The sequence below is a fragment of the Acinetobacter sp. 231_lipA genome, from assembly GCF_058243005.1.
In genome coordinates this window covers 3,344,251-3,401,921 of sequence record NZ_JBZAYU010000001.1, presented here as the reverse complement: position 1 = coordinate 3,401,921, position 57,671 = coordinate 3,344,251, and the positions used below count along the sequence as shown (strand labels likewise).

The window sequence follows — 57,671 nt, the reverse complement described above, 5'->3', positions numbered from 1 at the left end:
TTTATGATTACAGAAAGAATGCCGAATAACTCACTATAATTTGTATGCTATTTAGAGATTAATTCAGATGACGAGCCCAATTTTTAGCTTGGACCGAACAGATATCAAAATATTAGATATTCTTCAAAGAGATGGAAAAATATCGAATATTAAACTTGCCGAAGAAGTGAACTTGTCAGCGACGGCTGCTTTGGCTCGAGTACAGAAATTAACCAAGGAAGGTTTTATTCTGAGTTATGAAGCACGCTTAAATCCAAACATGCTCAATGCCAGTTTTGTGGTTTTTGTGGAGATCCTTTTGGATAAAACCACGCCACATGTCTTGGAAGATTTTCGCCATGCCGTGCTACAACATGATGAAATTGTGGAATGTCATATGACCAGTGGGGGCTTTGATTTTGTGGTGAAGATTCGCTGTGCCAGTATGGATGAGTTCCGAAAAATCTCAGGTCAAGTCTTGTGGCAACTGCCGGGTGTTAAAGAAACGCGCAGTTATCCAGTGATGGAAGTCATCAAAGAAAGCTCACGTATTCAACTCAAATACAAACCTTTGTCGAAATAATTGAGTACATGAGATGTAAAAAAAGGGGCTTAAAAGCCCCTTTTTTTGGTCTACACGTTCAATTAACGTTGTGTAGATTCTTGTTTCATTTCAGCCATCGCTTGTTTGTACATGCTGTCTGCTTGTTCAAAGCGTTGTACCACTTCAGCTTCAGGGGCTTTACCCATTAAGCTTACCACTACAATGCTGATCCAAGAGAAGATGAAGCCTGGAATAATTTCATATAGACCTAAGTGTCCTAATGCATTTTTCCACACAATCACGGTTACCGCGCCAACAATAATACCTGCAATAGCACCATTCAAGGTCATGCGCTTCCAGAACAAAGACAAGATAATCAGTGGACCAAATGCCGCACCAAAGCCTGCCCATGCATAAGCTACAAGGCCTAGAACTTTACTGTCAGGGTTGCTTGCTAAACAAATTGCAAGAACAGCAACAGCAATAACCATGAAGCGACCCACCCAAACCAATTCTTTTTGAGAAGCGGTTTTACGGATGAAGGCTTTGTACATGTCTTCTGTCAATGTTGTAGAACAAACCAGTAACTGACAGCTTAATGTACTCATCACTGCAGCTAAAATTGCAGCTAAAATGATACCCGCAATCCAAGGGTTGAATAAGAGTTTAGTCAGTTCCATGAACACAGTTTCAGGGTTTTGAGAAACCACAGCCGCTAGTTCAGGGTGTTGTTGGAAGTACGCGATGGCAATAAAACCAGCACCTACTGCACCACCTAGACATAAAATCATCCATGTCATACCAATGCGACGCGCAGCAGGAATCGTTTTCACAGAATCCGCAGCCATGAAGCGCACTAAAATGTGTGGCTGACCAAAATAGCCTAAGCCCCATGCCAATGATGACAGGATGGCAACAGTGCTGAGTTCAGAAACAATATGCAATGCTTGTGGGCGAGCCGTTTCAAGTAAGACTGTGAACTGTGCAGCATTACCATCAATCGCAAGGTAAGTCATGATTGGGGTAAGCAGCAGAGCAAAAATCATTAGACCTGCTTGGAAGGTGTCTGTCCAGCTAATTGCAAGGAAGCCGCCAATACATACATAGCTGATGGTTGCAATTGCGCTAATCCACAGTGCAGTGGTGTAGTTCCAACCAAAGATACTTTCAAATAGACGTGCGCCTGCGACCATACCTGAAGCACAGTAAATGGCGAAGAATACTAAAATAACGACAGCTGAGATCATACGTAAGATACGTTTGCGATCTGCGAAACGACCTGTGAAATAATCAGGAAGGGTGAGGGCATTGTTTTGGACTTCAGTATGCACACGTAAACGTCCTGCAACCAATAGCCAGTTGAGCCATGCACCAATGATTAGGCCTACGGCAATCCACGCTTCAGACAAACCAGACAAATAAATTGCGCCCGGTAAGCCCATCAGTAACCAGCCACTCATGTCTGATGCACCTGCAGAAAGCGCAGTAACTACACTTCCTAAGCTACGACCACCTAAGATGTAATCATCAAAGTTGTTTGTGGACTTGTATGCATACAAACCGATGCCAACCATGGCAATGATATAAACTAAAAATGTGACGAGGGTGGGGTTAATTTGACTCATAGGCATTCCTTGGCAAAATCCGACTTGGGAGATTTTTTAATCGCTTTGTTTGAGACGGCGATTCAAGCATAAAAATAAAATTACACTCTGTAACAGTTATGATGTGTTTTTGTATATTTTGTGTAATTATTAATTGTTTTTTAAAATTAAACAATAAGTTGTTGAAAATATGTTGTTTATTGGTCAATTATTATTCTTTTTTTATAGGGTGAATGAAATTCTAAGCATTTATTTCGTAAAATCAGCGGGCTAGTTATAATTTATGATTTTTTATTGCTTACGAAAAATTACATTACCTACAAAACAGGTGTATTTACATATAAAGTGTTTCATTTATGAAATGTATTTACAGCCGTGAAATAGGTAGAAAAGACGAATATTTCACCATTGAACTAATTTTGTTAAGGCATTCATACTTTGAGTGCATTGGAAAACTTTTAAATTTCTAATTAGAAAATAAGAATTCAATGGCATTTTCTGCATGCTTTGGCGTAAATAAAAATAGAGTCGGCACAAATTAACTGCACATTTGGCAAAATCTCTACTGAAATTGTGTAGACCATTGCGGTGGCATATGAGTAATTGATCCAACCACCTGAAAGTTGGTTATACGCTTTTCCCTTGCATCTAACCATAGATGCCTATCAAGGTGGAGCGGGTACTTTAATTAAATGAATAGAAACGAAGTATTGGCCAATCTTGCATGGAACATCTATCACTTCCTCAAGGTAAATATGATTTTATATTTCAAAACGATCATATCAATTAATCTCAATCGAATAATGATGTCTATCCAACGGCGCTGTGTTTTAGTCACTTATTAATGGTATTGCAGCCTTAAATACCAAATGTATTCAAGCTAATGAAAACGTATACTTTGATGCAGTCATGAGTAGTGCTGGTATGGTGATTTTGCTTGATCCAATTTTAGGTCGTGAAATGTGATGAAATGGGTAAACAGTATATTGCGGAAAAACAAAACAATTTAGCAAGTGGTATTGGAGAAAGGGTTGTTAACTTAAGAACCCTTAGGTCATATTTCTCATTTGAAACTTGGCTGCTGAGGTGACGCCGACGGTTGTACCTTTAGCATAAGTTCGCTAAGACATTTATAACTATATATAGGTGTAAAAGTAGTCAATGCGCTGCTTTTATACTTTTTAGCCGATACACGCTAACAAAAGGTAGCAGTTGGAACTACAATAAGCTTGAGTGAAGAACCATGATTAGATGTCTATGTTGAGTAAATTAAGCCAATTATTTAAATTAAAGAAAGATGCGCCAGAACAACTTTTTTTGCAGCAGCATCAGATTGAATATGATGATGAAAAAGGCTTTATCATTGAAGGTATTGTGCTAAATGCTATACATGCTGAACGTTTGGTCTATTTTTCAAATCGTAGAATTAGTCAGTTTGATGACCTCAATGCACTTTTTTATAGTGCTATGTTAATCAATGAAAAGATCGACTTGGAAATTGCCAATGAGCGATTTGTTGTACGTTTAGGCAATAATCTAGAAAACTTAACCGAGTTAAAGCGAATGATTAAGCTACTCAATGACTATTATTACCAGTTTATACGTGACAAAAAATAAGTCTTTTAAAAACCATAAATTTGAGTTTTAAAAAGGACTTAGCGCTAGATTGATGTTGTTCTTGTCGTGAAAAATAACATGCAACGAGAGGACATCATGCTAGTATATGACGCATGTTTTTAAACGCTAAAGCCATGTCCATGTTCCAAGAAAAAATCTCCCAACTGAATGTGCAACAACTAAAAGCAGGCGAAAAACGTTGGCTGGGAAATTTGCTCGGCTCTTCAGCTGCATTATTCATTCAAACGTTAAGTACACAAAATAAAAAGCTCTTTGTGGTTGTGGCGAAAAATAATCAACACTTAGCACAACTCGAAAGTGAATTTGAATTTTACGGTATTCGACCGACCATTTTCCCAGACTGGGAAATTCTGCCTTATGATCGTTTATCTCCTCATCAAGATATTGTATCTGAGCGTCTCGCAATTTTATCCAATATGCCGCAAACAGGTGTCTTACTGATTTCGGCTTCGACCTTGGCGCAGCGTGTAGCGCCGACTTCGTGGGTTTTGGGAGAACACTTTGATATTCACGTCGGTCAAAAGTTTGAATTAGAACAGCAAAAGAAGCGTTTGATTCAAGCAGGCTATCATTTGGTCGACACAGTATATGACCATGGTGAATTTGCGGTTCGGGGTAGCATTATGGATATCTATGCCTCAGGTCAAGCTGCACCAATTCGCATAGATTTGTTTGATGATGAAATTGAAACCCTTAAATTTTTTGATCCTGAAACACAGCGCACTACGCAAAACTTAAAACAATTTTCCGTATTACCGGCTAAAGAGTTTCCGCTGAAAGAGGCACGCAGCATATTTCGTGATCGCTATGCAGAAATGTTTCCGACGGCAAATCCAAAGAAAAATCCAATTTATCAGGATGTGTTAGAAGGAATTGCATCGCCAGGGATTGAGTTCTATTTCTCGCTCTTTTTCAGTGCAGCGCAGATGGAAACCCAAAGTACACTACTTTCGTATTTACCAAGTCATTCCATTGTCATTACAGATAAGCAGGTTGATGATGGTTTAGATAGTTTTTGGAAAGAAATCGATCGACGTTATGAAGACCGTCGTCATAATGTTGACCAGCCAATTTTAGCCCCTAACCAGCTCTTTATTTCGACCAATCAAGTTTTAGAACAGCTCAATACCTTTCCACGTATTATTGCATCAGTCGAGGATTTTGATCTAAAAGCAGGTGTGATCAATTTAAACACCGCGCTTCCACCACGTTTAGCGGTTGATCCTAAAAATGAAAAGCCTTTTCATGCGGTTAAACAGTATATTGATGCTGCTAACCATCCGGTATTACTGGTTGCTGAAAGTGCGGGGCGTCGTGAAACTTTAAAAGATGCATTGCGTGCCACATTGGGAGAGATTCCTAATGTCGAGAATTTTGCTGAATTTCAAAAATCCTTATATGCCATAGCAATTACCAGTGCACCATTAGAGCGTGGCTTGGTATTAAAAGACAGCATTAGCATCATTTCTGAAAATCAGTTGTATGAGCATCGGGTTGTACAGCGTCGTCGTAAACGCCAGCAAGAGGTTTCGGAAGAGTTTCTCATCCGAAGTTTGACTGAACTGAGTATGGGCGCTCCGGTAGTGCATATCGACTATGGTGTGGGGCGTTATGCGGGCTTAGTCACTTTAAGCATTGATGATCAAGACTATGAGTTCTTGCAACTCGATTATGCCGATGCAGCCAAAGTTTATGTTCCTGTCACCAATTTACATTTGATCAGCCGTTATAGTGGCGGTGACCCAGACTTGGCACCCTTGCATAAGTTGGGTACTGATGCTTGGAGTAAAGCAAAACGTAAAGCATTAGAGCAAATCCATGATGTAGCAGCGGAGTTATTGCATATCCAAGCCCGTCGTCAAGCCAAACCAGGTTTTGGTTTTGAGTTGGATCAAGGTCAATATATGCAGTTTGCCAGTGGCTTTGCCTATGAAGAAACACTCGATCAAGCCAATGCGATTGAGGCAACTTTGTATGATATGCAACTGGCTAAACCGATGGATCGCTTGGTCTGTGGCGATGTGGGCTTTGGTAAAACCGAAGTTGCGATGCGCGCAGCATTTTTAGCGGTACAGAACAATAAACAAGTGGCCGTTTTGGTGCCGACGACGTTGCTGGCTCAACAGCATTATGAGTCGTTTAAAGACCGTTTTGCAGACTGGCCTATTCGTATCGAAGTTTTATCACGTTTTGGCAGCAGTAAATCACATACCAAAACGATTGAGGATTTAGCGGAGGGCAAAGTCGACATCGTGATTGGTACGCATAAAATTTTACAAGAAAGTGTCCAGTTTAAAGACTTAGGCTTGATGATTGTGGATGAGGAACATCGCTTCGGTGTACGTGATAAAGAGCGGATTAAAGCCATGCGTGCAGATGTGGATATGTTGACTCTGACTGCAACTCCAATTCCACGGACTTTAAATATGGCCTTTAGTGGTATGCGCGATCTATCCATTATTGCCACACCGCCTGCACGACGTTTAGCGGTAAAAACTTTTGTGCAAGAACATACGGGTGATTCAGTTAAAGAAGCCATCTTGCGTGAGTTACTGCGTGGTGGGCAAGTTTATTTCCTACATAATGAAGTAGAAACGATTGAGCGTGCAGCGGAGAGTCTTCGAGAACTGGTCCCTGAGGCACGTGTGGCTGTTGCACATGGTCAAATGCGGGAACGCGAGTTAGAACAAGTCATGCAGCAGTTCTACCATAAAGAATATAACGTGCTGGTCTGTTCAACTATTATTGAAACAGGGATTGACGTTCCGAATGCCAATACCATTTTAATTGAACGGGCAGATAAGCTGGGTTTAGCGCAGTTGCATCAACTACGTGGGCGTGTAGGGCGCTCGCATCACCAAGCCTATGCCTATCTGTTGGTGCCATCCATCAAAGGGTTGAAAGGTGATGCTGAAAAACGTCTAGATGCGATTCAGCGGGCATCGACATTAGGTGCGGGTTTTATGTTGGCCACGGAAGACTTAGAAATTCGTGGAGCGGGTGAGCTACTCGGCGAGCAACAAAGTGGTTCAATGCAAGCCATTGGGTATAGCTTGTATATGGAGATGCTTGAAAAGGCGACCAAAGCCATTCAAAAAGGCAAAACCCCGAACTTCGATGCGCCACTCTCACTGACCGCAGAAATCAATTTACATATGCCGGCTTTGATTCCAGATGAATATCTAGGAGATGTCCATCAGCGTTTATTGTTCTATAAGCGCATTAGTAATACGGACAGTCAGGAAAAACTCGATAACATTCGTATGGAGTTGATTGACCGTTTTGGGATACCGCCACAACCTGTGAAGCAGCTTTTTGCTGTGCATCAGATGCGTTTGAAAGCAGAAACACTGGGCATTACCAAAGTCGATATTGCTGCCAATGGTGGTGCGATTGAATTTTCACCAGACACTCCTGTTCAGGCTATTAGTATTATTCAGATGATGCAAAAACACCCGACCTTTTTTAGGATGGAGGGTGGTCAGCGCTTAAAGGTCATGGTGATGCTAGAGGAATATGAAAAACGGATTCAATTTATCAATGACTTATTGGAAAGTTTGTTGAAAGAGTTGCATTAAAATTTAGCTTTAATTTGCCGTGATTTCATACAGATATCAGGTTTTTCTTGCGGACTTGCGCTATAAAAAGAAAGACTTGATTTTTTGATGAAATTTATTAGAGTAATAAATGTGATGTGGTTCAAAGTAAAACGTAGTTTATTTGTGTTGAAACACATTGCTTACAATATTCACCTCTGATTGGATGTGATAGTATTAGCCATTATTCTAATTTGCATCATTTATAAAGATATGTTTAGTTTGCATCCACAACTTGCTCAAGATACGTTTTTTGTAGGCGACTTTCCACTTTCAACATGTCGCTTAATGAATGATATGCAATTCCCGTGGCTAATTTTAATTCCACGCGTGCCAGGCATCACTGAGTTATATGAGCTCAGTCAAGCCGACCAAGAACAGTTTTTACGTGAGTCAAGCTGGTTATCAAGCCAATTGGCTCGTGTATTCCGTGCTGACAAAATGAATGTTGCTGCTTTAGGTAATATGGTTCCGCAGCTCCATTTTCACCATGTTGTACGTTATCAAAACGACGTCGCATGGCCAAAACCAGTTTGGGGTACACCCGCTGTTGCTTATAGCAATGAAGTGCTTGCGCATATGCGTCAAACTCTAATGCTTGCACTACGTGGCCAAGGTGATATGCCATTCGATTGGCGTATGGACTAATACACGTGAGAAATCAAATCAGGGATGATTTGATCGTGTGCATAATGGGGAACGAGCAGTGCCATTAGATCATTGGTTATCTAAAGAGCCCAAACAATTTGTGTATTTCCATCGTGCGATGGGATATGGCATGCTGTCTTTAATAACCATCGTCTATCATTATACGATGGCAGATACCAAATATCAGATTTACGTGCCGCTGCTGTTGCTCATTGTATTATTGATCACCCCCCCATTTTCAAGGTGGTTAGGTTATCGCTTCAATAATACGATGCAACGCGGTGTGATGTTTGTTATAGATATTGTCATTACAGCGATCATTTTAGCCGCTGTACATCTCAGTATCGTACTCACATTTTTAACCATTTTTGCTATGCTTTATACGGCTATTAGCAATAAAATTTCTTTTTTGATGGTGTCTTTGGCCAGCCTGATTGGGGTGGTTGTCTTTTATATCTCTATTATCTTTGTCTTTGGTTTTAGTGAGTATTTCGAGGCTACTAGTACCGAACTGATCGTATTGGGCTTTTTGTGCCTCACCACTTATTTTGGCGTGGGTAGCTATTATCAGCGCAACCAAATGCAAGACATATACCGCCGCAAAAATCACTATTTTGATCAGATGAACCGTTATATGGAGTTTGCCAATCAACTGAGTCGCTATGCACCAGTTCAGTTGTGGCAATCGATTATGAAGGGTGAGTCTGAAGCGAAAATTGAATACAAGCGTAAGAAACTGACAGTTTTCTTTTCAGATATTCAGGGCTTTACAGAGCTTTCTGAAAGCTTAATTCCGGATGATTTAGCATTCCTACTCAATGATTATTTAAAACACATGACCGAGATTGCGAAGCAATATGAAGGTACTGTTGATAAATTCATGGGGGATGCAATTTTAGTGTTCTTTGGTGACCCTAATTCTGAAGGTGTGGAGCGAGATGCTCAAAACTGTTTGGAAATGGCCATGGCGATGCGTCAGCAAATGAAAATTCTGCGCGAGCGTTGGGTGAAAATGGGTTATCCGCCATTGCATATTCGTATGGGGATTTCTACAGGGTATTGCCACGTAGGGAACTATGGTGCATCGCACCGTATGGCTTATACCATTGTTGGTCGTGATGCAAACCTTGCTGCACGTTTACAAAGTGCAGCACAAGTGGATGAAATCTTAATTTCGGACGATACACATAATTTAGTAAAAAATGATTATCTTTGTGCGCCGAAAGCACCAATTTTCCTTAAGGGGATTAAAGGTGCTGTGAAAACGTGGCAAGTCGTTGAAAAATATACGTCGCAAAAATCAGACTATCAACGCTGGTTTGATTATGAATATAAAGGGTTTCATTTGCTGCTAAACTTAGATGAAGTGCAGAATTTTGAATATCCGCAGTTGATTCAAGTTTTAGAAAAAATGATTCAACGCATTCAAACCCAGCAGAAGATGACCAACTCGCAAGGTATCGTCAAACTCAATCTTGAAGATGAAGTAATAGAGCCTGTTCAGAAAAATGAATATCATTAACTTGATGGTGTGAGATACAAAAGTAAGAAGCGTAAAAAAGCCACTACAATGAGTGGCTTTTTTACGCTTTGAAAAAAATTAGTGATTTTCAGACGCGTGGTTAATTGTGTATTTAGGAATTTCAACTTCTAAGTCTTCATCCACTAACTTCACTTGGCAAGACAAACGAGAGTCGGGTTCTAAGCCCCAAGCACGATCCAGTAGATCGGCTTCAACATCATTCATTTCTTCTAAGCTGTCAAAGCCTTTACGTACTACAACGTGGCAGGTTGTACATGCAGCGGACATATCGCACGCATGTTCAATCTTGATCCCATTTTTCAGTAGGCTTTCACATAGATTCGCATTCTGTTCAACTTCAAACTCAGCACCTTCTGGGCAGATTTGCGCATGTGGGAGAACTTTAATACGTGGCATAGTCTTTACCTATAAATTAGTTTGAGTTTGACCAGTCGTCGAGTTTTGTGCCTTTCAGCGCTGCATCGATATGCTGATTCATACGTGCTGCTGCAAAAGCATCACTGTGTATTTTAAGCTGTTCAACAGCAGATTCAATTGCTTTGATTTCTGTTGTTTCGAGTGTTGCTTCTAATGAAGTTTTGGCCGCATTTAATGCAACTTGTTGTTCATTCGTGAGCAGGTGAGCATCCACTTTCAAGGCTTGCTCTAAAGCTTCGAGTTCGCGTTTTGCTTCAACTTTGGTTTCTTGTAAGTGACGAAGATTTTTATCTTCTTCAGCAAACTTGTAACCATCAAGCAGTAAGCGTTCCATGTCGCTATCAGCCAAACCATATGATGGTTTGATGTCAATTTGTGCATGTACGCCAGAGGTTGTTTCTTTAGCTGAAACCGTCAGTAGGCCATCGGCATCCACTTGGAAGGTCACTTCAATACGAGCTTGGCCCGCAGTCATTGGTGGAATACCGCGAAGGACAAAACGACCTAAGCTACGGCAATGCTCAACCAAATCGCGCTCACCTTGAACCACATGAATCAACATCGCTGTTTGGCCATCTTGGTAGGTGGTGAACTCTTGGCGACGTGCGACTGGAATTGCGGTATTACGTGAAATAAGACGCTCAACCAAGCCGCCCATGGTTTCTAGACCGAGAGAAAGCGGAGTTACATCAAGCAGTAATGCGCCATCAGCTGTGTTTCCAATCAGCTGATTGGCTGTAATCGATGCACCAATAGCAACAACTTCGTCTGGGTTGATGGTACACAATGGCTCTTGAGCAAATACATCACGTACAGCGTTTTGTACAGCATAAGAGCGAGTTGAGCCACCGACCAAAACCACATTCTGAATGTCACTGAGTTCAAGCTTCGCATCACGGAGGACGCGTTTGCAGACACTAATTGTTTTATCTAAAGCAACTTTGATAATGCTTTCAAATGTCGTGCGATCAAGAGTCAAACTGTGCTCTAGGACTTGTAAATGAGCGCTTTCTGCATCGGTTAAAGCTTCTTTGGCTTTACGTGCAGCAACTAAAACGTGTGCATATTCAGTGTCATCGAATTGGTCGATATTGAGTTCTTTTTTCGCCCATTTTACGATTAAACGGTCAAGATCATCACCACCTAATGCGGTATGGCCACCCGTTGCTAACACTTCAAACACGCCTTGTGAAAAGCGTAAAATTGAAACGTCAAAGGTACCGCCACCCAAGTCATAAATCACATAGTTGTGATCATGCGCAAGATTGGTTTCTTGGTCGAGACCATAGGCAACTGCCGCAGCAGTAGGCTCATTTAAAAGACGTAATACGTTTAAACCCGCAAGTTGTGCAGCATCACGTGTCGCTTGACGCTGAGCTTCATCGAAGTATGCAGGAACGGTAATCACTGCACCATTGACTTCATTTTTTAAGCTCGCTTCAGCACGATCTTTCAGTTGCTTTAAAATTTCAGCGGACACTTCGACAGGGGTTTTGCGACCCTGAGCGGTTTCAAAAGCTGGCATTTGATTATCTTCCCCCACTAAAGTGTAGGGGTGTTGAAACTTAATGTCAGTTTTAGAGCGTCCCATAAAGCGTTTGACTGAAACGATGGTGTTTTTAGGATCAGCAGTCAAAAATGGTTTTGCTTCGTCGCCATATTGGGTTTGGCTTACACCATAATGCGCGATCGATGGGAGTAAGACACGACCTTGTTCATCATGCAAAACTTTTGCTTTGCCTGAAAGTACAGTTGCAACTAGAGAGTGAGTTGTACCTAAGTCGATACCAATGGCAATACGGTGTTCATGTGGCGCACTTGATTGTCCAGGTTCTGCAATTTGCAAGAGAGCCATGTGTTACATCCTTTGAGCGTCAAAAATTAAAAATAAGTTAAAATTCATCATCTAAATCAAAGCTATCGTCATCTTCAAAACGATCTTCAGCTTTATCTATGTCATGCATGACTTTTACAAAGAAGCGAAGTTTGCGGACATCATCACGTGCCTCAGCCCAATCTTCCTCTTCAAAATCAATTTTGAATTCGCGGACTAAACCATCAATCCATTGTTGAACGTCTAATTTGAGTGATTGTAATTCATCTGCTGAACGTGCATCATCAAGTTGTTCACGGATTTCTAAGGCAGACTGGAGAAATTCAAAATCATTGATGGATTGATCAAGATGATAATCTTGTTTTTTTAATCCTAATAAATATCCTGCACGGCTATCAACCTGAGATAAAACTTTAAATGCTTGATTGATCTCACTTGATTTTATGAGGGCTTGATCTTTATCGAGAGCTTTATCTGGGTGATATTGTTGCTGCAACTTTAAAAATTCTGATTTTAAGGTTGCTAAATCAATATCGAGTGCTACTGGGAGGTTAAACAACTCAAAATGATTCATAGGAGAGGGATTCCGCGCTAAATTGGGGGTCATTGCGAAAGCAAAAACACTCTATGTAAATGCAATTAAAACAGTGTGATACACACTGTTTTAATGTTGAAAAGCAAGTTAATGAACTGTTATACGGTGAAAGATTCACCACAGCCACATTCGCCTTTTTTGTTTGGGTTGTTAAACTCAAAGCCTTCGTTTAAACCATTTTTCACGTAGTCCATCTCCATACCATCGAGATAAACCAAGCTTTTTGGGTCTACAAATACTTTCACCCCAAACTGCTCAAAGGTGGTGTCATGTGCATCAATTGAATCGACAAATTCAAGCACATAAGCCAAACCAGAACAGCCTGAAGTTTTCACGCCAACGCGAATACCTTCACCCTTACCGCGATTTTTTAAATAATTGCTGATATGAGTTGCAGCATTTTCAGTTAAGTTGATCATGAAAACTCCCTAATCTTTCTTTAAAATGCGAAGCAATTAAGCTTTAGATTTTTTGCTGCGGTAGTCTTCAACAGCAGCTTTAATAGCATCTTCAGCCAGTACAGAACAGTGTACTTTTACTGGAGGAAGAGCAAGTTCAGTTGCGATATCAATGTTTTTGATCGCTTGAGCTTGATCTAAAGTTTTGCCTTTTAGCCATTCAGTCACTAAAGAGCTTGATGCAATAGCAGAGCCACAACCATAAGTTTTGAAACGTGCTTCTTCAATCACACCGTTGTCATCTACTTGGATCTGTAAACGCATAACGTCGCCACATGCAGGTGCTCCGACCATACCTGTACCTACGTTTTCAGCATTTTTGTCTAATACACCTACATTACGAGGGTTTTCGTAATGGTCAATTACTTTTTCGCTATAAGCCATGATGCGTCTCCAAACCTCGGGGTCAGCGTTAATATTAAATATGGGGTCAAAACTTGATTTTTCAATGAAGTCATCCAGTATGTGGATGACTTCAATGGGAAAAATTAGTGTTCAGCCCACTCAACTGTAGAAAGGTCGATACCGTCTTTGTACATGTCCCAAAGTGGAGAAAGTTCACGAAGTTTCTCGACTGCAGAACGCGTCACTGTAAGTACATGGTCAATGTCTGCTTCAGTGGTGTATTTACCAAAACTGAAACGAATTGAACTGTGCGCAAGTTCGTCAGACAAACCTAGTGCACGTAATACATAAGAAGGTTCTAATGTTGCTGAAGTACAAGCTGAACCCGAAGATACAGCAGCGTCTTTCAACGACATCATTAACGATTCACCTTCAACAAAGTTGAAACTTACGTTTAAGTAGTTCGCAACGTTTTGTGTTGGGTGGCCGTTTAAGAAAATTTGTTCTAAGTCTTGTAAGCCATTCCAAAGCTTGTCACGAAGTACGCGAATGCGTGCTTGTTCAGAAGCTAAGTTTTTACCTGCAAGTTCAAATGCTTCACCCATACCAACGATTTGGTGTGTTGCAAGTGTACCAGAACGCATACCGCGTTCATGACCGCCACCATGCATTTGCGCTTTTAAACGAACACGTGGAGTACGACGTACATAGAGTGCGCCAATACCTTTAGGGCCATAAATTTTATGAGCAGAGAAGCTCATAAGGTCAACTTTCATAGTTGAAAGGTCAATTTCAACTTTACCTGCAGCTTGCGCCGCATCGACATGGAAGAAGATCTTGTGTGCACGAGTAATTTCACCAATTGCCGCAACATCAGTCACAGAACCAATTTCGTTGTTTACCATCATAAGTGAAACAAGAATAGTGTCTGGACGAATAGCTGCTTCAACCATTTCAGGGGTAATTAAACCCGTGTTTGGAAGTGGCTCAAGGTAAGTGATTTCAAAACCTTCAGACTCAAGCTCACGGCAAGTGTCTAAAATAGCTTTGTGTTCAATTTTACTTGTAATAATGTGCTTGCCTTTAGACGCATAGAATTGTGCTACGCCTTTAAGAGCTAAGTTGTCTGATTCAGTTGCACCTGAAGTCCAAACGATTTCGCGTGGATCTGCTTTGATCAAGTTCGCAACTTGTTCACGTGCATATTCTACTTTTTCTTCTGCCTGCCAACCGTAAGCATGAGAACGAGATGCTGGGTTGCCAAATGTGCCGTCAAATGTCAGACATTCCATCATGCGTTCAGCGACTTGCGGGTCTACAGGAGTTGTTGCTGCATAATCAAGATAAATTGGACGTTTCATGTCAAATACCTGTTACCGATAAAAGGGCTGAATCTGAAGGTGCTGTGTTTTGGCGAATGGCAACTTTTTGAACGTTGTCACGTGCTACAAGGTCAGCAAGAGTGATTTTAGCGAGATAGTCGGCAATGTGATGGGAGAGTTCTTGCCATAAATCGTGAGTTAAGCACATTGCGCCATTTTGGCAGTTGCCTTTATGGTCACAGCGAGTGGCATCAACTGTTTCGTTTACAGCTTCAATAACTGCTAATACCGTGATTTCATCAGCGCGACGAGCTAAATGGTAACCACCGTTGGCACCACGAATACTAGAAACTAAGCCGTGGCGCTTTAATTTCGCAAATAACTGCTCAAGATAAGCAACAGAGATAGTTTGACGAGCTGCAATTTCTGCAAGCGTGATCGTTTGTTCAGTTGGCTGCAAAGCTAAATCAAGTAGAGCAGTCACTGCGTAGCGTCCGCGAGTTGTTAAGCGCATGATTCGATACACATGATTAGACTAGATGTGCCGATTTTAAGAATCCTGACTAAAATAGTCAAGTTTTTTTAATAGGGATTGTGCGTATTTAATTTGCTTGAAATATTATGTAGTTATGCAAGCCAAATATTATATACCAATAAGCTAATCAAAAGTATAGAAAACACAAAAAATGTGACATTTATACGTTTTTGACGTTGCTCGATACGGCGGATACGATTTTTGTATTGTTTCACTTCAACCTGTAGAGTGTTGATTTTAGAACGTTGTTCTTCAATTTTCTCTAAAAGTGGTGCAATGCGCTTTTTAGATGCAACCACATTTTGCGGATCAGTTGGTTCAGTTAACCAGTTTTTCCAATCGGCAAGAACTTTAGGTGCACTAAAATGTAAAATTAAATCTCGGAACTCATCTTTTAAGGTGATGTCACCATCAATACGCATGGTTTTAATACTACGACGGTTTCCAAAGACGAAAATTTTAATTAAATCCATCAATGTGGTGCGTACATCTAGGTCGACCGGTTTTTCAGGTGCTTTGGCATCAAATAAAACACCTTGAGTGGTAAAGGTGATATAGAAGTCAAAATAAGGCAGATAGCTATTTATTTTAATCGCAATATTTTGCTCAACAAACTTTTTACAGTGAAGTGCAACCACACGGTCGTGTTTTAAAATAAGAGAAAAGATCGTCTCAAGAACAATCATCACCATAGTGAGTAGCATATGTGTTTGATTGTATTCTTTTTGAGAATCACTCATAAGTAGTAACCTAAATCCTGACCTGAAATGAGCATCCTGCTCGCAAAAACTTCAGACTTAAAAATAAAAATGTAATAAAGATGCTTTGTAGAACAGTTTTACAAATCGATCAAGTCTAATATTTGCTAGTATAGTGCAATCTATAAGATTTTTTGGATGTTTTTGCACATAAATCATGCAGGAGATGGTGCTAATGGAAAAAGCAGATATAGAGTTAGATGATATTTCGCAAGAAGATGAAACACTAAAAAAAACAAAAACTAAGCATCATTTTCATCGTAAAAATAGTTTGGATTTTAGAAAGTATACCAAGCAAATCTGGTTAGCCGGTTTGGGTGCTTTTTCACGTGCAGAGGAAGAGGGGAATAAATTATTTGACTCGTTGGTCCAAGTCGGCGAAGAGTTAGAATCTAAAACCACTGAGATTGCTGACCAAACGGTTGAAAAGGTATCTGAAAAAGCGCGTGAATCGGTGACGGATACTAAAGACAAGGTTGAGAAGATTGTAGATCGCGGGGTAAATCACTCCTTAAACCGGATTGGATTGGTCACGGTGAAAGACATTCAGTACTTAGAAAACCTGATTCTTCAACTGAATGATAAAATCGATGTTTTGATTGAAGAAAATAAGAAGTTAAACGAAAAAGTGAATAAAAAGTGATCTGGTTGTGCTTTTGTACCTTTTTTAACGTTTTTTTGTGATTTATTTTCCAAAAAAGCATATACAGAGTATTGCGTTTTCACCTAAAGCATTGCTATAAAGGCGTTACGGTAATTTATACTAAATTTTTGGACCTTAAATAAACGATATTAAGAGGACGCGATCCACATGAATAAATCAGAATTAATTGATGCAATTGCAGAGAAAGGGGGATTGTCTAAGACTGATGCTGGTAAGGCCTTAGACGCTACAATTGCTTCAATCACTGAAGCGCTTAAGTCTGGTGATACAGTTACACTTGTTGGTTTTGGTACTTTCAACGTGAAAGAACGTGCTGCACGTACTGGCCGTAACCCACAAACTGGTGCTACTTTAGAAATTAAAGCAAGCAAAGTACCAAGCTTCAAAGCTGGTAAAGGTTTAAAAGATTCTGTTGCTTAATCTTTTAAATAAATACTAAACGCGCCTTTTCGGCGCGTTTTTTATTAAACATTAGAAAATGTGTCGATAACACATTCATTCATTGCTGCTTTTCAGTTAAAATCTCGGGCAAATAAAATATTGGAATACTTATGGAATCTTTTCGTAAAGTTATTAAGGGTTGGTTGGGCAAGGCTTTGCTCATTTTGTTTTTGACCCCTTTAGCACTTGTAGGTATTGAAGGATATTTTAGTAGCGGATCAAAAGACGCTGTGAAATCAGTCAATGGCCAAGATATTTCTGAAAAGGAATTAGAGACCTTAACCGCTTCCTTTAAAGAACAATTCTTAGCTTATGCCAATGGGGATGAAACTTTACTCAACCAAAGCTTTATTAAAGATAAAGCGATGGATCAACTGATCGCAAATACTTTGTTATTGCAACAGGCTGAAAAGCTGGGCATTTCACTCAGTGATACTCAAATTGAACAGATGATTGCTCAACAGCCAAGTTTTCAAGAAAATGGAAAATTTTCAGAAACGCGTTATTCAAGCTATTTACAGTCTGTGGGTATGAGTAGTGATGCGCTCGTTGCAAACTTACGTCAAGACCATGCATTAAAAATGATGCGTTCGACTTTTGTTGATTATGCATTGGTGAGTAAACTAGATATTCAACAAATTGCTAACTTACAAACAGAACAGCGTACTGTGCAGTTTGCCAATGTAAATCTTGATGAATATAAAAAGAACGTCAAGGTTTCAGCACAAGAGATTGAAAACTATTACAAGCAACACCCAGCAATGTTTAAACAAGTGGCAAGTGTGGATGTTGACTATGTATTGTTAGCACCAGCCAATGTTCCTGCAGCTGCTTCACCTGTCACAGATGCGGAGTTGCAGCAAGCCTATACACAGTTTGTTGAAGCACAAAAAGATAATGTTGCGCCTTTGGTTAAACATATTCTGATTACGACGGATGCACGTACAGATGCTGAAGCGAAAAAACGTGCAGAAGAAGTTGTGGCAAAAATTAAAGCAGGCACAAGCTTTGCTGCAGCTGCGGCTCAATACTCTGAAGATACTGCATCTAAAGCGAATGGTGGTGCTTTAGCAGTTTATAACAAAGGCACTTTTGGTGATGCTTTTGACCAAGCTGTAGCATCACTTAAATCAGGTCAAGTGTCAGCGCCTGTAAAAACTGAATTTGGTTACCATGTCATTGAAACTGATGCGCCAGCTGTAAAGTTGCCATCTTTTGAAAATGAAAAAGCACGTTTGACTGCGGAAGTTCAGAAGAATAAAACTGCCAATGCATTCTCTGATACTGTAAACAGTTTAAATGAACTGGTTGTAGACTCAGATGCTTTAGACGTGGTGTCTCAAGAAGTTAAAGGTGTACAAGTTCAAACTGTAAAAGGCATGACCTTATCTACACAGCATCCTGTATTAAGTAATGCTGCGGTAAAAGTGAAACTGTTTAATGATGACGTGAAAAACGGTGATCGTAACGCGACCAGCAGCATTCAACTTCCGAATGGGGATGTGGTTTGGGCAAAAGTACGTGATTATCATGCGGCAGGTGTCCAAACGCTTCAAGAAGCAACACCACGTGTGAAAGCAAAATTGGTTGAACAAAAAGCTTATGATGCTGCTAAAGCTAAAATTGCTCAAAGCTTAAAAGACTTTAAAACTCAACCAGCGGCATCAGTAGTTGCCAAGAGTGGTTTGACCTTTACTGCACCGCAAGTGTTTATTCGTTCACAAGGCTTGCCACGTGCAGTTGAGCGTGCGGCGTTTAGCCAAGCGGCACCAAAAGCAGGACAGTGGTCTGTAACAACAGCATTATTGCCAACAGAAATGGTGGTGGTCGCGGTATCAAACGTAAACAAGACGACGTCTAGTGCGTTGACGGATGAGCAATTGGCTGAGCTTTCGAAGTTATATCAACAACTTCGTGGTCAGCAAGAAGCTGAAGATTATGTGCAATACTTAAAAGCCCATGCGAAAATTAAATAATCGCATGCCATAAAAAAACCTGCATTCGTGCAGGTTTTTTTATGTGTGTAGATAAGCAAATTTTATTTAAGGATAAACAAGCTTAGGCACGAATTTTGAGCTCATAACCTGAGTATTTACGAATATTAATCACGCCTGTATCTAAAATCAGGTACTGACCTTTGATCCCTTGTAACTTCCCGCGAATAACTGGGGTTTTATCCAGATTGTGGGATTTGATTTTCTCAGGATATTGCTCAACTGGATAAACAAACTCGCGTGGCAGTTCAGTATCCAAAAGCTCGACTGTTTCATTGAACTCAAGGTTTTGACTAAATTCCTCACGAATGGCTTGGATTTTAGGTGCAAATTCTTCGATGAGTTGTTCGCGAACTTCAATCAAGTCGAGTGGTTCTGCTTCGCCCTTGAGCAGTTTACGCCAATCGGTTTTGTCTGCCACTTGTGTGCCAAACATAATTTCGAGCTGGCCTGAAAGACGGCGCGAACCGACTTTCAGAATTGGAAGGGCTTGGGTTGCACCTTGATCAAGCCAACGGGTTGGCATTTGGCTAATCCGTGTAATCCCAACTTTTAGGGCACTTGAGTTGGCTAAATAAACAATATGTGGCTGGAAACAAACTTCATGCGCAAAGCTGTCTTCTCGGCAGGTGCCTAGGTGGTAGTGACAGGTTTCGGGCTTCATAATACACATGTCACAAGAGGCTTTGGTTTTAAAGCACTTAAAGCAATGGCCTTGTGAAAATGATTTAGAAGTCTTCGTACCACATGAAACACAGAAGATTTTACCAGTCCATTCAATCTCGATTTCTTGACCCAAGTTAAAAGGAAGGTCAACTTCTGAACGATCTAGGATAAATTTATATTCAACATTTGCCTTGTGTGTATGTTGATCAGTTACACTAAGGTCCTTAAGACCTGCATGCATTTTATGGCAAATGCCTTGAAGTTCCATACAGAATTACTCACTCAATATTAAGGATGCGGTTATGGCTGAACTGAACGTCATTACTTCTATGCTAGACGATTTATCTCAAGAACAGCCTATTTCAACTGCATTGTGCATTGGGCAGGATCTCAGCCCAAATCATCATCAATCTATTCAATGGCAATATTTTAGCGTATCTGACTTTTTAAGTCTGCCTTTTACCCAGCGCTATGACTTAGGTTTTGTGCTTTTTGACACGGCAGAAATGCAAAATATAAGCTCACAACAAAAATCACAACTATTGGTGCGTTTAAGAGATTTGATGGCAAAGCGTATTGTGGTGGTGAGTCAATTGCAGGATGAACAACTACTTCGTGCTTTAGGTTTTACTCAACTGATCGATAAAACGACGCATGGTAAAGACTTTGCTTTATGGCAATTTAATATTTTGACCTATAAGCATGTGCCTGACTGGTTTAATTCAAAGTTTTGGGCGAATCCTGAAAACTGGAATAAATTCCGTTGGTGATTTGACTGCGACTGTATTTTTCCATTCATAGCAAAAATTAACAATTTATCTCTATAGGGTTTTTTTAAACATCGTATGCTGTTTAAAAAACCTAGAAAGGATAAAGTGATGACGAACCTGAATAATATTATAGAAATTTTAGCAAAGCAGGCCATGGGCGGTCAGCAACAGTCAAACCAACAAAGTGGTTTGGGTGGAATTTTGGGTTCGGTGCTTGGACAACTCGGAGCGGGTGGTGCAGGCCAAACACAACAGGGTGGTCTGGGTGATATTTTAGGCTCGGTGTTGGGTGGTTTGACTGGTGGGCAGTCGCAGCAGGCGCCAAACTCGCAGAATTCAGGATTCGCAGGCGGTGGAAAAAGTTTATTGATTGCGGTATTGCCTTTGATTTTGGCATGGATTCAACAGCAAGGTGGTTTGCAGGCAGCTTTAGATAAACTCAAAGGGCAAGGTTTAAGCAGTCAGGTTGAAGACTGGGTTTCAACAGGACCAGGGGAGAATGCCAGTGTAAATCCAGAACAAGTGCAAAACTTGTTTGATGATGCCGCGGTGGAGCAAGTTGCAGAGCAAGCCAATGCGCCTAAACAAGATGTATATAGTGCGATTTCACAAGTGTTACCGCAAATTATTGATTCACTCACCCCGCAAGCCGGACAAACCAACCCTCAAGAAGCCAACGCGGATATTCAACAGGTATTGAACTTAGTTTCGGGTTTCTTAAAACGCTAAATTCGAAATAAAAAGCCATTCTAGAATGTCTGTTTTATTACTTAAAATTCTAAATTAAAAAAACACGCCGAAGCGTGTTTTTTTAATTTTTAGGGGAATACAACTTAGAAGTCGTAACGGAAACCTAAAGAAAGTGCGGTAGCGTTTTCGCCAACAGCAGCATAAACATTTTTACCATTGCTGCGTGCTTGATTCCAAGGAGTTAAGTAGGCATTTTCATCATTAAGCATTGTCGCCAAGTTTGCATAAACACGTACTGCTTTATCTAAACGATGCTCTACACCTACAGCAACTAAAGTTGAGTTTGCATCTTCGGCATCTACATCACGGTGGAATACTTGACCACGTACGTAAGTTTTTGGCGCAACTTTATAGTCAGCTGCTACACCAAATACGTTAGCATCAGCGTTCATTCCAACACCACCATCAATAGTAGTATATTGATATAACGCGCCTACATTTAATTCTGGTGTGAATTTATAAGCAGCTGCGACACGGAAACCATCACGTTCAACACGTGCATCTTCTTCATAATGTTCATAAGCGGCAGCAAAATCAACTGGACCTTCTTTATATGTTAAAGCAAGGTCATATGCTTTATCTTTATCATCTTCAGCTTTTGTTGTGCCTTCATGTAGAGATAATGCACCGATTACATTAAAGCCACCACCAAATTTTGGTGATTTATATTCAATTGTATTTTCATTACGTTCGTCAAAACGTACATTTGCATCTTTAGTTACGCGTGTTACGTTACGGATGTCGCCAACCATGTCACCAAAGAAGTTGACTGGACCGCGTGCTGCTTTAAGCGGGCTGTCAAAACGACCTGCACGTACTTGACCAAAGTCACCTTTCAAACCTACGAAAGTATCACGTGTTGCAAATTTTACACCATCGCCATCTTGGCTACCGCTAGCAAAGTTAACTTCTTGCTCGATTTGACCAAAAACAGTCATGCCGTTTTCTAATTTTTGTTCAGCTTTGAAGCCTAAACGTGATGCGTTTGAAGAAAGACCAACTTCGTTATAGTCAGCGCCATCATCCAGATAGTCTAAAGAAACATGCGCACGGCCATAAATTTTTACGTCAGCAGCCATTGCTAAAGCTGGTGTAAGTAAAGTTGCCCCAACTGCTAATGCGCAAAGTGTTTTTTTCATGTGTAGCTCCAAGAAAGACTTTTTGTTGATTCGTCTATAAAAGGTTATTCAGTCGTCTTTTTATTCATCAGACTTCTGTCTCTTGGCGCTCATTATTGATTACAAATAAGTCATTAATATTAAGGTAATATTACAAAAATATTAAACAACTCAATGTCAAATGCATTTCCGCGATAAATTGTTAAGCTTGATTTTGAGTGCTTAGATGTTTAGTCCCGGCATTTGATGGATCGGATCAATCTTAAAAAGTTCAGGTTCATCTGTCCACTGTTTGCAGATGAATTCGTAGGGAGTCAGGCCCCTGAGTGTTTTGAGTCTACGGCCGAAGTTATATGCAGCAATAAAATCAGCAAGGTGAATGCATAGCTGAGTGTGATCGTCGTAATGGAACCGTTTGACAGTAGCTTCTTTAATCGTTCGGTTCATCCGCTCGACCTGTCCATTGGTCCATGGATGCTTAACCTTGGTAAGACGATGTTCAATGCCACATTCAGTACAAACCCGATCAAAGATGTGCTCAGAGGCGTAGCGATCACAGGTGCGGTTCGTGAACTGGATGCCGTTATCTGTTAGCACCGTATGGATTCTATAGGGCACAGCCTTAATCAGATTGCGTAGGAACTCCGCGGCTGCCATCTTACTGGCTTTAGTATGCAATTCAGTGAACGCGAACTTGGAAATGCGATCAATGGCAACGAAGAGATAAAGCTTACCCTGTGCTGTTTGCATCTCAGCGATGTCGATATGAAAGTAACCAATAGGGTAGCTCTTGAAGCGCTTCTTGACAACGGCGATCACCTTGTACCTCAGGCATTCGTGAAATACCATGCCGCTGCAAGCAGCGGTGTAACGACGAGCGTGTCAGATAAGGAATACTCGGCTGCAATGCATAAAGGCAATCGTCTAGCGGCAATAAAGTGCGTTTTCGAAAAGCAACAATTGCCGCCTCATCTTCAGGCGATAACACGCTTGAGCGAGGATTCTTTGTCTCGGTTGTAAGATCATCTACTGAAGTACGTTTCTTCCATTTTGCGATGGTCTTTTGATTGATGCCGTAACGCTTGGCTAGCGTTCTTAAGCTCTCTTGACTATTTTGTATTGCTCGACGCACTGCCTGTGTCGTTGTGGCGCTGCTGTGTAGAACTTGTCCCATAGTGCTTCCTTCCATTTATCTGAGAATATTGCACCATTAAAATCTGGGACTAAACACTTAGATTATTGATCTTATTTATTTTTAGACCTAAAAAAAGGAGCCGAAGCTCCTTGATTGAATGGATGGAATTACAAAGCAGCACGAATTTTTTCTGCTTGTGCTTTGATTTTGTCTTGATCACCCATTTGTAATGCATGCTTACCTAGCTCATGTACCGAACTCGGAATGAGGTGGAAATGTACATGGGGAACGGTTTGCCCAGCAGCAGCTCCAGACAGTTGCATGAGGACAATGCCTTGGGCATCCAAACCGACTTCAATGGCTTTTGCTACTTTTTGTACCACTTGAATGGTGTAGGCAGCAGCATCGGCAGGGAGGTCGAGTAAAGTCACCGCAGGTGTCTTGGGTATGACTAAAGTATGACCGTCTGCTTGAGGCATAATATCCATGAATGCAAGAACTTGGTCATCTTCATATACTTTAATGGCTGGAAGTTCACCACGTAAAATCCGTGCAAAAATGTTTTGCTCATCGTAAGCCATGTCTATTCCTTAAGTTTCGCTTAAACTGATTTACTTACAGTTCAATTCTTTTTGACGTTCTTTAATGGCGTCAAGACGTTGTTGCTCTTTTTCAGAGAATTTCGGTTTAGTGGTGTAGCAATTATCATTGCCAAATTTTGCTTTCGCTTCAGGGTCCTTGAAACAGAAACCTTTAGATGCATAAATGACATCATGATCATCTTTTAATTTTTGACACTCTTGCTCAGGTGATGCCGCAAAACTTTGCGCCCCGATTAATGTTGCAAGACTGGCAAAAACCGCTACAGTCAACTTTTTCATGAGAATTTCCTCAGTTTGTAACATTGTATGTAGTCACGCTATTACTTTATAGGGGTTTGTTCTGTTTATTCAATGGTGAGTTCTTACTCAATTGTAATTTTACTTCATAATTGCTGCATATAATACATAAAATTTATATATATCAATAGCTTTTAAAATACAAGGTGGAAATGGATATTTCAGTTTTTTATGTAATTCAGCCTATTTTTACAACTTTTTTAGGCTCTAACATTTTAAATTTTATTGAGAGGGTCACAGTGCGTCAGCTTTTTAAACCTTTAATGTTCGCCTCATCTCAAATTCTATTTCAGGCATTTTTATACGATTAGCAATGAATTTTTTTAAGTTATTAGATCTCTTGCGAAAGTCATTATTGCAAGTTTATCCGGTTTACGAGTGCAGCAATTAAGTTAATGCGTAAACCGAATCTTTTCCGTCTATTTCGATAGCGTTCACTTAATATTCTAAATGTTTTCAATTGACTATTAATGTGTTCGATCACAACTCGTATTTTTCCAATCATTTTATTGTACCTTTTCTCAACATCAAATAAGGGTAAATTCTTCTTTTTCTTTATTGGCATCAATAATTTAAAGCCATCTTGCTCTAATCCGTAGTACCCTAAATCGGTCATAACATATTCACAATGTTTGAATTTCTTAACCGTTTTTCTTGCCAATTTAATATCATGCTGACTGCCATTCGATATATCTAGCCCTATGATTTGTTTGCTGTTCGGATGATAGATCACTTGTGCTTTTAGCGTATGTTTCTTCTTTTTACCACTGTAGAACTTACTCTGATTTTTTTTTCGGACGTTCTATTGAACATTCTGTCGCATCAATAATGACCCAGTTAAAGTGTTCGTCTGCTGTGGTAATGCTTCGTTTTGGCAGAGTAAAACGTCTTGATTTCATCAATGCATCTTCAACCTTTTTAATGGTTCGATTCACATTACTTTCAGCGATATGGTAATTTGCCGCTAATTCCAGTTGAGTGCTGTAGTTCCGTAAGTAATTGAGAGTTAATAACAACTGATCCTCTATATCTAAAGTATGAGGACGACCTGATTTCTTTTTGAGTGATTCTGCTTTTTCTAAAACCTCTACCATTTCAGTAAAAACTTGTCGAGGTACGCCAACCAAGCGTTTGAATTCAGAATCTGAAAAACGATTTAATTTCTGATATCTCATGAAATTTATATTGAGGTGGTTTTTACTTTCGCAAGAGATCTATTCATTTTTTGTGAATTAAGCGCTTATGTATCATTATCGGTTAATGATATTTTGCTGTCTTAAATGGACTCTTTTGTATGCTTATTTTAGACAGTCTAAAAGCTTTATTTATTACTATTTAATTATTGAATGCCTTATGCTGGGGATTTACTTGAAATAAGTGGGTGGAAAATAAATTATGGAAATGTAATTTATTTTCTGTGGATTAGAGAATTATAGTCTTTAAGAGCTAAATATAAACCATCGAGTAAAATATAAAATGATGAATAAAGCTTGATTTAAACTTAACTTAAGTTTAAATCATTATGTAGTTCGTTATAAAAGGATGAATTAAAATATGAATGGTTTAGGTCGAACATTTCTAATTTATGGCGCAAGTAGAGGCTTAGGCAAAGCGATTGTAAACTTAGTGCCTGAAGCTCAGGATAAAGTTTATGGTGTCTCTCGTTCTATTCCTAAAAATAATGCTCAATTGAATTGGATTTGTGCAGATTTATCTACTCCTGAAGAGGCGGTGGATAAAGTAAAAAAAGCAGTCAAAGATGAGAAAATAGATGTTCTTATTTATAATGTTGGAATTTGGGAAAATAATGCTTTTACAGAGAATTATAACTTTGAAGAGGTTTCATCTGCCGAGTTAAATACCATTCTAAATACAAACATTAATACTTGTATTCAGTCTCTTCAGTCCTTGATAGAAAATTTAAAGTTATCGGATAACGCTAAAGTCATATTGATTGGTTCTACGTGGGGTGTAGATAATCATAATGGCAAAGAGTTGGTCTTTTCTGCAACGAAATATGCTTTGCGTGGAATTGCTCAATCATTGCGGGAGATTTTGCGTAACGACCTGATTGGCGTGAGTGTTTTAAATCTAGGGTATTTAGCAACAGAATATGAAGCAGATGTTCCAACCGAAACTGTATTGGCAGAGACCAATCATGCTTTAATTCCTTTGTCCGATGTTATCTTAGCCATAAAATTTATCATCTCCACCAGTAATGCATCTTGTGTTAAAGAAATCCTTATGCCTGCAATGAAAGATGAAAATATTTAAATCAAGATGTTTGGTTGCAATTATACAGGGACGTATTTATCGGATAGTTTTATTTTTCGATACCATATTCGATCTAGGTGAAGCTACTTTGGTGTAAAAACTCATCCATTAATATATAGGTTCCTGCAGCACTTTGGTATTGGTCAATTAACGGTACTAGTCTTTTAAAATGCTCCGTTTCACAATGCGCATCTAGTGCAGCGCGATCAGGCCATTCTTCAATAAATATAAAATGCCCAGCATCTTTCTGATCAATAAATAGGTCGTAGGATATACATCTCGGTTCAGCTTTTGTTTTTTCTACAAGTTCACGATATAAAGGCATGACTCTATTAAGATGTTCTAGTTTAATAAAATCCTGAGCAATGACTTTAAGCATAAATTTTTTATCCTAAATTTAATTAGTTTTTTTATACACAAGTATATGTGCCGAATTAATTGAGTATATAGAGCTCTGCTATAAAATTAATCAAGCTCAAAACAATCTTTAATCTTAATTCATTATAAAAGTGGGCAGTAAAAACATTGACCTTGGACTAACTCCATGTTTTTAAATCAAAATGACTATATTGGAGAGCTGAGTATGCAAAGGCTATTAGAACAGACGCCGATTTTAGATTACTACCATCCATCGATTCAAAACTTGATTGAACAACGCAAATGGAGAGATCTTGATGAAGTTAATAAGGTGAGGAATATTTATAACTTTGTTCGTGATGAAGTTCAATTTGGCTATAACACGGGAGATACGATACAGGCATCTCAAGTCTTAAGCGACGGTTATGGTCAGTGTAATACCAAAGCAACGTTATTGATGGCGTTACTCCGAGCAGTGGGTGTAGCCACGCGGATACATGGGTTTACCATCGATAAAGCCCTACAAAAAGGCGCAATCAAAGGCATTTGGTATAAGTTATCGCCCAAGAATATTTTACATAGTTGGGTCGAAGTTCATGTGAATGGACAATGGTATATTCAGGAGGGTGTAATTCTTGATCGACTCTATCTAGAAAAATTACAAAGTATAAATAAGCATCAAACAACAACCTTTTGTGGTTTTGGGGTATTTACCGAGAACTTTGAAAATCCACCTATTGATTGGAATTTGAATGATACTTTTATCCAAGACAAGGGGATTAACCAAGATTTCGGTTTATTTGATAGCCCAGATGATTTTTATAATCTACATCAACAAGAGCTCAGTCCGATACAGCCTATAATTTTTAAATATGTAGTTAGACATTTAATGAATCAAAACGTCAATAAAATTAGAAATATACAAAAAGCCTCTTTATGAGGCTTTTTGTTCGGCCATCGGAATAGCTTTACTTATGATTAAAGTTAAAGTATGACTGACTATGATAAGCATTACTCTAAAGTAATTTTGCTCCATGACTCATATAGTTTAACTGCGGAAGAAAAATCGCTGTCTGCTTCAGATAAATCACTGGCACTTTGAATTAAACTTTGAGCCAGTCCAATCACAGGTGCGGATAGTTTTGCTTCGCGGACTAAATCAACGGCAATGCCCGTATCTTTTGCTAATAGGGGGAGTGCAAAAGTAAGCGGGAAGCTGCGGTTGAGAATGCGCTGGGGCAAAACAGTTTCAGTGACGCCACTTTTACCACTCGATGCATTAATGCAATCCAATGCTTCGTTTAAGTTTACGCCATGAGCCTTGAGTGTGGTAAACCCTTCGGCAACAGCACAGAGGTTCACAGCCAAAAGCATATTGTTTACGGCTTTAACTGCAAAACCAGCACCCGATTCGCCCACGTGTTTAATCAGTTTACCAAACGCTTGAATCGCTGGTAGTGCGCGTTCAAAAGCTGCGGCATCACCACCGATCATAACCGTAAGGGTTGCATTATCAGCGCCAATGGTTTGACCACTCACAGGTGCATCTAAAAAGTCCACACCTTGCTGTTTAAGCAGTTCAGCTACTTTTTTTGCAGAAGAAGGTACACCGCTGGTGCAATCGACCCAAATACTGCCTGCTTTAAGCTCAACTTGTGCAAGTAAGTCTTCAATATCTTGACTGGTTGGAAGGCAAGAGAAGACTACATCGGCCTGAACGGCTTGCGCAAGTTCGACCGCCTGCGTGCCATAGGCTTCCGCATGTTGTTTTGCTTTATCAAAATTGCGATTCCATACCCACACGTGTTCAAAGTGTTTAGGTAAGTGTGATGCCATGCGATAACCCATGGCGCCTAGACCGATAAATGCAACTGACTGAATCATCTCAAACCTTAGTATTTAAATTTTACTTGAACGTTCACTTAACCACTGAGCCAGTTGTGGCCAAAATTCATCGGCACTACGCTTACTCGACATCAGTCCTAAATGTCCCCCTGGGATAAGAGTAAACGTGACATCGGTGCTACTTGTCAATTGGGTTAATGGTTGAGCTGCCTCTGCTGTAACAAGTTGGCCTGTTGTCCCCGCAGCTACAAGCAATGAGCACTGTATATTTTTTAAAGCAATGCTTTTCTCATTTAATGTGATTAGTCCAGTTTTGAGTGGATTACGCAGCCAAACATTAAAAAGCATGTCTTGGTTAATGCCGCCGGGATAATCAATCATACGATTGAGAAAACCGCCAATGGTGGCATGTTCATACAAAGCTTCATGATCATCTAAATTAAGCAGTAGGTTTTTATGACTTTGAAACCAACCGATAGGATCAATGATTTTAAAACCAAAAGTATTTAATCTCCCAGTGGTATGAAGCAGGCGCTTTGGTATTTTGCCCTGATAAATTTGCTGTTGTATTGCTTTGCTTTTTGAAATGATTCGATTGAGATATGCAAAGAACTGTCCATTTCGCCCAGATTTATAACTGTCAATTGGGCTCCCTAAAACCATTAAATTTTTCACAAAATTGGGTTGATGTAGGGCGGTATACAAGGTCACGAAAATGCCAGCCATACTCCAACCATGCAGAGAAATTTGCTCGCTATCACTATGTTTTAAAATGCTTTGTATACAGAGTGGAATATAATGATCAATAAACGTCAGAAAGTTAAAATGACGGTTATGAATATTTAATTTCCCCCAATCAATCACATATACGGCAAAGCCTTGTTGTTGGAAGTACTTCACCAGTGAGCGATAAGGGTAAAGGTCGTAAATAGACATATTGATGGCTAGCGGGACCACAAAAACCAAGGGTTCTTTATACTTACGCACTTCAGGTGCGTAATAGCGAATTTGGGTCAGATCAAATGTTTCAATCACTTCATAAGGTGTGCTTTGTGACAAAATGAGTGACTTTCCATTAAAAATGCGCGTAGAAAGATTCTTTAATTTATTTTGATGCGTTGAAATTTTAGTTTTTAAAGAGTGCATATAGGTCTTAGATCTCAAATAAGCAGAAAGTTTGATCGAAGTCTAATCAATATTCGCGTATTTTACCTTGACCTTAAATAGCCTAGACGCTCAAAATGTTGGCAATTCTTTACAAAGGCAGTCTGTCGACTGAACCAGAGCCATGAGCCTACAAGACGAATTTGAATACCAATTAGATACCTTAGCCATTCGTACTGGGCATACGCGTAGTTTCGAGGGAGAACATGGCGAACCTATCTTTCTAACTTCATCATTTGTCTATGAAAATGCAGCAGAGGCCGCAGCAAAATTTTCAGGTCAAGAGCCAGGGAACATCTACTCGCGTTTTACCAACCCAACTGTTGCAATGTTTGAAAAACGCCTTGCAGCTTTAGAAGGTGGAGAACGTGCAGTGGCAACCAGTTCAGGTATGGCCGCAATTATGGCCGTGGCAATGTCATTTTTAAAACTGGGCGATCATGTGATTTGTTCACGTGCGGTATTTGGTTCGACCGTATCTTTGTTTGAAAAATATGTGGCTAAGTTTGGTGTAACTGTCGACTTTGTCGATTTAACAGATTTAGATGCATGGAAAAATGCCGTTAAGCCTGAAACTAAATTGCTCTTTGTTGAGTCTCCGTCGAATCCTTTGGCTGAAGTGGCAGACATTCAAGCACTTGCTGATATCGCACATGCCAATGGCGCACTTTTAGCGATTGATAATAGTTTCTGCACACCAGTATTACAGCGTCCAATTGAGTTTGGTGCGGACTTGGTGATTTATTCAGCGACGAAGTATTTGGATGGTCAAGGTCGTGCTCTTGGTGGTGCAGTAGTGGGTAGTCATAAACTACTCGAAGAAGTATTTGGTTATGTGCGTACTACAGGGCCTTCAATGAGTCCTTTCAATGCATGGGTATTTTTAAAAGGCTTAGAGACTTTACGTTTACGTATGCGTGAGCACTCAGCAAGTGCGCAAAAGCTGGCAGAATTCTTAAATACACACCCGAAAGTCGAAAAAGTGTATTACGCAGGTTTACCAGAGCATATTGGGCATGAACTTGCAGCGAAGCAACAAACAGGCTTTGGTGGGATCGTTTCTTTTGAAGTGAAAGGCGAGCGCGAAGGGGCATGGACTGTTATTGACAATACTCAGTTTATTTCAATTACAGGCAACTTGGGCGATGCCAAATCGACCATTACCCATCCTGCAACGACTACCCATGGCAAACTTTCACCAGAAGCGAAACAAGCCGCAGGAATTCGTGAAGGTTTAATTCGTGTTTCTGTTGGTTTAGAAGATATTGATGATATTATTCGCGATATCACACGTGGTTTAGACTTAATCTAATTTTTTAATTTTATGTTCGGAGATTTTAATGAACATTAATATGTTAATGCAACAAGCTCAACGCATGCAAAAAGACATGGAAAGCAACATTAAAAAAGCTAAAGAAGAGCTTGCGCAAACTGAAGTGCATGCTGAAGCTGGTGGTGGTTTGGTTAAAGTGACGATGACTTGCCGTAATGTGGTAAAACGTATCGAAATCAATCCTGAATTATTGCAAGATGATGCAGATATGATTGAAGACTTAATTGCTGCGGCAATGAATGATGCTGCACGTCAAGCCGAAGTAATCACTGAAGAGCGTATGAAAGCTGCGAACTCAGGTGCAGGCTTACCACCAGGTCTAGCTGGTTTATTCTAATTAAGGAATACGTATAGTGTTTAGCGATCGTTTTGATCAATTGGTACAAGCTTTACGTATTTTGCCAAGTGTTGGGCCAAAATCGGCTCAGCGCATGGCGCTTCATCTGATTATGAAAAATCGTGAAGGGGCTGTGGGTCTTGCACATGCTTTGAACGAAGCCACCAGCTATATTCACGAATGCAGTTTGTGTCACTCACTGACTGAAAACGAAGTTTGTGATATTTGCATCTCGCATGAACGTGACGATCAACTACTTTGTGTGGTTGAGTCTCCAGCAGATGTGATGGCGATTGAGCAAAGTGGCAGTTTCCGTGGTAAGTATCATGTATTGGGTGGGCATTTATCCCCACTTGATGGTGTTGGGCCTGAAGAGATCGGCATTCCTTATCTAATCCAGCGTTTAGGCGATGGTAAAGTAACAGAAGTGATTTTGGCGACCAATGCAACGGTAGAAGGTCAGGCCACAGCGCATTATTTGGTTGAGGCAACGAAACATTTACCGATCCAAATGACGCGCATTGCACAAGGCGTACCACAGGGTGGTGAACTTGAATATGTCGATAGCCATACCTTAAGCCAAGCTGTACATAATAGAATGCGAATGAAATAAGTATTTCGATACTTGTTTCATTTTTTAGTTGAGCTACAAGATTGAAATCTTGAATAAGATAAAAAAATATTAATTTGAATCTAGATGTATAAAAAATCACAAAAAACGGCAAATAATTAAAAAACCCTTAGAAATCTTGATAGCTAAATCATCTTATTCAGGTAAGATAGCCCAAAGAGCATCTAGCATTAGACGCAGTAGGATATGTTTCAGTTTATTCAGCAGCAACAAGACTTAACACCAGTCTTAGAAAAAATGGATCGTAACGAAGTCTATGGACTCGATACAGAATTCATCAAAGTCGATACCTTATGGCCAAAGTTAGGCGTATTTCAAATCAATGTCGAAAACAATGTCTATTTACTCGATGGTACGACACTCGATTTATCTGAATTTTGGAATAAACTTTTTCGCGCACAGCAAAATGTCTTTCATGCCTGTAGTGAAGATATCGATCTGATTTATCACTATGCACAGCATAAAACCTTAAACAATGTATTTGACACCCAAGTGGGCATGTCTTTCTTAGGACATGGCTTACAAGTGAGCTATCAAAATGCATTGAAACAAATGCTGGATGTCGATATCGACAAAGGGGAAACGCGCTCAAACTGGTTGGCGCGTCCACTAAGCCCTGCACAACTGAGCTATGCGGCAAACGATGTGCTGTACTTAATGAATCTCTCAGAAAAAGTTAAACAAGAACTTGATTCAAAGTCACTCTTACATTTTGCACTTGAAGACTGTCAGCATCTGACGCAAGAGATCGCGACAGAAACGCCTTTGCATTTACTCTATCAAGATATTGGCAACTATCGACATTCACGTCGTCAGTTAATGCAGTTGCAGCAGTTGGCTGTATGGCGTGAACACATAGTGAAAGCGCTAAATACACCACGTAGTTTCATTTTGAAAAACTCAAGCATGATTGATTTGGTTGAGAAAAATCCGAAAAATGCTTTTCAGTTATCGGGTGTAAAAGACATACGTCAAAATGTTGTCCGTGAGCACGGCACAACCATTTTAGATTTGGTGAAGTTCTTGCCTGAGCAAGCGGATTGGCCGCTACGCATGGCACGTCCGATCCGTCATTCTTCAAAAGATGTGGGAGAGAAGATTGATCACTTAATTCAAAATGTGGTCAATGAAACCAGTATTCCTAAAGAAGTGTTAATGCGCAAAAAGTGGATGAACGCACTGCATCAACATGTGGTTTTTCATAATGATGAGCAAGACTTGCCTGATTATTTATTAGGTTGGCGCTATGATTTGCTAACCCAACCTTTAATTCAACTTCTACGCCGTGATGAAAGCTATCTTTCGACGCAAATGAAAGTCATGGATTAAGAATTAGTCAATTGGTCTGAAGTTTGAATATTTATACAAAATCACGACTGATGCGTTAATCATGACTAATGTCAGCTGCTTTTATTTGATGTATCCTGTGGCTTGAGTTATTTGAGTGCTGTTTTAGATATGCAATGTTCTATTTATAAATCAAGTAAAAAAGATGAAATGTATCTTTATATTGCTTGTCCAACTGAAGCCGATCAAGCCGCTGAAGATTTTAGCCCATTGAATGTTTTACCTGAAGCTGTTCGTGTTGCATTTGGTCGAGCGACTTTTGTGATGTCATTAGAGTTGAGTGAAGCGCGTAAATTGGCCCGTGTAAATGTATTGCATGTCATGGATTCGATTCAAACTCAGGGCTTCTTCCTACAAATGCCACCAGAAGGATTAATCAATCCGAACGCTGCGGCACCAGAAGGCCTTCGTGGCGCATAAAGCATAATTCAGGAGTTGCACCGTGGATAGTTTTCTTTCAATGCTCGATTCAATTCCTGAAGACAGTATTGCTGTCACAGTTTACCTTTTGGGCAGTTTGCTAATTTTGTGGTGTTGGTATTCCATTGCCACACACCTACCGAAGCTGTTGGGTGGCATCACATGGATGATGATCTTTGCCATTTTATTGACGCCAACGGTTTCCGAAGGGCCAAATTCATCGATTGCACCGGCTATTTTTGGCTTGCTTTTCGGTGTGTTAACGAAAGAATCAGCACTCATTTGGTCAAATTTGTCACTGATTCTCTTTGTCATGGGTGTGGGGCTTGTGATCGGTTTCTTTTGGTCAAAATATGTGGCTAATAAAACCAAAGTAGTTATCAGTAACAATCATTCACCGCTGTAATTAATAAAAATAAGGTTTAATCATGTCTGTTGAAACACAACAATTTACGGGTACAGATCAGTACATCGCTACCGATAGTTTAAAACTTGCTGTAAAAGCTGCACGTAGCTTACAAAAGCCTTTATTGGTCAAAGGTGAGCCGGGTACGGGCAAAACTTTACTGGCTGAACAAGTGGCTGAGAGCTTAGGCTTAAAATTATTGACTTGGCACATCAAGTCAACCACAAAAGCCCAGCAAGGTTTATATGAGTATGATGCGGTTTCACGTCTACGTGACAGCCAACTGGGTGACGACCGTGTTTATGACATTAAAAACTATATTAAACCGGGTAAATTGTGGGAAGCGTTCACCAGTGAAGAGCGTTGTGTTTTATTGATTGATGAAATTGATAAGGCAGACATTGAGTTTCCAAATGACTTGTTGCATGAATTGGATAAGATGTCTTTCTATGTATATGAGACAGGCGAAACCATTACTGCATCACAACGTCCTATTGTGATTATTACTTCAAATAATGAAAAAGAACTTCCAGATGCATTCTTACGTCGTTGTTTCTTCCACTATATTGAATTTCCAGACGACGCAACCATGCGTGAAATTATTGATGTTCATTTTCCGCAAATTTCAACTGCATTGGTCAATGAAGCATTACAAGTTTTCTTCAAATTACGTCAAGTTCCGGGTCTAAAAAAACCACCATCAACTTCTGAATTGATTGACTGGTTAAGCTTGCTGATGGCCGATGATATGCCAGAAGATGTACTGCGTAATCATGATAAGTCTAAAGCCATTCCACCTTTATATGGCGCACTCATTAAAAACGAACAAGATGTACAGTTGCTTGAACGTTTAGCCTTCATGTCTCGTCGTTAAAGGAGAAACACGCATGTTTGTGCGCTTGTTTTATACCTTACGCAAATACGGTGTTCCCGTCTCGACGCGTGAACTGATCGATCTGAATGAAGCTGTTGCTTCAGGTCTGGTCTTTGCCGATCAAGAAGAGTTCTATCAACTCGCCAAAACGATTATGGTGAAAGATGAACGCTTCTTTGACAAATTTGACCGAGGCATGAAGGACTATTTTGATGGGATTTCAACTTTTGATTTAGATGATTTACTCAATAAAGTTCAAAAGTTACCGAAAGACTGGTTCGATTTAGAACTCTTAGAAAAGCATCTAAGCCCTGAGCAGCGTGAAGAATTAAAGAAAGCAGGTTCATTAGAAGAACTCATGAAAATGCTGGAAGAACGTTTACGCGAGCAGCATAAGAAACATCAGGGTGGAAACAAGATGATCGGCACTGGAGGAACGTCTCCATTTGGTGCTTATGGTGATCATCCTGAAGGGGTGCGTATTGGTGGGCCAGGACGTAAACGTTCTGCTGTAAAAGTTTGGGAACAACGTAAATATCAGAATTTGGATGATGATCAAATTCTCGGAACGCGCCAAATGCAAATGGCATTGCGTCGTTTACGTAAATTTGCCAGACAAGGTGCGGCTGAAGAGTTAGACATCGATGGTACAATTCGCGAAACAGCGAAGCAAGGCATACTTGATGTGCAGCTCGTGCCTGAACGTCGTAATCGTATTAAGGTGCTGATGTTGTTTGATGTGGGTGGATCGATGGATTCACATATTGCACAATGCGAAAAACTGTTTAGTGCGGCGAAAACTGAGTTTAAAACCTTAGAGTATTTCTATTTCCATAACTGTTTATATGACTATGTTTGGAAAGACAATGTGCGTCGCTCAAGCACCCGTATGAATACATGGGATTTATTCAATACCTATGGACGCGACTATCGTGTAATTGTGGTTGGAGATGCCTCTATGGCACCTTATGAACTCAATTCTGCGGGTGGTTCGGTTGAATATATGAATGATGAAGCAGGCAATGTCTGGCTACAGCGTTTACGCAACCATTTTGAAAAAACAGCATGGTTGAACCCAGAAGAAGATCGTTATTGGCATTACACCCATACGATTGGTTTGATTAAGCAAATTTTTGAAGACCATATGTACCCAATGACCCTCAAAGGCGTTGAGGATATGACTAAGTATTTAGCACGATAAAGCTGGAAAGAAAGCACATTTTAAGAATAAGGATCATAAAAATGGATCATCAAATTAATGGTATTGCTTTGCCTAATGACGCGGGCTTTTTTGGGAGCTATGGTGGTCAGTTTATCCCGCCTCACTTAAAAGCGGCAATGGATGACATTAAAGTCGCTTACGAGCAAATTCGTGTAACAGAAGAATTTCAAACTGAACTTGCTGAACTGTTTGCGCACTATGTTGGTCGTCCAAGTCCGTTGTTTTATGCAAAACGGTTATCTGAACAGTTGGGCGGGGCACAGATTTATCTTAAACGTGAAGACTTAAACCACACAGGCGCACATAAAATTAATCACTGTTTGGGTGAAGCGCTGCTTGCAAAATATATGGGTAAAACCAAAGTGATTGCAGAAACGGGTGCGGGCCAACACGGCGTTGCACTAGCAACCGCCTGTGCTTTGGTCGGGATTCCGTGTGAAATTCATATGGGGCAGGTGGATATTGAAAAAGAACATCCCAATGTCGTCAAAATGAAAATCCTTGGAGCAACACTCATTTCAGTGACACGTGGTACTGCAACATTGAAAGATGCTGTGGACAGTGCTTTTGAAGAGTATTTAAAAGATCCAACCAATTATATCTATGCTATTGGTTCGGTTGTTGGGCCACATCCATTTCCAATGATGGTGCGCGACTTCCAGTCGATTATTGGTAAAGAAATTAAAGAACAAACCTATGAGCGCTTTGGTGCGAACCCAGATTATGTGGTTGCATGTGTGGGTGGTGGTTCAAATGCTATGGGTGCTTTCACCGCATTTTTAAACGATGCAGATGTGAAACTAATTGGTGTAGAGCCTGCTGGTCATGGTCTTGATACCGACATGCACTCGGCAACCTTAACTTTAGGTAAACCAAGTCAAATTCATGGTATGGCGTGTTATGTACTTGAAAATGATCAAGGTGAACCGTTACCAGTACACTCGATTGCTTCAGGTCTAGATTATCCTGGCGTCGGGCCTCAGCACAGTCTGCTGAAAGATTTAGGTCGTGTTGAATATAGTCAAACTACTTTATTATTCATACAGGATTCGAAAAAAACTTGAAATAACTCATCGACTGAATCGATCAACCATTCTTTACGCTTACGTTTAACCCATGCCCACATCTGTTCTATAGGATTTAAATCAGGGCTGTATGCAGGAAGCCAAAGAATTTTATGCCCTTGTTGTTCCAATAACTCCTGAATATCTGCTCTTTTATGAAATGCTGCATTATCCATAACCACTACACTATTTTCAGGTAATGCTGGTATGAGGAATTGCTCAATCCAAAAATGAAAAACATCTGAATTGATTTTGCAGTCAAATAAACCGACTGAAAATAAATACCCTTTATGGATTGCTCCAATAGCATTGGTCTGATTCTTTAATTGCCAATTATATTGCCCTAAACAGGGTACTCCTTTTCGTGAGTAGCCATGAGGTCTGTAATCATGTGACTTAAAACCACTTTCATCCAGATAAATAATCGGATGGTTTTTTTCTAATTCATTCACTTGCTGAATAAATTTATCCCTGAGCTTTGTATCTGCTTTAGGATGGCTTAACGTCTTTTTTTAACTGTAATATTTAAGCGCTTTAATGCAGCACCAATAGATGAAACACCACAATTAAAACGTGCAGCACGTTCATATTGATAAGCATCAGGATACTTTTCAACATCTTCACGTAAAGCATCATCGTTAATTTTAGAAGGTTTACGTACACGAGTTTTTTTAATCTCTATACGTTTCTTCCATTCAACAATGGTATTTTTATTAATTTCAAATTGTGCAGCTACCGCTCGAATAGAATAACCTTCCTCAAGCTTAGCTAAAATTTTACGTCTAAAATGTTCTGAATAACTCATTGCACCATTGTATTGGTTTTATAATGATTTGACTATACACTACAGCGACTGATCAAGAGTGCTTGGATGCGTTTATGCGGTTGTCGCGAGTTGAAGGAATTGTACCTGCGCTTGAAAGTTCACATGCCGTGGCGTGGGTGCTTCGTGAAGCTCCAAAGTTGGCCAAAGATATTAAAATTGTGGTGAATGTATCTGGTCGTGGCGACAAAGATGCAGACTATGTCGCTGCAAAATTAGGTCTGAACTAAGTTTTAAGCCTTTCATAGTTATATAAAAATCCCTGCTTAGTGCAGGGATTTTTATATGGTTTCAACTTTATTTTTTATCATTAGTAGCCAATGCTGAGTATACGTTCATTATTGAACACCTCACCATTAAAACTTAACCTGAAATATACTGTTGTAGTTGCTCAATCAGTTTCTTTTGATCATCCATTGCCGCTTTCACCAAGTCACCAATAGAAATGAGTCCCAATAATTTATCTTGTTCAACCACGGGCAAGTGACGTAGATGGCGATCTGTCATAAGGTCTAAACATTCTTCAACCGTAACTGCTGTTGTGACCGTCAGTACTTTTGCTGTCATAATTTCATTGACTGTGGTTTGCTTTGAAGTACGTTCCATCAACATGACTTTGCGCATGTAGTCACGTTCGGACAATATACCTACAACGCGTTCTTCGTGTGTGACCACAAGTGCACCAATGCCTTTATCTGCCATAAGTGAAATTGCTTCAAAAACGGTGGCTTCAGGGCTGATGGTGTAGATTGCTTGATGTACTTTATCTTTTAATACTTGAGCAACATTGGTCATAGGGCATATCCTCGGTTGTGGTTATTGTTTTATATTTAAATTAGCGCGATTTAAAAAAAAAGCAAATACTTTACAGTCATAGCTCTCAATAAAATAACAAGTTAATTGAGCTTTATTGTTCTTAATGGGCCTTAAGCTGGTGCTAGAATATGGTCATTGAAGAAAAAGTGACGCATTTGAGACGTACTGAGCTTCATGCGCTTTGTGCCATTACATAGCGCAGGGGTGACTTTTAAGCGTGACAGAGTAGGCAATAATGCGCTTTGGAAATCCTGCGGCGTGATTTTTTTAGGAATATAGTTTGGCCAGTGCAATTGAGCATATTGGTGTGCGTGTAAACCATTGAGCCAAAAGGGGAAAACATAGTCATCGTGATCTGAGGTCATCGCCCAGCCTTGCTGTTCAGCGTTGTAAAGCCCCCAAAGAATACCGCAGTACATCATGCCTCTTAGAATATTGATTTTTAAATATAAATGATTTGAAATCGGTTGTAGTTTCAAAATTTTGTACATAGCGTTATGTCATTAAGGAACATGACGCTATTTTAAATAATTAAGATGAAAGTTCAGTGTAAGCTTTGCATAACTATGTAAATAAATATGTCATATCAAAATGTTAGGCTTAAAAAAAACGCCACCTAGGTGACGTTTTATTATGCTTTCATGGTGGCAAGCTGTTGCCAGTATTGTGCTTTAAGCGAGTCGCGCTCTACGCGGAAACCTTGATAATAAAGTTCTGCCAAAAATAGTGCTGCTTTACCGTGACCAGCGCGTGCAACGCTTTCTAACTGTTGTACTGCTTCTACGAAGTTCATTTGTGATTGAATGGTGTTTACTGCATCCGCATACGCATGTTCTAAGTCATGATGAGAGATTTGTTGAATCATATTAAGCTCCTTATTCTAATTATGATCACTTAAAGGTAATTTTACCTTTAGATATAAATATCACGCTAATGTTAAATATTTATTACAAATTGCTGGAATTGTCAAATATATTGTCGAGTATTCTTCATCTTATTTTGTTTACATGATTAAACAATGAACAATCAAAAGATTGAATATGATAATAAAACAGGAAACTGTATTTTATAAGGAGAATAACATGACAAATACATTAGACGGTTTTGATTTTGATATGCCTCCAACTGTTTCTCAAATTGTAGCGTTGGCGCAATATCACCGAACACTATTAGATGAAGCAGTTTTCCATCAAGAAATTCATCTTGGGGATTTTTGTTTGGCACAACGTAAACGAGTTTATGATTTCATACGTCAGCTTGATGAAAATCAACGGGTTGATTTTTATGAAACATACAATGGGGAGCTAAGACGTATTGCAGATGACGATCCTGCACACCCTGCAGATGCAGAAAATGGTGTTGGGGCTTTCGCCATTATGATTGCATTGGGGGTAATTGCCTTGGTGCTCTATTTTGCAGTTATTCGTAGCATTGTTGGTTAGACTTTTGCTTTACAAACAATCTGACTTGCTGAAATTATGTCCTCTTTAGCATTAATGGGGGTATTTTTCAGCATTTCAACTTGTGATTATGCAATTCGCTACTTACACTAGTTTCACTAGAGGTAGGTTATGCAAATTGCGATCCAAAAAATTTTTAAATTAAAATCACAGATTACACTTGTACAAATTTATAATGGTCTGATGGCGTCGATCATTATGCTCATTGTCGTTTTATCGAGTATTGCTTTATCTCGACCCATTTCTCCAAGCCAATTTGAAAATGTAAGTCGCTTATCTCATCAAGCGACTTTCCCAGAAACACAAGAGATGGCTCAAAATCTGGTTTTGGAAAACCAGATTTCCTATATTGATTACTTTAGATTAATGCAGGCTCATCAGTTTGAGCAGAATCGGGCAAAGCAGCTTCCGGCATTGGCTCCGGAGGTTCAATAATCGCAGGAATTTGATCAGGATGAGGTATGCTTTGCTTAATGTTGGGATCAAGATTCAATTCTAAAATATGTCGAAGTTGCTCTTTATCTAAAGCATTACTGACAATCACAAGGGTAAGACTTTCAGGGTGAATGTGTTTACGTATCGCATTTTGAACATCTAAAGGCGTGATCGCAGCTAAACGTTTTGGGTAGTCGGCTAAATAATTCGCATCTTGCTGATAAAACCCTATAGAGCCAAGTTGTGCATTGATGTTTGCATTGCTGCTATAGCTGTTAGGTAGGCTGCGTAACATACCGGCTTTAGTTTCTTCTAACTGCTGTGCATCAATTGGTTGATGGACAAAGTCAACTAGGGCTTTATGCGCCACTTGTATGCTGTCCATGAGCTGATCTTGCTGGGTTGAATAACTTAGACTAAAACTTCCAGCCGCTTGACTAAATGTAAAAGCACTGTTTGCTCCATAGGTGTATCCACGTTTAACGCGCAGTTCTTTCATTAAAATGGAGCTAAATCCACCACCACCCAACATACGGTTAGCCAGTTCGAGTGCTAAACGATCCGGATCATCCCGCGTGGTTGATAGATGTCCCATGGTGACGTGGGCTTGAGTTGAATTAAACAGAATGTGTTGAATATCAAAGTTAGGTTTATCTTGTGGTACAGCAAGTGGCTTTGCCGCTTCATCTTGTGGGAGGGCTGCACTTATTCGTTCAGCCAGTTTTTGTGCTTGTTTCACACTGAGTTGGCCTGTCAGTGCAATATTCATATTTTGACTAACCAAAAATTCATCTCTGAATTTTTTTAAGTGCTGAGTCGTAATTTTTTTAATACTACCATTGGTTCCTGTAATCGGTTCAGCATAAGGGTGCGAACCATAGAGTGCGCGATAAAAGCGAATACTCATCAATCGACTCGGACTTTCTTTCAACTGTTTCTGACCTACTTGGGTATTACTTACCATCAAACTAATACTGTTATTTTTAAAAGTAGAGTCTTTTAATACTTCAAGCATCGTACTTACCGCAGCATCTAGTTTTTTAGGGTCAGACAGAGAACGCAGTCGAACCACAAACATGTCACGGTGTACAGCTACGCTAAAACGAGCCCCGACTTGCTCAAAGGCATTCGCGATTTCAACTGCATCATGTTGCGTAGTGCCTTCATCGATGAGTTGTGCTGCCATATTGGCAACACCATATAGGCCTTTTTCTACTTCTACATCTCGTGCAGAGCCTGCATTAAAGGTAAGTTGAATATCCACCATAGGTAAGGCGGGTGACTCAACAAATAGACTTCGAACTTTGTATTTGTTCTTAAGTTCGTGTACATGTGGTGCTGTATGAAGGTCGCTGGTTTGAACCTGTTTTAAGCTTTGTAGAGAAGCAATAGACTGTAATGTACGTGGGTCATCATTGCTAATACTACTTGTACTTACATCTGCAATTACATTGGTAGTGCAAAAGGTAGACATGGTAATAAATAACAGGTGAAAGATGGTCTTTTGTTTTTTCATTATTTTGTGGCCTTCTTTTCTGGTTGAAGGTACAACGTACTTAAGTTATCTCGTACAAAAGCAGTTTTAGCAACTTGCTGAATATCTTCAGGTGTAACCGCTTCAAAATGCTGTGGAAGCTGATCCATTAGTCGATAATTCAAGCCATTCACGGCTAAGTTTCCAATCATCTTTGCTTGCCCGACTATGTCATCTTGACCATAAATTAAGTTTGCAACAAAGCGTGTGCTAATCCGTTCAAGCTCTTGTGGTTGAACAAGTTCTGTTTTGAGTCGCTCAATTTCATATTCAATGGCTTTTTGTAGCTCAGGAAGTTCCACGCCAGTGACTGGAAGTGCAGAGATACTAAATAAACTGTCTCCACGGTTATAAGGATCATAACTGACACTCAGTGCGGTCGCTAATTTTTTGTCGCGCACAAGGCGCTGTTGCAATCGAGAGCTAATCCCGCTATCTAACAAGCTTCGAATAAGTGTGAGCGCGTAAACATCTTCTGGATTGCTTGTTGTTGCAAGTGATTTTACATTCCAAGCCATATATAAATTTGGCACCTCAACATTGGTATTTTGCTCCATGTGACGGTAACCAATGTTTTCAAACTCTGTCACATCATTGCGTACAGGTGTTGGATGACTTTTGATGTCGCCAAAGTATTTTTGAACTTGTCGGAGTGCGGATTCTGCATTGACATCACCCACAATCACCAAGATCGCATTGTTTGGGCTATACCATTTTTGATACCACTGTTTCACATCATCTAGACTTATGTTTTGCAAGTGTTTCATGTGCCCAATGACGGGTTGACGATAGTGACTTGTGGGATACGAAATCCATTTGAAACGTTCGAAAGCGAGTGAGCGTGGGTTGTCATCGGTACGCAGGCGTCTCTCCTCCATCACTACTTTAATTTCAGGGTCAAAGTCTTGTTTCCGTAGCAAGAGATTACGCATACGATCTGCTTCAAGCTCTAGAGTCATCGGGAAGTAGGTTTTAGGATAAAGCTGATAGTAATTGGTGTAATTGGTAAATGTTGCGGCATTTACTGTACCGCCATAGATTCGACTTAAGCGACTGAATTCGTCATTGGGAACTTTGGAGGTGCCTTTAAACATCATATGTTCCAGTACATGCGAAATACCCGTTATATTTCCAGACTCATCGGTGCTACCGACTTTGTACCAAATTTGGGTCATGACCATCGGTGAGCGGTGATCTTCATGGATAATCACCTGCAAGCCATTGCTTAAAGTAGTTTCAAAACTACTGCGGGTAAGTTCACTGCGTATTTGTGCATGGGTAGTTATAGGTAAACAAAGCAGAGTTAAACCCAGTGCAACTAAACTTTTTTTATAAGAATGCGTGACTAATAAGTGATGCATATAAAATTTGGGCTCAGGTTGAAGTGAAAGCATTTCAATAAATAACCATTCTTAAGAAAAATACGAAGTAGATCAAGCGCCAGAAGTATTGATTTGTTAAGTGTTTACATAAAGTATTGTTGCTAAGCGAAAGCCTATCTTTTATGGTAGAATCCGTCTTTTTTAACGCAGTGCTTTTCAAGGATTCGGCATGCAACAGCAATCTAATGAGCAGAACAAATTTTTGATTGATGCTGATATCGGGGATGACGATGTCACACTACCAAGTTTACCTGTGGTCAATGTGCCAATCGTTGAAACAAAAGAGCAAACAGTGGTTAATCCAGTCATTGTGACTGAAACAAGCTCAGAAGAAACAGAAGCATCTGAACGGGGTGGTTTCTTTAGCCGAATGAAAGTCGGGTTGACCAAAACTCGTAAAAACCTTGCCGATGGTATGGTCAATATTTTGATCGGTGGTAAGGAAATTGATGACGAACTGCTTGAAGAGGTTGAAGAGCAGCTTTTGGTCGCAGACATCGGTGTTGATGCAACGAAAACCATTATTACCAACTTAACTGAACGTACTGCACGTGGCGATTTAATTTACTCGCACTCACTATATAAAGCACTTCAGGAAGAGTTGGTGGCTTTACTAGCACCACGTGTGAAACCTTTACATATCGATCCGAATAAAACACCTTATGTGATTTTGGTGGTGGGTGTAAATGGTGTGGGTAAAACCACAACCATTGGTAAATTGGCAAAACGCTTACAAGGTGAAGGCAAGAAAGTGATGCTTGCTGCGGGGGACACTTTCCGTGCGGCGGCGACCGAACAGCTTCAAATTTGGGGTGAACGTAATAATATTGCCGTAGTCGCACAAGGCCATGGCGCTGACAGCGCTTCTGTCATTTTCGATGCGTTTGAAAGTGCGCGTGCGAAAGGTGTTGATGTCTTGATTGCAGATACCGCAGGTCGTTTACATAACAAAGGGCATCTCATGCAAGAGTTGACCAAAGTAAAACGTGTCATGCAAAAAATCGATGCGACTGCGCCACACGAAGTTATGTTGGTGGTCGATGCAGGAACAGGTCAAAATGCGATTAATCAAGTAGAAATGTTTGATGAGGCAGTTGGTTTGACAGGCCTGACGATTACCAAACTCGACGGCACTGCGAAAGGTGGTGTACTATTTAATATTGCCAGTCGTACGCATGTTCCAATTCGCTTCATTGGTGTTGGTGAGAAAATTGACGACTTACGTCCATTCTCTGCAAAATCCTTTGTTGCTGCTTTGTTCGAAACAGAGAAATAAGATTCAACAATACTGTTTTTAAAGTGTTAGATCAGTCACATAAACTCCGCTAAATGCGGAGTTTATTTTTTTATTCAATTTGTTTGTTTTAAAAACAAACATTTAGGAATCACTTAATGAATATAAGTGATTCTCCTGAGATTACACTAACGTCTAACACAATAGGCATCACTGTACATTTTGGGGAACACGGTATGGCTTTATTACATAAAATTGGGCAAGTTCTAACAACGGATTTAACCAAAGACTTAAAATTTAAAAAAAATCACGCAGAAGACCTAAAACAAACCACATTTATCGATCAACTAAAAAAGCGACGTAGTATTTATGTTTTAGGGAAGCGTGTGCACTTAAGTCAGGTGTATTTAGCTGAATTGATCCAAGAGGCCGTGCGAAGTTGTCCTTCGGCACATAATTCACAAAGTACTTGTATTGTGATTTTAATGGGCGATTCACATCATCACTTTTGGAATGTCGTAAAAGAAGTGCAGCGCAAGTTAGTCCCCGCGCATATTTTTGCTGGTGCAGAATTCAAGGTTGATCAATGCTCGGCAGGATTTGGTACAGTTCTATTCTATGAAGATCAGCAGATCATTCAACAATTACAAAAGAAAATTCCTTTTGATGCGGCAGAATTTCCAGTTTGGTCAGAGCAAGTTTCTGGTATGGCCCAATATGCTGTATGGACTTGTTTAGCAGATGCGGGTTTGGGTGCGTCATTACAACATTATAACCCGAGTATTGATGCTGACATTTCAAAGGTTTTTGAGATTCCAAAACATTGGCTGTTACGTGCGCAATTGGTCTTTGGTTCGATAGAAGAAAAAGTCGCTGAAAAAGAACATTATAAAGATGAAGAGCGCTTTATGATCTATGCATAATGAGACGGAATAATCTGTAGTGGTTTCTAGATCAAGTTTTGTAATGTTATGGCATATTGTTCTATTTTTAAGACACTATGTCGCTGAATTAAGCATGTTCAAATTTGAAATTATAGCTATGATGAATATGAATCACATATAACAAGATCGTGAGATCGCTGAGGAAAATAATATGTCATTTTTAGACCACATCAAACAACGTCGTACCATTTATGCTGTTGGTAAAAATGTAGCATTAACACCAGAACAAATTGAATCTGTAATTAAAGAAGCGGTAAATCACAGTCCTTCTGCATTTAACTCACAGACTTCTCGTATTGTGACTTTGTTTGGTGAGTCGCATTTACAGTTTTGGAATGTGGTGCGTGAAACTTTACGTAAAATTGTTCCAGACGCTGCTTTTGAAGGCACAAATGCAAAAATTAATAGCTTTGCTGCAGGCTATGGTACGGTTTTATTTTATGAAGACCAAGATGTTGTAAAATCATTGCAGGAACAATTTGCGCTTTATGCAGATAATTTCCCAGTTTGGTCTGAACATTCTTCTGCAATTGCTCAATTTGCCGTATGGACTGCGTTATCTGAACAAAATATTGGTGCGTCATTACAGCATTACAATCCAATCGTAGATGCTGAGATTGCAGAGATCTTCGATATCCCTGCGAATTGGAAACTTCGTGCACAACTTGTTTTTGGTTCGATTGAAGCGCCTGCGGGTGAAAAAACATTTATGGCGGAAGCGGATCGCTTTAAAACATTCAATTAATCGCTAGTCATTAAAATGAAAAAGAGCAGAGTAGATCTGCTCTTTTTTTGTTTAAGGATTTATCTTTAAAATATCAAAGCTTAGCAATATATATTGTAGTTGCGAATTGGTTCTAAGCTCAGAAATTGTCATAAAATTGTCATTTATACACTGCATAGTGCAACTAAACTTTAATAAACCATCGATAGAGTGTAAAAATGACCTTACGCATAACCCTTGCAACAGCAGCATTGATGTTGAGTACTTCAGTATTTTCAGCGGTGACTATTACTGCTCCAGAGGAAATAAAAATTGAAGGCTTAAATGGGCAAGAGGTTAAGAGTCGTTTATTCAGTTCTGACAATAAATATAATATTGATGCTGGTGAAAATATTATCAGTGTTCGCTATACCCAGTTTTTTGAAGAGCATCCGGGTATTGGCTCCCACGATATCGTTCGCTCAGGGATTGTAAATATTAAGACCCCAATTTTACAAGACCAACAGTCTTACCGTTTGGCACTGATCAATCCTCCGCAAAACCATGATGATGCCAAAGCTTATGCTAAGCAGCCGATCTTTGGTCTATACAATGCCAAAAATCAGTTACTGGTTGAGCAAAAGGGCAGTAAAACTCAAAATGCAGGCATTCTTCAAAATTTATTTAGCGATGCACCAACCGATCTAACTCAAAAAGCAACGACAGTGGTACAACCTGCACCGGTCTATACGTCACAAGCTGTTGTTGCGAAAGCTGGGACAGATAAACAAAAAGATTTAACAAGTTCTGGCAATGCTCAACAATTAATTAATACTTGGAAAAGTGCATCTAAATCTGAACGCCAAGCGTTTATGGCTTGGCTTGCTGAACAAGCACAGTAGCTGGTACATTCTAAAAAAAACAGCGTTAGCTGTTTTTTTTATTTAGATAGCGCATTTATATGGTGGATAACTTGATAATGTTGACCATAATTTAACCTAAAACGTATTTTTTGCTTTAAAAATAACCAGTCGAATGGTTTTTTTAAATTATTTATTTAAATGCTCTTGTGCTGCAAATAAAACTGTATAGAATACGCAGACACCAACGCAATGTAGTGAATAACTTAAAGCGAAGGTCTTGCTGATGACGAATCAGTAAGAAGATCATTAAGAGATTATGAAGAACAACTTGTGTGGATTTTTACTGATTGATCGATCGAAAATATTTCATTGATTGAATGGTAAAAATTACTCGAAGTTTATTTGAGAAATATTTGTCAGAAAATTGATGAGCCAAGATTTGTAGCCATAAGCTACTAATGATTTTTAACTGAAGAGTTTGATCATGGCTCAGATTGAACGCTGGCGGCAGGCTTAACACATGCAAGTCGAGCGGGGAAAGGTAGCTTGCTACCTGACCTAGCGGCGGACGGGTGAGTAATGCTTAGGAATCTGCCTATTAGTGGGGGACAACATTCCGAAAGGAATGCTAATACCGCATACGCCCTACGGGGGAAAGCAGGGGATCTTCGGACCTTGCGCTAATAGATGAGCCTAAGTCAGATTAGCTAGTTGGTGGGGTAAAGGCCTACCAAGGCGACGATCTGTAGCGGGTCTGAGAGGATGATCCGCCACACTGGGACTGAGACACGGCCCAGACTCCTACGGGAGGCAGCAGTGGGGAATATTGGACAATGGGCGAAAGCCTGATCCAGCCATGCCGCGTGTGTGAAGAAGGCCTTTTGGTTGTAAAGCACTTTAAGCGAGGAGGAGGCTACTTAGATTAATACTCTAGGATAGTGGACGTTACTCGCAGAATAAGCACCGGCTAACTCTGTGCCAGCAGCCGCGGTAATACAGAGGGTGCGAGCGTTAATCGGATTTACTGGGCGTAAAGCGTGCGTAGGCGGCTTCTTAAGTCGGATGTGAAATCCCTGAGCTTAACTTAGGAATTGCATTCGATACTGGGAAGCTAGAGTATGGGAGAGGATGGTAGAATTCCAGGTGTAGCGGTGAAATGCGTAGAGATCTGGAGGAATACCGATGGCGAAGGCAGCCATCTGGCCTAATACTGACGCTGAGGTACGAAAGCATGGGGAGCAAACAGGATTAGATACCCTGGTAGTCCATGCCGTAAACGATGTCTACTAGCCGTTGGGGCCTTTGAGGCTTTAGTGGCGCAGCTAACGCGATAAGTAGACCGCCTGGGGAGTACGGTCGCAAGACTAAAACTCAAATGAATTGACGGGGGCCCGCACAAGCGGTGGAGCATGTGGTTTAATTCGATGCAACGCGAAGAACCTTACCTGGTCTTGACATAGTAAGAACTTTCCAGAGATGGATTGGTGCCTTCGGGAACTTACATACAGGTGCTGCATGGCTGTCGTCAGCTCGTGTCGTGAGATGTTGGGTTAAGTCCCGCAACGAGCGCAACCCTTTTCCTTATTTGCCAGCGGGTTAAGCCGGGAACTTTAAGGATACTGCCAGTGACAAACTGGAGGAAGGCGGGGACGACGTCAAGTCATCATGGCCCTTACGACCAGGGCTACACACGTGCTACAATGGTCGGTACAAAGGGTTGCTACCTAGCGATAGGATGCTAATCTCAAAAAGCCGATCGTAGTCCGGATTGGAGTCTGCAACTCGACTCCATGAAGTCGGAATCGCTAGTAATCGCGGATCAGAATGCCGCGGTGAATACGTTCCCGGGCCTTGTACACACCGCCCGTCACACCATGGGAATTTGTTGCACCAGAAGTAGGTAGTCTAACCGCAAGGAGGACGCTTACCACGGTGTGGCCGATGACTGGGGTGAAGTCGTAACAAGGTAGCCGTAGGGGAACCTGCGGCTGGATCACCTCCTTAACGAAAGATTGACGATTGGTAAGAATCCACAACAAGTTGTTCTTCATGACGATGTATCTGAGGGTCTGTAGCTCAGTTGGTTAGAGCACACGCTTGATAAGCGTGGGGTCACAAGTTCAAGTCTTGTCAGACCCACCAAATCTGACTAACAAGCATTATTAAATGCTGAATACAGAAAAACAGAGACATTGACTTATTGATAAGCTGGGGACTTAGCTTAGTTGGTAGAGCGCCTGCTTTGCACGCAGGAGGTCAGGAGTTCGACTCTCCTAGTCTCCACCAAATTTCAAGACAAGAAAACTTAAAGCACTGCTTTAAGGCTTTTCCTTGAAATTTAAGCAAGAAGCTATGCTTCGCGCAGATAGGTTGGATTATAGAATTTAGTAAGTTGAAGCTTATTAACTTCTGTGATTTATCACAGTTTCCTGACCTGACGAAGGCTGGAAAAATCATTAACAGAATATATTTGAGTTGAAATAATTTGTTCATACTCGTTTTTAAGATTGACATTAACAGTGATTTATTACTGATTGATGAAGATTGAAGAAATGAGTTACTAGCGAAATTAACTGAATCAAGCGTTTTGGTATGTGAATTGAATTGAAGCTGTACGGTGCTTAAGTGCACAGTACTTCAAACTGTAATGTTGAACGTTCTCACTTGTAGGAACGATCGACTGTTTGGGGTTGTATAGTCAAGTAATTAAGTGCATGTGGTGGATGCCTTGGCAGTCAGAGGCGATGAAAGACGTAATAGCCTGCGATAAGCTCCGGGGAGGCGGCAAATATCCTGTGATCCGGAGATTTCTGAATGGGGAAACCCACCTGTCATAAGGCAGGTATCGTATGATGAATACATAGTCATACGAGGCGAACGAGGGGAAGTGAAACATCTCAGTACCCTTAGGAAAAGAAATCAATTGAGATTCCCTCAGTAGCGGCGAGCGAACGGGGAAAAGCCCATTAAGTCATATCAGTTTTAGTGGAATGCTCTGGGAAGTGCAACCATAGTGGGTGATAGTCCTGTACACGAAAGGGCTGATATGATGATGTCGAGTAGGGCGGGGCACGTGAAACCTTGTCTGAATATGGGGGGACCATCCTCCAAGGCTAAATACTCCTGACTGACCGATAGTGAACCAGTACCGTGAGGGAAAGGCGAAAAGAACCCCTGTGAGGGGAGTGAAATAGATCCTGAAACCGCATGCATACAAGCAGTGGGAGCCGACTTGTTCGGTGACTGCGTACCTTTTGTATAATGGGTCAGCGACTTACATTCAGTAGCAAGGTTAACCGCATAGGGGAGCCGTAGAGAAATCGAGTCTTAATAGGGCGTTTAGTTGCTGGGTGTAGACCCGAAACCGGGTGATCTATCCATGAGCAGGTTGAAGGTTGGGTAACACTAACTGGAGGACCGAACCCACTGTCGTTGAAAAGCCAGGGGATGACTTGTGGATAGGGGTGAAAGGCTAATCAAACTCGGTGATAGCTGGTTCTCCCCGAAAGCTATTTAGGTAGCGCCTCGGACGAATACCATTGGGGGTAGAGCACTGTTTCGGCTAGGGGGTCATCCCGACTTACCAAACCGATGCAAACTCCGAATACCAATGAGTACTATCCGGGAGACAGACTGCGGGTGCTAACGTCCGTAGTCAAGAGGAAAACAATCCAGACCGCCAGCTAAGGCCCCAAAATTATAGTTAAGTGGGAAACGATGTGGGAAGGCATAGACAGCTAGGAGGTTGGCTTAGAAGCAGCCACCCTTTAAAGAAAGCGTAATAGCTCACTAGTCGAGTCGGCCTGCGCGGAAGATGTAACGGGGCTAAAACTATATGCCGAAGCTGCGGATTTGCAATTTATTGCAAGTGGTAGGGGAGCGTTCTGTAAGCCGATGAAGGTGTATTGAGAAGTATGCTGGAGGTATCAGAAGTGCGAATGCTGACGTGAGTAACGACAATGCGAGTGAAAAACTCGCACGCTGAAAGACCAAGGGTTCCAGTCCAACGTTAATCGGGGCTGGGTGAGTCGACCCCTAAGGCGAGGCCGAGAGGCGTAGTCGATGGGAAATTGGTTAATATTCCAATACTTCTATGTAATGCGATGAGAGGACGGAGAAGGTTAAGTCAGCCTGGCGTTGGTTGTCCAGGTGGAAGGTTGTAGGCATGTATCTTAGGCAAATCCGGGGTACTGTATGCTGAGAACTGATAGCAAGCTGTACTTGTACAGTGAAGTGGCTGATACCATGCTTCCAGGAAAAGTCTCTAAGCTTCAGTTACATAGGAATCGTACCCGAAACCGACACAGGTGGTCAGGTCGAGTAGACCAAAGCGCTTGAGAGAACTCTGCTGAAGGAACTAGGCAAAATGGTACCGTAACTTCGGGAGAAGGTACGCTGCCGACGGTGATAGGATTTACTCCTTGAGCTATTGGCAGCCACAGAAACCAGGCCCCTGCAACTGTTTATTAAAAACATAGCACTCTGCAAACACGAAAGTGGACGTATAGGGTGTGATGCCTGCCCGGTGCTGGAAGGTTAATTGATGGGGTTAGCGTAAGCGAAGCTCTTGATCGAAGCCCCAGTAAACGGCGGCCGTAACTATAACGGTCCTAAGGTAGCGAAATTCCTTGTCGGGTAAGTTCCGACCTGCACGAATGGCATAATGATGGGGGCGCTGTCTCCAGCAGAGACTCAGTGAAATCGAATTCGCCGTGAAGATGCGGTGTACCCGCGGCTAGACGGAAAGACCCCGTGAACCTTTACTGCAGCTTGACATTGAACTTTGATCTTACTTGTGTAGGATAGGTGGGAGGCTTTGAAACCGAGACGCTAGTTTCGGTGGAGCCAATCTTGAAATACCACCCTGGTAATATTGAGGTTCTAACTCTGTCCCGTTATCCGGGACGAGGACCATGTCTGGTGGGTAGTTTGACTGGGGCGGTCTCCTCCTAAAGAGTAACGGAGGAGTACGAAGGTGCGCTCAGCGTGGTCGGAAATCACGCGTAGAGTATAAAGGCAAAAGCGCGCTTAACTGCGAGACCCACAAGTCGAGCAGGTACGAAAGTAGGTCTTAGTGATCCGGTGGTTCTGTATGGAAGGGCCATCGCTCAACGGATAAAAGGTACTCTGGGGATAACAGGCTGATACCGCCCAAGAGTTCATATCGACGGCGGTGTTTGGCACCTCGATGTCGGCTCATCTCATCCTGGGGCTGAAGCAGGTCCCAAGGGTATGGCTGTTCGCCATTTAAAGAGGTACGCGAGCTGGGTTTAGAACGTCGTGAGACAGTTCGGTCCCTATCTACCGTGGGCGTTGGAAATTTGAGAGGATCTGCTCCTAGTACGAGAGGACCAGAGTGGACGAACCTCTGGTGTACCGGTTGTGACGCCAGTCGCATCGCCGGGTAGCTATGTTCGGAAGGGATAACCGCTGAAAGCATCTAAGCGGGAAGCCTACCTCAAGATAAGATTTCCCTAGGACTTTATGTCCTCTAAAGAGCCGTTGAAGACTACGACGTTGATAGGTTGGATGTGGAAGCATAGTGATATGTGAAGCTGACCAATACTAATTGCTCGTGAGGCTTGACTATACAACACCCAAACAGTTGGTGTTGTGGTTCAAATCACTGCAAACAACTTGATTTAGTTATAAAGCTAGATAAAATATCCAACTCAAATATACCTGTTAATAACTCATTTGATGAAAGTTAGGCACGAAGAGCACTGCTCTGAGGTTAGACCCAACGAATAGTCATAAACAGTTGTGCTGGCGACAATAGCAAGAGTGAACCACCTGATCCCTTCCCGAACTCAGAAGTGAAACCTCTTAGCGCTGATGGTAGTGTGGAGTTATCCATGTGAGAGTAAGTCATCGCCAGCTCATTAATTCTAAATCCCCCTCCGCTTAATGCAGAGGGGGATTTTTTTATGCAAGGAAGGTTGAATAATGTTAGATAATAAAAAAAGAGATAGAGAACGAGTGAAATAGCTTATCTATAAGGGCATAAATGGTAAAAAGCCAGCATTTTCTGGTTTTTATGTCTTATTTAAAAGAGGTTATAGAGCATCTTTTAAGTTTTCTTGATGTGCTTTAACCTGTTTGGCATATTTCTTACCTTGACGCTTCATCTTCCAGCTGGAATGGTAGCCTGTTGGACCGACATTATAATAAGCCAAAGCTTTGGGCCAACTTTCTGCTTTTTGGTTATAGTTAGCGAGAATATAGGTGCCACAATTAATATTATTAATCTCTTCAAATAAATCGCCAGGGCAGGTTTGTTGCCAATAGCGTGGAATAACTTGAGTAAGTCCAATAGCACCAGCAGGGGAAACAGCATAATTTCTATAGCTAGACTCTTGTCTTATGACGGCTGCAACTAGTAATGGATCGACATTATAGCGATCGGCACTTTGTACAATCATGGGTGCAATACGTAGTGCTGTATTGGGCTCAACAGCGTATGCCTTTTGAATGCCATTGGCTAATTTTGCTGAACGCTTTTCAACCGAACCGCCACCTAGTGATGCACAACCAGTAAATATTAAAGTTATTGTTAAAATTAAAACAGATTTAGCTTTAATATGAGATGTTGGCAAGTATCGTTGATAATTCAGCAAACTGTATATCCATTGGTATAATGTCTGAGAAGATCATATTGAGCTGTGCAATTACAGTCAAGTTGAGACAGAAGGTACTATTTTATGGTTTTGTTAAATCCGTACTTTATTTAAGCGAAATAGATGTGATTAATCAAAAGTCTATATTTTTATGCGGTGAGTAGAACCACTTGCAAAGACAGTTTTGTCACATAAATACAGAGTATTTAAATTTACCATACCTGATCGTATGGACCAGTCAAAGAAATTCCTCTTGCTTATAATAAATAGCCTAAGTAGCTTCTAGGCATCTAAATTTGTAAGACTGGCTATTCTCCAAATATTAGGGTGGAAATTAGGAAGATGTAAGACCTAATGTAAAGACATGACTGACGTTGATAAAAAACTTTTAAATTTCAAAAAAGAGTGATTTACACGCAACAGAAAACAGCATCGGCTATTTTTTTATGATGATAATTATTAATACTATTAAAAAAAATAGAGTGAGGGTGCATATAAAATTAAAAGCATTTATGTATTATTAAGCATGTTAAATAAATTTAAACTCACATGATTGTGATACGTTTTTTTGAAGCGCAATAAATAAGTTTAGGCGTTGTTAGATAGCATGAATTTGAGTCTAGTGATTTCTTATTTCATAGTACTTTCAATGTGAAGCCATAATTCTTTATTTAGAGAAACCATAGCTTCAACATATCCGAATGGGACGTTTTATATTATTTCAATTCGCTCGATGACTTTCCTAATTCACGGCGTGCGATAATGAGTTGCTGAATTTGTTGCGTTCCTTCAAAAATATCTAGAATTTTAGAATCTCTTGCCCATTTTTCCAAAAGCTCATCTTCGTTGTAGCCGACAGTTGAAGCAAGTTCGACGCACTTAAGGGTAATTTCATTACAAATTCGACCAGCTTTAGCTTTGGAGATGGAAGCTTCTTTTGAGTTCGGTTTCTTGTTATCTGCCATCCATGCAGCTTTTAAGGTCAGTAAACGAGCCGCTTCCCATTCGGCTTCCATACGATAAATTTGATTCACAATATGAGTCGTTTGTAAGTATGGCGTTATATATTGAGGATCTAAACAATCGCTGAAGATCTCTTTAATGCGTTCTAGTGAGGCCTTGGCACAGCCTATAGCCATGGCTGCAACGAGCGGACGGGTATTATCAAAAGTTTCCATCACGCCAGCAAAGCCTTTAGCAATGTCAATTACTGCATTTCCCAGTAGGTTATTGGCAGGCACTCGGCAGTCGATTAAACGAATAACTGCGGTATCAGAGGCTTTGATTCCTAGTTTATGTTCTAAACGTTCTACTTTCATGCCAGCAGTCCCTTTAGGAATTACAAAAGATTTGATGGCTGAACGACCTAATTTTTTATCCAGAGTTGCCCAAACGACGATAGCATCAGCACGCTCTCCTGAAGTCACGAAAATCTTTTCACCATTTAAGATGTAATCTTTACCATCTTTTATTGCTGTGGTGCGAATCGCGGCTGAGTCCGAGCCACAGTTTGGTTCAGTGATTGCCATGGCTGCCCATGTATTTTTGAAACGCTCTAACTGCTCTTCATTGGCAACAGCTGCAATTGCTGAATTTCCTAGACCTTGGCGGGGCATCGATAGGAGTAAAGCGGTATCTCCATAACACATTTCAATTACACTTAAAGCGGTAGAGAGATTCACTCCATTTTTATTGCCTTGTTCATTTGTACCTCGCTTGCCGACAGCAGCCCCCGCATTCATACCTTCACCACCCTCATTCATACCATCGACTAAAGATGCCAGCATATCCAGTTCTTTAGGGTAGCTGTGTTCAGCTTTATCGTATTTTCGGGAGATAGGGCGAAGTACATTGATGGCCACTTGGTGGGCTTGATCCATCAGTAATTTAAATTTTTTAGGGTTTTGTAAATTCATGCCAGTTTTCCTTTTTATTATGCATGTAGACCAGAGTGAACAATCGCTGTTGCACGTAAATCACGATACCAACGCTCAACAGGGTGTTCTTTGGTGAATCCGTGCCCACCTAAAATCTGTACACCATCGGTGCCAATTTTCATGGATTTTTCGGCACAAAGTAAACGTGCTAAATAGGCTTCACGGTGAAATGTTTGCCCAGATTCGGCTAGACTTGCTGCATTTAGGATGAGCATACGCATGGCGTCAATTTCGATGGCCATATCAGCAATCATAAAAGCAACACTTTGACGGTGAGAAATGGGTTCACCAAAGGCGGTGCGTTCATTGGCATATTCAATACAATATTTTTTGATCGCTTCACATGTGCCAACCGCCATTGAACACCACATTAAATTGCCGAGGTCTAAAAATGCCGTGTAGTTGAAATCTTCATCACCTAAGCGTAAAGCAGGGGTTTGATTAAAAATTAAAGTTGCTGTTTCCGTTGCTTTGAGCCCCATAGCGGGAGATTTTTTAAACTGAATACTTTCATCCCGTCTGAGAATAAAAACTTCAGCTTGGCCATTAAGTTCGGCATTAACAAGGAAAATATCTGCACTTTCAGCCAATAGTACCAGTGTCTTTTCACCTTGAATAAAATATTGACCATCACGTGAAATGGCTTTGGTTTTTAACTGGTAAGGATTAAAAGCAGGCGTAACTTCTTGAATTGCAAAGCTAGCGCGAATGCTACTGTCTTGCGCAAAACTATTTAAATATAAAGCTTGTACTTGCTCAGAACCCCATTGTGTAACGGCATTAATCACACTAAAGGTAGAGAGCATACCTGCGGCTAAACTAAAATCACCTTTGGCCAGATGTTCTGCAATAAGTACATTACTCAGAATATTTTTCTCAGCAGCGACACCACCGAGTGCCTCAGGCAAAGCATAAAAGTTCAGACCTAGCTCTTCAATATATTGCCAAAGTTCTGTTGGAAAAGTTTCATTTTGATCGGCACTTGCGGCTAATGGGTAAAGTATATCGGCGGCAAACTGTGACATGGTGTAGATGGCCATTTGCTGATCTTCTGAATAGCTCAGATCAAATAATGATTTTTCTTGATTGTTGAGTCGCTGTTTATGCAGATCCTTATTGGCTTTAAAGGCTTTTTGTGTTTTTGATAAAGTCTTATAGCCCGCTTTTGAGCCTTGATAAAGCGATTTCTCCACAAATTTTCTAAGCTTTAATTGGTCAAGTACGTCGCTACTTGCCATTTTTGTGATCAGTGATAAGCCAAATCCCTGCGCCTTATTTACCATATTTGTCATTATTTTCATCCAGCAGAATTATTCTGTGGTTTTATGCTGACATAGCGGCACACGAATAACTATGTCATGACTGACATGATGTATTGTCAAAGATAAACGGTAGG

52 protein-coding genes, 2 tRNA genes, 3 rRNA genes and 3 pseudogenes are annotated in these 57,671 nt (G+C 40.5%); 32 read left to right on the top strand and 28 right to left on the bottom strand.

The window, feature by feature from the left end; all coding sequences use genetic code 11:
• Positions 1 to 67: 67 nt before the first annotated feature.
• Entirely contained in the window at positions 68 to 562 is a 495-nt protein-coding gene (locus AC4CUX_RS16725) for an Lrp/AsnC ligand binding domain-containing protein (RefSeq protein ID WP_004696989.1), read from the top strand.
• A 62-nt stretch (positions 563 to 624) separates the two neighbouring features.
• Here the strand turns inward: AC4CUX_RS16725 and putP are convergent, their stop codons facing one another.
• Positions 625 to 2,148, bottom strand: a complete 1,524-nt coding sequence (gene putP, locus AC4CUX_RS16720; RefSeq protein WP_005401209.1) for a sodium/proline symporter PutP — start codon at positions 2,146 to 2,148, stop codon at positions 625 to 627.
• A 1,230-nt stretch (positions 2,149 to 3,378) separates the two neighbouring features.
• On the opposite strand from putP, the gene AC4CUX_RS16715 reads away from it, so the two are divergent.
• The 4 genes from AC4CUX_RS16715 to AC4CUX_RS16700 all read left to right on the top strand — a co-directional run bounded on the left by AC4CUX_RS16715 (position 3,379) and on the right by AC4CUX_RS16700 (position 9,531).
• Positions 3,379 to 3,744, top strand: coding sequence for a hypothetical protein (locus AC4CUX_RS16715; RefSeq protein WP_080543921.1), 366 nt, complete (start codon positions 3,379 to 3,381; stop codon positions 3,742 to 3,744).
• Positions 3,745 to 3,884: 140 nt separating this feature from the next.
• Positions 3,885 to 7,343, top strand: a complete 3,459-nt coding sequence (gene mfd, locus AC4CUX_RS16710; RefSeq protein ID WP_490792576.1) for a transcription-repair coupling factor — start codon at positions 3,885 to 3,887, stop codon at positions 7,341 to 7,343.
• 231 nt (positions 7,344 to 7,574) lie between these two features.
• Positions 7,575 to 8,009, top strand: coding sequence for an HIT domain-containing protein (locus tag AC4CUX_RS16705; RefSeq protein WP_005401212.1), 435 nt, complete (start codon positions 7,575 to 7,577; stop codon positions 8,007 to 8,009).
• A 58-nt stretch (positions 8,010 to 8,067) separates the two neighbouring features.
• Positions 8,068 to 9,531, top strand: coding sequence for an adenylate/guanylate cyclase domain-containing protein (locus AC4CUX_RS16700; RefSeq protein WP_039890488.1), 1,464 nt, complete (start codon positions 8,068 to 8,070; stop codon positions 9,529 to 9,531).
• Positions 9,532 to 9,609: 78 nt separating this feature from the next.
• Here AC4CUX_RS16700 and fdx read toward each other — a convergent pair whose 3' ends face one another.
• The 8 genes from fdx to AC4CUX_RS16660 all read right to left on the bottom strand — a co-directional run bounded on the left by fdx (position 9,610) and on the right by AC4CUX_RS16660 (position 15,798).
• Complete coding sequence (gene fdx / locus AC4CUX_RS16695) at positions 9,610 to 9,948, bottom strand: ISC system 2Fe-2S type ferredoxin (RefSeq protein ID WP_004697000.1); 339 nt, start codon at positions 9,946 to 9,948, stop codon at positions 9,610 to 9,612.
• A gap of 16 nt (positions 9,949 to 9,964) precedes the next feature.
• Complete coding sequence (gene hscA / locus AC4CUX_RS16690; protein ID WP_005401214.1) at positions 9,965 to 11,824, bottom strand: Fe-S protein assembly chaperone HscA; 1,860 nt, start codon at positions 11,822 to 11,824, stop codon at positions 9,965 to 9,967.
• 37 nt (positions 11,825 to 11,861) lie between these two features.
• Positions 11,862 to 12,377, bottom strand: coding sequence for a Fe-S protein assembly co-chaperone HscB (gene hscB, locus AC4CUX_RS16685; protein WP_005401215.1), 516 nt, complete (start codon positions 12,375 to 12,377; stop codon positions 11,862 to 11,864).
• A gap of 119 nt (positions 12,378 to 12,496) precedes the next feature.
• The gene (gene iscA / locus AC4CUX_RS16680; RefSeq protein WP_004697006.1) at positions 12,497 to 12,817 is read right to left on the bottom strand and encodes an iron-sulfur cluster assembly protein IscA; all 321 of its coding nucleotides are present in this window, start codon (positions 12,815 to 12,817) and stop codon (positions 12,497 to 12,499) included.
• Positions 12,818 to 12,853: 36 nt separating this feature from the next.
• Entirely contained in the window at positions 12,854 to 13,240 is a 387-nt protein-coding gene (iscU, locus tag AC4CUX_RS16675; RefSeq protein WP_004697007.1) for a Fe-S cluster assembly scaffold IscU, read from the bottom strand.
• A gap of 104 nt (positions 13,241 to 13,344) precedes the next feature.
• On the bottom strand, positions 13,345 to 14,562 hold the full coding sequence (locus tag AC4CUX_RS16670) for an IscS subfamily cysteine desulfurase (protein ID WP_004697009.1): 1,218 nt from the start codon (positions 14,560 to 14,562) through the stop codon (positions 13,345 to 13,347).
• 1 nt (position 14,563) lies between these two features.
• Entirely contained in the window at positions 14,564 to 15,037 is a 474-nt protein-coding gene (locus AC4CUX_RS16665; RefSeq protein ID WP_004697011.1) for an Rrf2 family transcriptional regulator, read from the bottom strand.
• Positions 15,038 to 15,150: 113 nt separating this feature from the next.
• Entirely contained in the window at positions 15,151 to 15,798 is a 648-nt protein-coding gene (locus tag AC4CUX_RS16660; protein WP_005401216.1) for a hypothetical protein, read from the bottom strand.
• A 193-nt stretch (positions 15,799 to 15,991) separates the two neighbouring features.
• Between AC4CUX_RS16660 and AC4CUX_RS16655 the strand changes: the two genes are divergently transcribed.
• From AC4CUX_RS16655 to AC4CUX_RS16645, 3 genes are all read left to right on the top strand, one after another.
• Complete coding sequence (locus AC4CUX_RS16655) at positions 15,992 to 16,459, top strand: phasin family protein (RefSeq protein ID WP_004984677.1); 468 nt, start codon at positions 15,992 to 15,994, stop codon at positions 16,457 to 16,459.
• Between the two features lie 168 nt (positions 16,460 to 16,627).
• On the top strand, positions 16,628 to 16,900 hold the full coding sequence (locus tag AC4CUX_RS16650; RefSeq protein ID WP_004697018.1) for an HU family DNA-binding protein: 273 nt from the start codon (positions 16,628 to 16,630) through the stop codon (positions 16,898 to 16,900).
• A 131-nt stretch (positions 16,901 to 17,031) separates the two neighbouring features.
• Positions 17,032 to 18,897: a SurA N-terminal domain-containing protein gene (locus AC4CUX_RS16645; protein ID WP_005401218.1), complete on the top strand. Its 1,866-nt coding sequence runs from the start codon at positions 17,032 to 17,034 to the stop codon at positions 18,895 to 18,897.
• Between the two features lie 82 nt (positions 18,898 to 18,979).
• On the opposite strand, the gene AC4CUX_RS16640 is transcribed toward AC4CUX_RS16645, so the two are convergent.
• Complete coding sequence (locus AC4CUX_RS16640; RefSeq protein ID WP_005401219.1) at positions 18,980 to 19,849, bottom strand: DUF2797 domain-containing protein; 870 nt, start codon at positions 19,847 to 19,849, stop codon at positions 18,980 to 18,982.
• Between the two features lie 34 nt (positions 19,850 to 19,883).
• Between AC4CUX_RS16640 and AC4CUX_RS16635 the strand changes: the two genes are divergently transcribed.
• Together AC4CUX_RS16635 and AC4CUX_RS16630 are read left to right on the top strand one after the other, a co-directional pair.
• Positions 19,884 to 20,351, top strand: coding sequence for a DUF6231 family protein (locus tag AC4CUX_RS16635; RefSeq protein ID WP_004697025.1), 468 nt, complete (start codon positions 19,884 to 19,886; stop codon positions 20,349 to 20,351).
• A gap of 108 nt (positions 20,352 to 20,459) precedes the next feature.
• Positions 20,460 to 21,080, top strand: coding sequence for a YidB family protein (locus AC4CUX_RS16630; RefSeq protein WP_004984672.1), 621 nt, complete (start codon positions 20,460 to 20,462; stop codon positions 21,078 to 21,080).
• Positions 21,081 to 21,184: 104 nt separating this feature from the next.
• Here AC4CUX_RS16630 and AC4CUX_RS16625 read toward each other — a convergent pair whose 3' ends face one another.
• From AC4CUX_RS16625 to AC4CUX_RS16605, 5 genes and pseudogenes are all read right to left on the bottom strand, one after another.
• Positions 21,185 to 22,240 (bottom strand): porin, encoded by a 1,056-nt coding sequence (locus tag AC4CUX_RS16625; protein ID WP_005401220.1) that lies wholly within the window; start codon positions 22,238 to 22,240, stop codon positions 21,185 to 21,187.
• A gap of 201 nt (positions 22,241 to 22,441) precedes the next feature.
• Positions 22,442 to 23,393: pseudogene (locus AC4CUX_RS16620) on the bottom strand (IS481 family transposase).
• 128 nt (positions 23,394 to 23,521) lie between these two features.
• On the bottom strand, positions 23,522 to 23,935 hold the full coding sequence (locus tag AC4CUX_RS16615; protein ID WP_005401222.1) for an HIT family protein: 414 nt from the start codon (positions 23,933 to 23,935) through the stop codon (positions 23,522 to 23,524).
• Positions 23,936 to 23,965: 30 nt separating this feature from the next.
• Positions 23,966 to 24,235 carry a YARHG domain-containing protein gene (locus AC4CUX_RS16610; RefSeq protein ID WP_004697032.1) on the bottom strand — a complete coding sequence of 90 codons (270 nt, stop codon included), beginning with the start codon at positions 24,233 to 24,235 and terminating at the stop codon, positions 23,966 to 23,968.
• 370 nt (positions 24,236 to 24,605) lie between these two features.
• Positions 24,606 to 25,428, bottom strand: a protein-coding gene (locus tag AC4CUX_RS16605; RefSeq protein ID WP_087554504.1) for an IS5 family transposase whose coding sequence is annotated in 2 segments (ribosomal slippage) — positions 24,606 to 25,046 and positions 25,048 to 25,428 — 822 coding nt in all. Because the reading frame shifts where the segments join, the coding sequence is not laid out codon by codon here.
• 379 nt (positions 25,429 to 25,807) lie between these two features.
• Here AC4CUX_RS16605 and AC4CUX_RS16600 point away from each other — a divergent pair.
• The gene (locus tag AC4CUX_RS16600) at positions 25,808 to 26,527 is read left to right on the top strand and encodes an SDR family NAD(P)-dependent oxidoreductase (protein WP_005401223.1); all 720 of its coding nucleotides are present in this window, start codon (positions 25,808 to 25,810) and stop codon (positions 26,525 to 26,527) included.
• Between the two features lie 73 nt (positions 26,528 to 26,600).
• Here AC4CUX_RS16600 and AC4CUX_RS16595 read toward each other — a convergent pair whose 3' ends face one another.
• Entirely contained in the window at positions 26,601 to 26,906 is a 306-nt protein-coding gene (locus AC4CUX_RS16595) for a putative quinol monooxygenase (RefSeq protein WP_004697038.1), read from the bottom strand.
• Positions 26,907 to 27,110: 204 nt separating this feature from the next.
• Here AC4CUX_RS16595 and AC4CUX_RS16590 point away from each other — a divergent pair, with 204 nt between their 5' ends.
• Complete coding sequence (locus AC4CUX_RS16590; protein WP_005401224.1) at positions 27,111 to 27,824, top strand: transglutaminase-like domain-containing protein; 714 nt, start codon at positions 27,111 to 27,113, stop codon at positions 27,822 to 27,824.
• A 71-nt stretch (positions 27,825 to 27,895) separates the two neighbouring features.
• On the opposite strand, the gene AC4CUX_RS16585 is transcribed toward AC4CUX_RS16590, so the two are convergent.
• Together AC4CUX_RS16585 and AC4CUX_RS16580 are read right to left on the bottom strand one after the other, a co-directional pair.
• Positions 27,896 to 28,768 carry an NAD(P)-dependent oxidoreductase gene (locus tag AC4CUX_RS16585; protein WP_005401225.1) on the bottom strand — a complete coding sequence of 291 codons (873 nt, stop codon included), beginning with the start codon at positions 28,766 to 28,768 and terminating at the stop codon, positions 27,896 to 27,898.
• Between the two features lie 15 nt (positions 28,769 to 28,783).
• Positions 28,784 to 29,875 carry an alpha/beta fold hydrolase gene (locus tag AC4CUX_RS16580; protein ID WP_490792575.1) on the bottom strand — a complete coding sequence of 364 codons (1,092 nt, stop codon included), beginning with the start codon at positions 29,873 to 29,875 and terminating at the stop codon, positions 28,784 to 28,786.
• A 142-nt stretch (positions 29,876 to 30,017) separates the two neighbouring features.
• Between AC4CUX_RS16580 and AC4CUX_RS16575 the strand changes: the two genes are divergently transcribed.
• The 9 genes and pseudogenes from AC4CUX_RS16575 to trpB all read left to right on the top strand — a co-directional run.
• The gene (locus AC4CUX_RS16575) at positions 30,018 to 31,205 is read left to right on the top strand and encodes an O-succinylhomoserine sulfhydrylase (protein WP_005401227.1); all 1,188 of its coding nucleotides are present in this window, start codon (positions 30,018 to 30,020) and stop codon (positions 31,203 to 31,205) included.
• 28 nt (positions 31,206 to 31,233) lie between these two features.
• Positions 31,234 to 31,563, top strand: coding sequence for a YbaB/EbfC family nucleoid-associated protein (locus AC4CUX_RS16570; protein WP_004697049.1), 330 nt, complete (start codon positions 31,234 to 31,236; stop codon positions 31,561 to 31,563).
• A gap of 16 nt (positions 31,564 to 31,579) precedes the next feature.
• Positions 31,580 to 32,176, top strand: coding sequence for a recombination mediator RecR (gene recR / locus AC4CUX_RS16565; protein WP_005401228.1), 597 nt, complete (start codon positions 31,580 to 31,582; stop codon positions 32,174 to 32,176).
• 204 nt (positions 32,177 to 32,380) lie between these two features.
• Positions 32,381 to 33,523 (top strand): ribonuclease D, encoded by a 1,143-nt coding sequence (locus tag AC4CUX_RS16560; RefSeq protein ID WP_005401229.1) that lies wholly within the window; start codon positions 32,381 to 32,383, stop codon positions 33,521 to 33,523.
• Between the two features lie 129 nt (positions 33,524 to 33,652).
• Positions 33,653 to 33,961 (top strand): YcgL domain-containing protein, encoded by a 309-nt coding sequence (locus tag AC4CUX_RS16555; RefSeq protein ID WP_004984643.1) that lies wholly within the window; start codon positions 33,653 to 33,655, stop codon positions 33,959 to 33,961.
• A 22-nt stretch (positions 33,962 to 33,983) separates the two neighbouring features.
• Positions 33,984 to 34,367, top strand: coding sequence for a hypothetical protein (locus AC4CUX_RS16550; RefSeq protein WP_005401230.1), 384 nt, complete (start codon positions 33,984 to 33,986; stop codon positions 34,365 to 34,367).
• Between the two features lie 22 nt (positions 34,368 to 34,389).
• Positions 34,390 to 35,241 carry an AAA family ATPase gene (locus AC4CUX_RS16545; RefSeq protein WP_004697065.1) on the top strand — a complete coding sequence of 284 codons (852 nt, stop codon included), beginning with the start codon at positions 34,390 to 34,392 and terminating at the stop codon, positions 35,239 to 35,241.
• Positions 35,242 to 35,254: 13 nt separating this feature from the next.
• Positions 35,255 to 36,442 (top strand): vWA domain-containing protein, encoded by a 1,188-nt coding sequence (locus tag AC4CUX_RS16540; RefSeq protein ID WP_490792574.1) that lies wholly within the window; start codon positions 35,255 to 35,257, stop codon positions 36,440 to 36,442.
• Between the two features lie 41 nt (positions 36,443 to 36,483).
• Positions 36,484 to 37,494 (top strand): annotated as a pseudogene (trpB, locus tag AC4CUX_RS16535) (tryptophan synthase subunit beta); the annotation flags it as partial.
• On the opposite strand, the gene AC4CUX_RS16530 reads toward trpB, so the two are convergent.
• On the bottom strand, positions 37,485 to 37,979 hold the full coding sequence (locus tag AC4CUX_RS16530) for an IS630 family transposase (protein ID WP_005402039.1): 495 nt from the start codon (positions 37,977 to 37,979) through the stop codon (positions 37,485 to 37,487). The pseudogene trpB and the gene AC4CUX_RS16530 overlap by 10 nt on opposite strands.
• Positions 37,980 to 38,026: 47 nt before the next feature.
• On the bottom strand, positions 38,027 to 38,332 hold the full coding sequence (locus tag AC4CUX_RS16525; protein ID WP_000122230.1) for an IS630 transposase-related protein: 306 nt from the start codon (positions 38,330 to 38,332) through the stop codon (positions 38,027 to 38,029).
• Positions 38,333 to 38,367: 35 nt separating this feature from the next.
• Here AC4CUX_RS16525 and AC4CUX_RS16520 point away from each other — a divergent pair.
• Positions 38,368 to 38,580: pseudogene (locus AC4CUX_RS16520) on the top strand (tryptophan synthase subunit beta); the annotation flags it as partial.
• Between the two features lie 133 nt (positions 38,581 to 38,713).
• Here AC4CUX_RS16520 and AC4CUX_RS16515 read toward each other — a convergent pair.
• The 3 genes from AC4CUX_RS16515 to AC4CUX_RS16505 form a co-directional block, all read right to left on the bottom strand.
• Positions 38,714 to 39,145, bottom strand: coding sequence for a CBS domain-containing protein (locus AC4CUX_RS16515; RefSeq protein ID WP_005401235.1), 432 nt, complete (start codon positions 39,143 to 39,145; stop codon positions 38,714 to 38,716).
• Between the two features lie 131 nt (positions 39,146 to 39,276).
• A complete protein-coding gene (locus AC4CUX_RS16510) occupies positions 39,277 to 39,657 on the bottom strand; it encodes a DUF2750 domain-containing protein (protein WP_005401236.1) in 381 nt (126 codons plus the stop codon).
• Positions 39,658 to 39,797: 140 nt separating this feature from the next.
• A complete protein-coding gene (locus tag AC4CUX_RS16505; protein ID WP_004697075.1) occupies positions 39,798 to 40,031 on the bottom strand; it encodes an SEL1-like repeat protein in 234 nt (77 codons plus the stop codon).
• Between the two features lie 217 nt (positions 40,032 to 40,248).
• Here AC4CUX_RS16505 and AC4CUX_RS16500 point away from each other — a divergent pair, with 217 nt between their 5' ends.
• Positions 40,249 to 40,608, top strand: coding sequence for a hypothetical protein (locus tag AC4CUX_RS16500; protein WP_005401237.1), 360 nt, complete (start codon positions 40,249 to 40,251; stop codon positions 40,606 to 40,608).
• 376 nt (positions 40,609 to 40,984) lie between these two features.
• Here the strand turns inward: AC4CUX_RS16500 and AC4CUX_RS16495 are convergent, their stop codons facing one another.
• Both AC4CUX_RS16495 and AC4CUX_RS16490 read right to left on the bottom strand, forming a co-directional pair.
• Positions 40,985 to 42,577 carry a M16 family metallopeptidase gene (locus AC4CUX_RS16495; RefSeq protein WP_005401239.1) on the bottom strand — a complete coding sequence of 531 codons (1,593 nt, stop codon included), beginning with the start codon at positions 42,575 to 42,577 and terminating at the stop codon, positions 40,985 to 40,987.
• Positions 42,577 to 43,956 (bottom strand): M16 family metallopeptidase, encoded by a 1,380-nt coding sequence (locus tag AC4CUX_RS16490; protein ID WP_490792573.1) that lies wholly within the window; start codon positions 43,954 to 43,956, stop codon positions 42,577 to 42,579. The genes AC4CUX_RS16495 and AC4CUX_RS16490 overlap by 1 nt, the downstream gene beginning before the upstream one ends.
• Positions 43,957 to 44,146: 190 nt before the next feature.
• Here AC4CUX_RS16490 and ftsY point away from each other — a divergent pair, with 190 nt between their 5' ends.
• From ftsY to rrf, 9 genes are all read left to right on the top strand, one after another.
• Positions 44,147 to 45,253: a signal recognition particle-docking protein FtsY gene (ftsY, locus tag AC4CUX_RS16485; RefSeq protein WP_005401241.1), complete on the top strand. Its 1,107-nt coding sequence runs from the start codon at positions 44,147 to 44,149 to the stop codon at positions 45,251 to 45,253.
• Between the two features lie 194 nt (positions 45,254 to 45,447).
• Positions 45,448 to 46,134 carry a nitroreductase family protein gene (locus AC4CUX_RS16480; RefSeq protein ID WP_005401242.1) on the top strand — a complete coding sequence of 229 codons (687 nt, stop codon included), beginning with the start codon at positions 45,448 to 45,450 and terminating at the stop codon, positions 46,132 to 46,134.
• A gap of 172 nt (positions 46,135 to 46,306) precedes the next feature.
• Positions 46,307 to 46,900 (top strand): nitroreductase family protein, encoded by a 594-nt coding sequence (locus tag AC4CUX_RS16475; protein ID WP_004984621.1) that lies wholly within the window; start codon positions 46,307 to 46,309, stop codon positions 46,898 to 46,900.
• A 197-nt stretch (positions 46,901 to 47,097) separates the two neighbouring features.
• A complete protein-coding gene (locus AC4CUX_RS16470; protein ID WP_005401243.1) occupies positions 47,098 to 47,760 on the top strand; it encodes a DUF2057 family protein in 663 nt (220 codons plus the stop codon).
• 427 nt (positions 47,761 to 48,187) lie between these two features.
• Positions 48,188 to 49,725 (top strand): 16S ribosomal RNA (locus AC4CUX_RS16465).
• A 61-nt stretch (positions 49,726 to 49,786) separates the two neighbouring features.
• A tRNA-Ile gene (locus tag AC4CUX_RS16460) sits at positions 49,787 to 49,863 on the top strand.
• 68 nt (positions 49,864 to 49,931) lie between these two features.
• Positions 49,932 to 50,007, top strand: a tRNA-Ala gene (locus tag AC4CUX_RS16455).
• Positions 50,008 to 50,417: 410 nt separating this feature from the next.
• Positions 50,418 to 53,311: ribosomal RNA gene (locus AC4CUX_RS16450) — 23S ribosomal RNA — on the top strand.
• 175 nt (positions 53,312 to 53,486) lie between these two features.
• Positions 53,487 to 53,601: ribosomal RNA gene (gene rrf, locus AC4CUX_RS16445) — 5S ribosomal RNA — on the top strand.
• Together the 16S, 23S and 5S rRNA genes with 2 tRNA genes alongside form the textbook arrangement of a ribosomal RNA operon.
• A gap of 176 nt (positions 53,602 to 53,777) precedes the next feature.
• On the opposite strand, the gene AC4CUX_RS16440 is transcribed toward rrf, so the two are convergent.
• The 3 genes from AC4CUX_RS16440 to AC4CUX_RS16430 form a co-directional block, all read right to left on the bottom strand.
• Positions 53,778 to 54,338, bottom strand: a complete 561-nt coding sequence (locus tag AC4CUX_RS16440; RefSeq protein WP_005399395.1) for a lytic transglycosylase domain-containing protein — start codon at positions 54,336 to 54,338, stop codon at positions 53,778 to 53,780.
• 716 nt (positions 54,339 to 55,054) lie between these two features.
• Positions 55,055 to 56,254, bottom strand: coding sequence for an acyl-CoA dehydrogenase family protein (locus AC4CUX_RS16435; RefSeq protein WP_005399396.1), 1,200 nt, complete (start codon positions 56,252 to 56,254; stop codon positions 55,055 to 55,057).
• A gap of 17 nt (positions 56,255 to 56,271) precedes the next feature.
• A complete protein-coding gene (locus tag AC4CUX_RS16430) occupies positions 56,272 to 57,567 on the bottom strand; it encodes an acyl-CoA dehydrogenase family protein (RefSeq protein ID WP_005399397.1) in 1,296 nt (431 codons plus the stop codon).
• Positions 57,568 to 57,671: the final 104 nt, after the last annotated feature.

Excerpts from the sequence above, each read along its gene's own strand:
- AC4CUX_RS16725 (WP_004696989.1), top strand. The coding sequence starts at position 68 with ATGACGAGCCCAATTTTTAGCTTGGACCGAACAGATATCAAAATATTA.
- putP (WP_005401209.1), bottom strand. The coding sequence starts at position 2,148 with ATGAGTCAAATTAACCCCACCCTCGTCACATTTTTAGTTTATATCATT.
- AC4CUX_RS16715 (WP_080543921.1), top strand. The coding sequence starts at position 3,379 with ATGTCTATGTTGAGTAAATTAAGCCAATTATTTAAATTAAAGAAAGAT.
- mfd (WP_490792576.1), top strand. The coding sequence starts at position 3,885 with ATGTTCCAAGAAAAAATCTCCCAACTGAATGTGCAACAACTAAAAGCA.
- AC4CUX_RS16705 (WP_005401212.1), top strand. The coding sequence starts at position 7,575 with ATGTTTAGTTTGCATCCACAACTTGCTCAAGATACGTTTTTTGTAGGC.
- fdx (WP_004697000.1), bottom strand. The coding sequence starts at position 9,948 with ATGCCACGTATTAAAGTTCTCCCACATGCGCAAATCTGCCCAGAAGGT.
- hscA (WP_005401214.1), bottom strand. The coding sequence starts at position 11,824 with ATGGCTCTCTTGCAAATTGCAGAACCTGGACAATCAAGTGCGCCACAT.
- hscB (WP_005401215.1), bottom strand. The coding sequence starts at position 12,377 with ATGAATCATTTTGAGTTGTTTAACCTCCCAGTAGCACTCGATATTGAT.
- iscA (WP_004697006.1), bottom strand. The coding sequence starts at position 12,817 with ATGATCAACTTAACTGAAAATGCTGCAACTCATATCAGCAATTATTTA.
- iscU (WP_004697007.1), bottom strand. The coding sequence starts at position 13,240 with ATGGCTTATAGCGAAAAAGTAATTGACCATTACGAAAACCCTCGTAAT.
- AC4CUX_RS16670 (WP_004697009.1), bottom strand. The coding sequence starts at position 14,562 with ATGAAACGTCCAATTTATCTTGATTATGCAGCAACAACTCCTGTAGAC.
- AC4CUX_RS16665 (WP_004697011.1), bottom strand. The coding sequence starts at position 15,037 with ATGCGCTTAACAACTCGCGGACGCTACGCAGTGACTGCTCTACTTGAT.
- AC4CUX_RS16660 (WP_005401216.1), bottom strand. The coding sequence starts at position 15,798 with ATGAGTGATTCTCAAAAAGAATACAATCAAACACATATGCTACTCACT.
- AC4CUX_RS16655 (WP_004984677.1), top strand. The coding sequence starts at position 15,992 with ATGGAAAAAGCAGATATAGAGTTAGATGATATTTCGCAAGAAGATGAA.
- AC4CUX_RS16650 (WP_004697018.1), top strand. The coding sequence starts at position 16,628 with ATGAATAAATCAGAATTAATTGATGCAATTGCAGAGAAAGGGGGATTG.
- AC4CUX_RS16645 (WP_005401218.1), top strand. The coding sequence starts at position 17,032 with ATGGAATCTTTTCGTAAAGTTATTAAGGGTTGGTTGGGCAAGGCTTTG.
- AC4CUX_RS16640 (WP_005401219.1), bottom strand. The coding sequence starts at position 19,849 with ATGGAACTTCAAGGCATTTGCCATAAAATGCATGCAGGTCTTAAGGAC.
- AC4CUX_RS16635 (WP_004697025.1), top strand. The coding sequence starts at position 19,884 with ATGGCTGAACTGAACGTCATTACTTCTATGCTAGACGATTTATCTCAA.
- AC4CUX_RS16630 (WP_004984672.1), top strand. The coding sequence starts at position 20,460 with ATGACGAACCTGAATAATATTATAGAAATTTTAGCAAAGCAGGCCATG.
- AC4CUX_RS16625 (WP_005401220.1), bottom strand. The coding sequence starts at position 22,240 with ATGAAAAAAACACTTTGCGCATTAGCAGTTGGGGCAACTTTACTTACA.
- AC4CUX_RS16615 (WP_005401222.1), bottom strand. The coding sequence starts at position 23,935 with ATGGCTTACGATGAGCAAAACATTTTTGCACGGATTTTACGTGGTGAA.
- AC4CUX_RS16610 (WP_004697032.1), bottom strand. The coding sequence starts at position 24,235 with ATGAAAAAGTTGACTGTAGCGGTTTTTGCCAGTCTTGCAACATTAATC.
- AC4CUX_RS16600 (WP_005401223.1), top strand. The coding sequence starts at position 25,808 with ATGAATGGTTTAGGTCGAACATTTCTAATTTATGGCGCAAGTAGAGGC.
- AC4CUX_RS16595 (WP_004697038.1), bottom strand. The coding sequence starts at position 26,906 with ATGCTTAAAGTCATTGCTCAGGATTTTATTAAACTAGAACATCTTAAT.
- AC4CUX_RS16590 (WP_005401224.1), top strand. The coding sequence starts at position 27,111 with ATGCAAAGGCTATTAGAACAGACGCCGATTTTAGATTACTACCATCCA.
- AC4CUX_RS16585 (WP_005401225.1), bottom strand. The coding sequence starts at position 28,768 with ATGATTCAGTCAGTTGCATTTATCGGTCTAGGCGCCATGGGTTATCGC.
- AC4CUX_RS16580 (WP_490792575.1), bottom strand. The coding sequence starts at position 29,875 with ATGCACTCTTTAAAAACTAAAATTTCAACGCATCAAAATAAATTAAAG.
- AC4CUX_RS16575 (WP_005401227.1), top strand. The coding sequence starts at position 30,018 with ATGAGCCTACAAGACGAATTTGAATACCAATTAGATACCTTAGCCATT.
- AC4CUX_RS16570 (WP_004697049.1), top strand. The coding sequence starts at position 31,234 with ATGAACATTAATATGTTAATGCAACAAGCTCAACGCATGCAAAAAGAC.
- AC4CUX_RS16560 (WP_005401229.1), top strand. The coding sequence starts at position 32,381 with ATGTTTCAGTTTATTCAGCAGCAACAAGACTTAACACCAGTCTTAGAA.
- AC4CUX_RS16555 (WP_004984643.1), top strand. The coding sequence starts at position 33,653 with ATGCAATGTTCTATTTATAAATCAAGTAAAAAAGATGAAATGTATCTT.
- AC4CUX_RS16545 (WP_004697065.1), top strand. The coding sequence starts at position 34,390 with ATGTCTGTTGAAACACAACAATTTACGGGTACAGATCAGTACATCGCT.
- AC4CUX_RS16540 (WP_490792574.1), top strand. The coding sequence starts at position 35,255 with ATGTTTGTGCGCTTGTTTTATACCTTACGCAAATACGGTGTTCCCGTC.
- AC4CUX_RS16525 (WP_000122230.1), bottom strand. The coding sequence starts at position 38,332 with ATGAGTTATTCAGAACATTTTAGACGTAAAATTTTAGCTAAGCTTGAG.
- AC4CUX_RS16515 (WP_005401235.1), bottom strand. The coding sequence starts at position 39,145 with ATGACCAATGTTGCTCAAGTATTAAAAGATAAAGTACATCAAGCAATC.
- AC4CUX_RS16510 (WP_005401236.1), bottom strand. The coding sequence starts at position 39,657 with ATGTACAAAATTTTGAAACTACAACCGATTTCAAATCATTTATATTTA.
- AC4CUX_RS16505 (WP_004697075.1), bottom strand. The coding sequence starts at position 40,031 with ATGATTCAACAAATCTCTCATCATGACTTAGAACATGCGTATGCGGAT.
- AC4CUX_RS16500 (WP_005401237.1), top strand. The coding sequence starts at position 40,249 with ATGACAAATACATTAGACGGTTTTGATTTTGATATGCCTCCAACTGTT.
- AC4CUX_RS16495 (WP_005401239.1), bottom strand. The coding sequence starts at position 42,577 with ATGAAAAAACAAAAGACCATCTTTCACCTGTTATTTATTACCATGTCT.
- AC4CUX_RS16490 (WP_490792573.1), bottom strand. The coding sequence starts at position 43,956 with ATGCATCACTTATTAGTCACGCATTCTTATAAAAAAAGTTTAGTTGCA.
- ftsY (WP_005401241.1), top strand. The coding sequence starts at position 44,147 with ATGCAACAGCAATCTAATGAGCAGAACAAATTTTTGATTGATGCTGAT.
- AC4CUX_RS16480 (WP_005401242.1), top strand. The coding sequence starts at position 45,448 with ATGGCTTTATTACATAAAATTGGGCAAGTTCTAACAACGGATTTAACC.
- AC4CUX_RS16475 (WP_004984621.1), top strand. The coding sequence starts at position 46,307 with ATGTCATTTTTAGACCACATCAAACAACGTCGTACCATTTATGCTGTT.
- AC4CUX_RS16470 (WP_005401243.1), top strand. The coding sequence starts at position 47,098 with ATGACCTTACGCATAACCCTTGCAACAGCAGCATTGATGTTGAGTACT.
- AC4CUX_RS16435 (WP_005399396.1), bottom strand. The coding sequence starts at position 56,254 with ATGAATTTACAAAACCCTAAAAAATTTAAATTACTGATGGATCAAGCC.
- AC4CUX_RS16430 (WP_005399397.1), bottom strand. The coding sequence starts at position 57,567 with ATGACAAATATGGTAAATAAGGCGCAGGGATTTGGCTTATCACTGATC.